The 42,020-nt window shown below is 35.9% G+C and carries 38 protein-coding genes; 21 read left to right on the top strand and 17 right to left on the bottom strand.

Annotation, left to right across the window (positions count from 1 at the left end):
• The 3 genes from WFK35_RS01930 to WFK35_RS01920 form a co-directional block, all read right to left on the bottom strand.
• Window positions 1-476, bottom strand: a 476-nt coding sequence (locus WFK35_RS01930) for a RagB/SusD family nutrient uptake outer membrane protein (RefSeq protein WP_336731085.1), incomplete at its 3' end; no start/stop codon positions are given.
• Between the two features lie 4 nt (window positions 477-480).
• Entirely contained in the window at window positions 481-3,477 is a 2,997-nt protein-coding gene (locus WFK35_RS01925) for a SusC/RagA family TonB-linked outer membrane protein (RefSeq protein ID WP_336731084.1), read from the bottom strand.
• Window positions 3,478-3,609: 132 nt separating this feature from the next.
• Window positions 3,610-4,008 (bottom strand): hypothetical protein, encoded by a 399-nt coding sequence (locus tag WFK35_RS01920; RefSeq protein WP_336731082.1) that lies wholly within the window; start codon window positions 4,006-4,008, stop codon window positions 3,610-3,612.
• Between the two features lie 626 nt (window positions 4,009-4,634).
• On the opposite strand from WFK35_RS01920, the gene WFK35_RS01915 reads away from it, so the two are divergent.
• Window positions 4,635-4,949, top strand: a complete 315-nt coding sequence (locus WFK35_RS01915) for a hypothetical protein (protein ID WP_002978349.1) — start codon at window positions 4,635-4,637, stop codon at window positions 4,947-4,949.
• Window positions 4,950-5,249: 300 nt separating this feature from the next.
• Here the strand turns inward: WFK35_RS01915 and WFK35_RS01910 are convergent, their stop codons facing one another.
• Window positions 5,250-5,402 carry a hypothetical protein gene (locus WFK35_RS01910; RefSeq protein WP_002978352.1) on the bottom strand — a complete coding sequence of 51 codons (153 nt, stop codon included), beginning with the start codon at window positions 5,400-5,402 and terminating at the stop codon, window positions 5,250-5,252.
• A gap of 188 nt (window positions 5,403-5,590) precedes the next feature.
• Between WFK35_RS01910 and WFK35_RS01905 the strand changes: the two genes are divergently transcribed.
• The 7 genes from WFK35_RS01905 to WFK35_RS01875 all read left to right on the top strand — a co-directional run bounded on the left by WFK35_RS01905 (window position 5,591) and on the right by WFK35_RS01875 (window position 13,473).
• Window positions 5,591-6,649 carry a hypothetical protein gene (locus WFK35_RS01905; protein WP_002978353.1) on the top strand — a complete coding sequence of 353 codons (1,059 nt, stop codon included), beginning with the start codon at window positions 5,591-5,593 and terminating at the stop codon, window positions 6,647-6,649.
• 61 nt (window positions 6,650-6,710) lie between these two features.
• Window positions 6,711-8,450: a hypothetical protein gene (locus WFK35_RS01900; RefSeq protein WP_002978355.1), complete on the top strand. Its 1,740-nt coding sequence runs from the start codon at window positions 6,711-6,713 to the stop codon at window positions 8,448-8,450.
• Between the two features lie 80 nt (window positions 8,451-8,530).
• Window positions 8,531-9,025: a DUF1016 N-terminal domain-containing protein gene (locus WFK35_RS01895; protein WP_336731079.1), complete on the top strand. Its 495-nt coding sequence runs from the start codon at window positions 8,531-8,533 to the stop codon at window positions 9,023-9,025.
• A 23-nt stretch (window positions 9,026-9,048) separates the two neighbouring features.
• On the top strand, window positions 9,049-9,549 hold the full coding sequence (locus tag WFK35_RS01890) for a PDDEXK nuclease domain-containing protein (RefSeq protein WP_336731086.1): 501 nt from the start codon (window positions 9,049-9,051) through the stop codon (window positions 9,547-9,549).
• 260 nt (window positions 9,550-9,809) lie between these two features.
• A complete protein-coding gene (locus WFK35_RS01885) occupies window positions 9,810-10,232 on the top strand; it encodes a hypothetical protein (protein WP_047096302.1) in 423 nt (140 codons plus the stop codon).
• Between the two features lie 662 nt (window positions 10,233-10,894).
• Window positions 10,895-11,506, top strand: a complete 612-nt coding sequence (locus tag WFK35_RS01880) for a hypothetical protein (RefSeq protein ID WP_047096303.1) — start codon at window positions 10,895-10,897, stop codon at window positions 11,504-11,506.
• 83 nt (window positions 11,507-11,589) lie between these two features.
• Window positions 11,590-13,473 carry a P-loop NTPase fold protein gene (locus WFK35_RS01875; RefSeq protein ID WP_336731077.1) on the top strand — a complete coding sequence of 628 codons (1,884 nt, stop codon included), beginning with the start codon at window positions 11,590-11,592 and terminating at the stop codon, window positions 13,471-13,473.
• Between the two features lie 140 nt (window positions 13,474-13,613).
• Here the strand turns inward: WFK35_RS01875 and WFK35_RS01870 are convergent, their stop codons facing one another.
• The gene (locus tag WFK35_RS01870; RefSeq protein ID WP_047096305.1) at window positions 13,614-14,318 is read right to left on the bottom strand and encodes a hypothetical protein; all 705 of its coding nucleotides are present in this window, start codon (window positions 14,316-14,318) and stop codon (window positions 13,614-13,616) included.
• 145 nt (window positions 14,319-14,463) lie between these two features.
• The gene (locus WFK35_RS01865; protein WP_336731076.1) at window positions 14,464-15,144 is read right to left on the bottom strand and encodes a DUF4253 domain-containing protein; all 681 of its coding nucleotides are present in this window, start codon (window positions 15,142-15,144) and stop codon (window positions 14,464-14,466) included.
• A gap of 475 nt (window positions 15,145-15,619) precedes the next feature.
• On the opposite strand from WFK35_RS01865, the gene WFK35_RS01860 reads away from it, so the two are divergent.
• From WFK35_RS01860 to WFK35_RS01830, 7 genes are all read left to right on the top strand, one after another.
• Window positions 15,620-15,901 carry a hypothetical protein gene (locus WFK35_RS01860; RefSeq protein WP_002978368.1) on the top strand — a complete coding sequence of 94 codons (282 nt, stop codon included), beginning with the start codon at window positions 15,620-15,622 and terminating at the stop codon, window positions 15,899-15,901.
• A gap of 2 nt (window positions 15,902-15,903) precedes the next feature.
• Window positions 15,904-16,677, top strand: a complete 774-nt coding sequence (locus tag WFK35_RS01855) for a GLPGLI family protein (protein ID WP_052769180.1) — start codon at window positions 15,904-15,906, stop codon at window positions 16,675-16,677.
• A gap of 460 nt (window positions 16,678-17,137) precedes the next feature.
• The gene (locus WFK35_RS01850; RefSeq protein ID WP_002978374.1) at window positions 17,138-17,335 is read left to right on the top strand and encodes a hypothetical protein; all 198 of its coding nucleotides are present in this window, start codon (window positions 17,138-17,140) and stop codon (window positions 17,333-17,335) included.
• 675 nt (window positions 17,336-18,010) lie between these two features.
• On the top strand, window positions 18,011-18,562 hold the full coding sequence (locus WFK35_RS01845; RefSeq protein ID WP_047096306.1) for a hypothetical protein: 552 nt from the start codon (window positions 18,011-18,013) through the stop codon (window positions 18,560-18,562).
• Between the two features lie 3 nt (window positions 18,563-18,565).
• The gene (locus tag WFK35_RS01840; protein WP_336731075.1) at window positions 18,566-19,924 is read left to right on the top strand and encodes a Dyp-type peroxidase; all 1,359 of its coding nucleotides are present in this window, start codon (window positions 18,566-18,568) and stop codon (window positions 19,922-19,924) included.
• Window positions 19,925-19,934: 10 nt separating this feature from the next.
• Complete coding sequence (locus tag WFK35_RS01835; RefSeq protein WP_047096308.1) at window positions 19,935-21,071, top strand: catalase family protein; 1,137 nt, start codon at window positions 19,935-19,937, stop codon at window positions 21,069-21,071.
• Between the two features lie 63 nt (window positions 21,072-21,134).
• Window positions 21,135-22,940 carry a 3-hydroxyacyl-CoA dehydrogenase gene (locus WFK35_RS01830; protein WP_047096309.1) on the top strand — a complete coding sequence of 602 codons (1,806 nt, stop codon included), beginning with the start codon at window positions 21,135-21,137 and terminating at the stop codon, window positions 22,938-22,940.
• A gap of 107 nt (window positions 22,941-23,047) precedes the next feature.
• Here the strand turns inward: WFK35_RS01830 and WFK35_RS01825 are convergent, their stop codons facing one another.
• From WFK35_RS01825 to WFK35_RS01775, 11 genes are all read right to left on the bottom strand, one after another.
• Window positions 23,048-24,817: an oleate hydratase gene (locus WFK35_RS01825; RefSeq protein ID WP_336731074.1), complete on the bottom strand. Its 1,770-nt coding sequence runs from the start codon at window positions 24,815-24,817 to the stop codon at window positions 23,048-23,050.
• 126 nt (window positions 24,818-24,943) lie between these two features.
• A complete protein-coding gene (locus WFK35_RS01820; RefSeq protein WP_336731073.1) occupies window positions 24,944-25,942 on the bottom strand; it encodes an MlaD family protein in 999 nt (332 codons plus the stop codon).
• Between the two features lie 3 nt (window positions 25,943-25,945).
• Complete coding sequence (locus tag WFK35_RS01815) at window positions 25,946-26,713, bottom strand: ABC transporter ATP-binding protein (protein WP_002978564.1); 768 nt, start codon at window positions 26,711-26,713, stop codon at window positions 25,946-25,948.
• A 9-nt stretch (window positions 26,714-26,722) separates the two neighbouring features.
• Window positions 26,723-27,484, bottom strand: a complete 762-nt coding sequence (locus tag WFK35_RS01810; protein ID WP_002978565.1) for an MlaE family ABC transporter permease — start codon at window positions 27,482-27,484, stop codon at window positions 26,723-26,725.
• A 36-nt stretch (window positions 27,485-27,520) separates the two neighbouring features.
• Window positions 27,521-28,480, bottom strand: coding sequence for an alpha/beta fold hydrolase (locus WFK35_RS01805; protein ID WP_283422235.1), 960 nt, complete (start codon window positions 28,478-28,480; stop codon window positions 27,521-27,523).
• A 170-nt stretch (window positions 28,481-28,650) separates the two neighbouring features.
• Complete coding sequence (locus tag WFK35_RS01800; RefSeq protein WP_002978567.1) at window positions 28,651-30,240, bottom strand: oleate hydratase; 1,590 nt, start codon at window positions 30,238-30,240, stop codon at window positions 28,651-28,653.
• Between the two features lie 99 nt (window positions 30,241-30,339).
• Window positions 30,340-31,215 carry a helix-turn-helix domain-containing protein gene (locus WFK35_RS01795; RefSeq protein ID WP_002978568.1) on the bottom strand — a complete coding sequence of 292 codons (876 nt, stop codon included), beginning with the start codon at window positions 31,213-31,215 and terminating at the stop codon, window positions 30,340-30,342.
• 60 nt (window positions 31,216-31,275) lie between these two features.
• Window positions 31,276-32,436, bottom strand: a complete 1,161-nt coding sequence (locus WFK35_RS01790; RefSeq protein WP_002978569.1) for an ABC transporter permease — start codon at window positions 32,434-32,436, stop codon at window positions 31,276-31,278.
• Between the two features lie 2 nt (window positions 32,437-32,438).
• Window positions 32,439-33,395 (bottom strand): HlyD family secretion protein, encoded by a 957-nt coding sequence (locus tag WFK35_RS01785; RefSeq protein ID WP_002978570.1) that lies wholly within the window; start codon window positions 33,393-33,395, stop codon window positions 32,439-32,441.
• A 5-nt stretch (window positions 33,396-33,400) separates the two neighbouring features.
• Complete coding sequence (locus WFK35_RS01780) at window positions 33,401-34,783, bottom strand: TolC family protein (RefSeq protein WP_336731071.1); 1,383 nt, start codon at window positions 34,781-34,783, stop codon at window positions 33,401-33,403.
• On the bottom strand, window positions 34,780-35,235 hold the full coding sequence (locus WFK35_RS01775; protein WP_336731069.1) for a MarR family winged helix-turn-helix transcriptional regulator: 456 nt from the start codon (window positions 35,233-35,235) through the stop codon (window positions 34,780-34,782). Before WFK35_RS01775 ends, WFK35_RS01780 begins: the two co-directional genes overlap by 4 nt.
• An 87-nt stretch (window positions 35,236-35,322) precedes the next feature.
• On the opposite strand from WFK35_RS01775, the gene WFK35_RS01770 reads away from it, so the two are divergent.
• The 6 genes from WFK35_RS01770 to WFK35_RS01745 form a co-directional block, all read left to right on the top strand.
• Window positions 35,323-35,664: a phage integrase SAM-like domain-containing protein gene (locus WFK35_RS01770; RefSeq protein ID WP_336731067.1), complete on the top strand. Its 342-nt coding sequence runs from the start codon at window positions 35,323-35,325 to the stop codon at window positions 35,662-35,664.
• On the top strand, window positions 35,665-36,204 hold the full coding sequence (locus WFK35_RS01765) for a site-specific integrase (protein ID WP_336731065.1): 540 nt from the start codon (window positions 35,665-35,667) through the stop codon (window positions 36,202-36,204).
• Window positions 36,205-36,463: 259 nt separating this feature from the next.
• Window positions 36,464-38,032 carry a helix-turn-helix transcriptional regulator gene (locus tag WFK35_RS01760; RefSeq protein WP_336731064.1) on the top strand — a complete coding sequence of 523 codons (1,569 nt, stop codon included), beginning with the start codon at window positions 36,464-36,466 and terminating at the stop codon, window positions 38,030-38,032.
• Between the two features lie 187 nt (window positions 38,033-38,219).
• The gene (locus WFK35_RS01755; RefSeq protein ID WP_336731063.1) at window positions 38,220-38,927 is read left to right on the top strand and encodes a hypothetical protein; all 708 of its coding nucleotides are present in this window, start codon (window positions 38,220-38,222) and stop codon (window positions 38,925-38,927) included.
• Between the two features lie 106 nt (window positions 38,928-39,033).
• Window positions 39,034-40,518, top strand: a complete 1,485-nt coding sequence (locus WFK35_RS01750) for a tail fiber domain-containing protein (RefSeq protein ID WP_336731061.1) — start codon at window positions 39,034-39,036, stop codon at window positions 40,516-40,518.
• A gap of 86 nt (window positions 40,519-40,604) precedes the next feature.
• On the top strand, window positions 40,605-42,020 hold a 1,416-nt coding region (locus tag WFK35_RS01745), incomplete at its 3' end, for a tail fiber domain-containing protein (RefSeq protein WP_336731059.1).

Here is a 42,020-nt window from a genome sequence, read left to right as displayed (position 1 = left end):
TGGGTAAGCCGAAGATGAATTATTGATCTTATTAGAACCGCCTCTCCGATAATTCTATTTTTATCCTCATCTTTTATAGAGGATGATTTTGATACTCCTTCGATGATGCTGTTACAGATGTAGATTTCTTTGTATGCATTTGTCCACAATGTTTTTAGAACCGTATTGGTTGGTAATACCTGAGTATTATATATGTCCAGGTAAGCCGTTTGAGACGCCGCCATATAATTATCGAGATCGTCAGCGTAACTTCCCAAGAGTGCTCCCAAGCCTCTTGTCCCGCCAGACAATACGGAATTATACTGTAATTCCGCGTATAAATTACTTAATACAGCATCGGCATTGCCGACGTTACTATATACATCTGTACTGCTAATTTGGTTTGTCGGCTGGTCGGGCTCTATCAAATTGTCGCAGGAGATAAAGTTAAATGCTGTGATCCCAAAAAGAAAAAGTATGTTATATTTATTTCTCATAATTTTAAAAAGTTATTTGACATCCTAAAGAATAAGTTTTCAAAGGGGGAAGATATCCGGTTGACGTAAACTCGGGATCGAGACCGAAATAGTTCGTCCATGTCGCCAGATTTTGTCCCTGAACATATACTAAAGCCTGCTTTATCCATGAAGACCTAACAGGTATTTTGTAGTTTAACTGGATATTTTTTAGCCTTATAAATGATGCATCGCCGATCGCTGCTGTACTTGCGATGTAGTTCGCTGTAAGCGCATTAATCTGTGCATTGGTTCCGGCTGAGTAAGGCATAATAAAACCGCCTTGATTGTTTTGAGACCATACATTTGTAAACGCAGCTGGCTGATTGTTCATATTGCCGGGGTAGGGCATAGTACTTATGTAGTTGTAGTTGGTCTGTTTTACGAACTGGAATAGGAATGACAGGCTCAAGTTTTTGTAGCTAATTTCATTCTGCCATCCGCCAAAGAATTTCGTTCCGATATTTTCAATGGCTTTATTGTCATCGGGACTGCTTATTTTGCCATCCCCATTGTAGTCTTTAAAGAGATATGATCCAGTGCTGGGGTCAATACCTTCATATTGGTATAGCTTGACGATAGAAGTGGGGTAGCCTATTACATACGTATTAGCGTATGATGAACCCTCCAGTCCTGGAAAAGATAACAGTTTGCTTTTGGGAATCGTGATATTGAAGGAAGAGCTCCAATTCCATTTATTACCTCTGATAGGATGTGCTGACAGCTCTACTTCCCATCCGGTATTCTCAACGGTTGCATCCAGGTTGGATTGCACCGATGAAAAACCTGTTGTAGCGGGTAATGGGATTCCAACCAACTGATTGGATGAACGGTTTTGGTAATATGCGGATTGGAGCATCAGCCTATCTTTCAAGAAGCCGAGCTGAATCGCAACCTCTAGTTTTTTTGTTTTTTCCCAGCTGAAATAAGGATTGTAAAGCCTTGATGGATAAAATCCTACGACATCATTGTAGGAACTTGTTGATAAGGTATATGTATCAAGAAACTGGTAGTCACCGATAGCATCGCTTCCGGTCAGACCGAAGCTTCCTCTTAATTTTCCTGTACTGAGCCATCTGCTGTTTTTTAAAAAGCTCTCTTCTGAGAACAACCATGCTGCGCCAAGTGCTCCAAAGTTTGCAAATCTGTTAGCTGAACCAAAGCGGCTGGAACCGTCCCGCCTTGCGGTTAGATTAAGTATATATCGGTTTGCAAATTGATAATTTACTCTTCCATATAGAGAAACATAGCGATAATCAATATCGATTTCGTCTCTGAATGTCTTTGTTGTTGCCGCTGCAATATTGTACAGTAAAGCGTTGCTTGAAAATCCTGTCCCTGTTATGCCTGATTGCTGATTCCTTGTCGTTTGCAATGAACTTCCTACCAAGACCTGCAGTTCATGTCTGTTGATTTTTTTGTTCCACGATAATTGCGGTTCTACTATGAATGAGAATATTTTATTAAGACCCTTTGAGGAAGTTGAATATTGTGGACTGGAACCTGACGTTGAAGCCGGGTTGTACATTGTGTTTGGTTTGACGGCAAATTCTTCAAAGTCCTGAAAGTTCATACCACCATTTATTTTGAAATTTAAGCCAAGCCCTATTAAATAGTCCACATTAAGGCTTTGATTAAACTGTTTCATCGTATTGTTATACACGCCTTCCAGCGAAGCAATTGGATTGGCGAATGTCCCATCTTCCCAATTTAATGTTCCATCTGGCTTATAAAGAGCAGGTGCATTGGGGCTTAAAAACAGGGATCGGTTGGTGAGATCCGTGTTAATTACATTATTATCAGAAGTTCTGAAATTGTTTGTAAATGAGAGGGTCAACTTTTTATTAGGAGATTTATAATTGTAGCTTGACATCAAAGTATTTACCTTATAGCGAAAATTGCCCGGAAAAACTGTGGTTTGCTCAGTATGCCCTCCGCTAATTAAAAAGCTACTGTTGGCTCCTCCGCCACTTAACGAAATCATAGTTGACTGTAACTCTGCCCAATTGCCTATTAAGACTTTTTGCCAATCTGTATATCGCGATTGATCCCATTTTCCATTGATATCGTAGGCATTGGAAGGATAGGTAGCGATTCCAGAATTCGCATAAGCCTGCCTTCTCATTGAAATATACTGCTCGGTATTCATCATTTCCATATGGTTTGCCACCTTACTTAGTCCATAGTTGGTATTCAGGGAAACTTCTAACCGTCCTTTTGTGCCGCGTTTAGTCGTGACGAGAACAACGCCATTCGCACCACGTGTACCGTAGATGGCTGTCGCATCAGCATCTTTAAGGATTTCAATGCTTTCGATATCGTTGGGGTTAATGGAGTTTAGAGGGCTAATATTGCCGGAAGGAAGGATGGCGGCAGAGTTTTGTGCATTGACACGCCCTCCGTATGGAACACCATCGATGATATATAAAGGTTCGTTTCCAGCACTTCTCAGACTGTTTTTGCCACGAATCTGAATATCAAAGCCAGCACCGGGAACTCCCGTACTTTGCGTGATATTCACTCCGGAAACCCGCCCCTGTATAGAAGAAAGAACATTAGTGACAGGCTGGTTTGCAATTTCTTTTGCTGTAACCTTCGCGATATTTCCCGTACTTTCTTTTTCTTTTACTTTGTAATAACCTGCGTTAAGCACAACTTCTTCAATTTGCCTTTCCCTATTGCTTAAAGCAATATTGGCAGTGGATATTGTTCCGATGTCTAGCCGTTGTTCTGCATAATCTGGATGTTTGAAAATAAGAACGGGATTGTTTCCGGCAACTTGGATCTGATATTTCCCGGAAGAATTAGTAATTGTAACTTCTGTACTGCCTTCCTGAAATACCGAGACATTACTGACTGGCTGCCCATTTTGTGTGACCGTTCCCGAGATGGTTCTTACTTGTCCTATTGCCATTCCCGAGACTAGCAGGGTTAAAGTGGCTGAAAGTTGAATACAGCCTAGCCTGCAAAAGTTTTTTTTCATACTTTTGATATAGTTTAATTTATTAGACTTTGCTCTTTCCAACCAGCGTCAACTTTGCGGAAAGGGCTTTTTTATTATGTTTTAGGGGATTCTTAAGTAGTGTTATTCATTCTTTGCTTATTTGATTAATGGTTATTTTTTCTTTTGGATTCCTCTTTCTAAGATGAGGTATGATGCATCAAGCATTTTGCATAAATGCAGGTATGGAACAAAGATTTTACTTTCAGCGGTGTGAGAATAGGTACCCAACGAAAAATAGACAGCCACCGAAATGTAGTACTCGAAATCTTTGATGGAGTATTCTCCAAAAGCCTTTTGAAATACCAGTATTGGGTTTATAAATTCACCATCTGAAAGTGAACCCTGTGCTAATGGCGAATAATTCTCCCCCGGTTCATTGACTTTCCATCTTTTTTCTTTCTGCCATAGGAGAAAACACGCACGCACTAAAGACCGTAAAGCCTGATGAAAGTGGAAAATAGTCGAGGAATCTTCCGGTATTACAGACTTCTTTTTGCCCGAATAAATCATAATTTGGTTCAATAGTTCTTTGGCGGCCACAAGGTCGTTGAATTGGAAAAAGTTCTTAATAAGTTTTATCCCTGAATTTGTACGACTGCCAGACCAGAATCTGCTTTCCAAATCTATTCTCTTGGTTTTCAATAGCTGTTGTATGAGTTTTTGTTTTTTATGACCGTATTGGAGGAAGCCTTACCAGTGAAGAAAACTTCCGCCTCTACAGGTCTAAATTTAATATGAATGAAATTTACTCTTAGTGTGAGCTATAAAGCTCCAATGGATGCGCTGCCATTGTAACCTGCCTAATCTTTATAGTAAAAGCAGCTTAGAAATAGTGGAGTAGGCGGACAGCATTAGAATAAAAACGGCGTGGAACTCTACTTACTGGATAGGGGTACTGGCATACCTTGCAACAGATAAGAGAGCCCACGCCGCGCGGTCGTGAGCAATCTGCTTATCGTCTCGTTGCTAAAAAGTGCCAGTTTTTCTATCCGAGATTCTAAGCGAATGCTTTTAATATTTTTTTAAAGTTTCGCAAAAATACATCAATATTTTGATGTTTCAATATGCGAATATAATAAAAATAATTTACATATGTGTAATTGTTAAGGTTGTTTTTTATTACTCCATTTGTTAGTATGAGAAAGCAAACTAAAATTCCAGAATTAACTGATGCAATTTCAGAAGTAATTAAAGACCTTTATAAACAAAGTGGCAAGGCATTGTTAGATGTTAACAATGAATATTTTACTGAATATGGAAAAAATCTTGCTTTGGAGCGGTATACTTCTACTGACCATAATATTACTTGTAGTAAATTATTTGCAATCTGCGATTATTTTGAGATTTCATTGTCAGAATTTTTCAGTAGAGTTGAAGACAAAAATAAGATGCTAAAATTTAAAAAAGATCGAAAAGGAGTATTAGTCAAGAAAGCCTATAAAGAATCATGAAATAGCTAAGAAATAAAATATTTATTCTAAGAGAAGTGATAGCTACGTAAGGCATTGCATCGATAGGTGTAATATTTTTTATTTTCTTTAGTCAGACTTCAAAAAGCTAGTTAGGGTAATAATTTTGTTTTCCTTGGAATCATAAACTGCTTCGACATAGAAATTGAAAAGTTTATACAATGCAAATCTAACATTGCCTTTCTCTGACGTATTGATGAACTCGCCGAGGGTGAATGCCAAGTTGTATTGTTCTTCCTTTGGGAGCTGAGTAAATTCGTAAAAAGATAATTCCTTTTCCATTTATTTTTCACTGATTTCTTTATAATATCTTTCGGAACATTGTTGTAGAACTTCTTCGGTCTCTTTCAGATTTTTGTGTAGAATAACAATCCAGATGGATAGTAAAATAATACATATTGTAGCCAAGATGCTGTAGATTTTCATTGTTTTCATATTTGTATTTTCATAAAGATAACAAACTTTTTCGAAATAGCATTCATATTGTCGTGGAAATGAAAACACAATAGCCCCTCAGGACGTTTGGGACAACAAATAGTAAATTAGTAGGGCTAATGCAGTTTTAAAAAAATGAAAAATTTTGTATCAATATGTTTTTGTATATTGAAGATAAAAGCTGATAAATGAATATCGATGAATTAAGAGAGCTACTTGACCAATTTCTAAATCGGTGGCCTATTGAAAACATTAAAAGTATGTCTTTACAAGAATATGTTGGATTAAAAAATAAAGACACTTTCTGCCAGTGGGTAGAAACTAAAACACGAATGCTAGGAAGTATAAAGGGGATGACTTCTATAAAATTTGGTATTTATCAAAGACAGGATCAGGCCAAAAGACCTAAAAATTACGAAAATGATGATGAATATTCTTGGTTGGCAGCTTACGGAGAGGAGAGGGGAGCAGCATTTAAAAAAGTACAAGATGAAATCATAAAAATTATTCAGCTGTCTGAACTTGGAAAATTTGAGCAAATTGATGATTTAGTTTTGCCTGATCTGTTTAAGTGGAAGGTTGCGTTTTTATATTCTAATGAGAGGCTTATCCCAATTTTCAAGAATGATGTTTTAATTAAAATAGCTGAACATTTTGGTCTGAAAACAAATCGGCGTACAACAATTTCACAAATACAAAATGTGATGATGCAAAATAAGCCTGTAAATCTGGATGTATATTCTTTTATGAGGCAACTTTATGACCAGTTCGGAAATACTGAAAATGCCGTCGATGTTGCGGTTGCGATACATCATCTAAGAAAAAAATTACGGTCAAGGAAAGCCGCAAGCAAAATAAATACGGAAGAACATATTAGGACTACTGTAGCCCGTTCTTTTATTGCTCAAAAGAAACATGGTAAGATTCAGCAAGCACTGTATAAGTTACTATGTGCTCAATATGGTGAAAAAAACGTGTTTCCTGAAGAAAATTTTGTTGATATAAAACTTATTCAAAAGGACTACATTACTTTTTATGAAGTAAAATCATCATCTTATGCTTCTGAATGTATAAAAGAAGCTCTGGGACAGGTTTTACTATATTCATTTAATGACTGCGATGAAAGGCCAAAAAAACATATTGTGGTTGGACAATATCCGGCAAACGATAGTGATAAAAAGTACATTGAATTTTTAAAACAGAATTTGAAACTGGAATTTGATTATATAAATATCGAAATAGAATAGATATTTCCTGGAGAGAAATTTTCACAACATCACTATAAAGCTAAACTACTAAATAATAACCATGTTCGGACATCTAATAAAATTTTCAGAAGCTTACGAGGAGCCCTTTCCTAGTAAACCTTTGGATTTAATCGCAGAAATTCCAAAAGAAGAACTCATTGCTACGGTTGTAGCTATAAATTCAAAAATAAATCCTGTCTATAGCTCATACATAGATGATTCGCGCGAAACGCAAGTAGCTTGCTTAAGATTTTTATTTTTGGATAATCATAATAACCTAGAGGATTCAAATTGTTTAGATTTTATAAATGAATATTTAAAAACACCGCAAAATTATGTTCTATTTTCGCGGGTAACCTGTCTCTATGCTTTGCAGGAAATTTTAAATTCTAACAATTTTACAGAGAAGACACCTCGGTATACAATTCAGAATAGGGAGCAAATTCTTCGATATCTGCTATGTGTAAACAGCAATGTTTTGGTATTTGACCAAGAATACAGGTCAAGTGGTTATGAAAAACTCGGTGAAAGATTTTTCGAGTTTTTTATGTTTAAAGAATTACCCCAAAATCAATATTATCATAGCCTTAACCCCGTCAATTTCCTTTATAAGTCATTTTCATTACTTACAACAATTGAGAAAGATGAATTTTTTGGTAAACATTTTTCTGATTATCTGAAAAAGACTTTCAAGATTGAATCCTTGATAGAGTTCTTCAAATTTTTAGCTTATACCTACTTTAAAAGCTTCGACAATAAGTTGGATGTTAGTTACATTAATATTTTAGCAGACAATAGGGAATATGTAGATATCCTTGATGCTTTTAGTAAACGAAATGTAACTGGAAAAATTGAGAAAACAGATTTAAAAATTTTCGATTTTATGGAAATCAAGAAGAATCCTTTATTTAGAGCAAGTGATGAATATAATAGAAATTTAATAACTTATTTAATTCTTGACAATAAATTATTGCTTGAAAAAACATACTCTTTATTCATCAATGATTTCTGGTTTGATTATTTAAAACCTTTTAATATTTGTAATAGAAATGATTGGGGAAATTTCATCGGGGATAAATTTTTTGAACCCTTTATTGAAAATATTTTTTCAGAAGCCTTCAGAGATAACCCAAGAGTAGTTTTCAGACATACTAATGACTTAAAATTTAAACTGGATGGAAGAAATGAAATTGAATATGCCGATTACTATATTCGTGAAAAAAACAAGATTATACTGGCAGAAGCAAAAAGTAATTACCTTCCCTTAGTTAATGGGTATAAAACCGTTAAAACGCTTGAGGATTTTGACAAAATTGACTTTGAAAAATTTTACAAAGATTATGGCTTAATACAGCTTGCGAAAAAGACTATTAAAGAATTCCATAACTACAAACATTATATAAAAGATCCTTTATTTGATTTTAGTAGAAAAGTTCATCTATATCCCACTTTGATTGTAAATGATTTTATTTTCAGTTCCGGTTATACTTCAATGGCATTTAAGCGCAAATTTGAGAGTTTGCTTCTCTCCGAAAATATTGAAATAGAAAATGAATTGCATAAAATTCACCCGCTGACCATCATAAATGTTGCTGATCTGCAAAATATAAAAATGTCACTTCAATTAAGAAAGCAAAGTATTTTCAATATATTTAGGCATTATCATTCTTGTTCAGGGTATGAAGCTATTCAAAGAACCGGAGAAACAACTAGAGGCTTGTTAACGGTTGAGCATTCAATAAACAAATTAATAAAATCAAATTTAGTAGCCAACAAGAAGTTTGATTGGATTGAGAATTAAATGTGCACTTATGGGCCAAAGGATTGAGTGGCGTACAATTTTATATTTAGAAGGATTTAATATTTTGCTATTTTTGTAGTATGAGTGATATAGATAAATTAACGGTTATTGATAGAGATTTAGTTGAAAATATTAAATCTATAATCTTATCGTCAAGAAAAAGTTTATCTCAACGTGTCAATCAGGAATTGATTTTTACTTATTGGAGAATCGGTAAAGAGATTGTCGATACAGAACAGAAGAATAATTTAGATAATCAGTCATCAAGGCAGATAATTTTGAATTTATCAAAACTTCTTACAAAGGAAATTGGAAAAGGATTTTCTCGTTCCAACCTTTTTAATATGAGAAAGCTTTATACCGAATATCCGGATGTCCAGTCGCTGACTGGACACTTAACCTGGACACATTTTTGTGAGCTTTTAATTATAGAAGATAAAGCAAAACGTAGTTTCTATGAGAAAGAAACCGTAAATTCAAACTGGTCTATTCGGGAATTGAAAAGACAAATTGATAGTTCTTTATATGAAAGGCTTTTGCTTCAAAAGGATCTAAGAATAAAGAAAAAGTTCTAGAATTAGCTCGAAAAGGACAAGAAATAACAAATGCGGATGATATTTTAAAAAATCCGTATGTTTTTGAATTTCTTGGAATTCCTGAGAATAAGCCAATTTTAGAAAGAGATTTGGAAGCAAAACTAATCAGGCATATCGAAGATTTTTTGTTGGAATTAGGTCGTGGATTTATGTTTGTCGGTTCCCAGCAAAGAATAACTATCAATAATAACCATTATTATGTCGATATGGTGTTTTACAACAAGATTCTACGATCGTATATCCTGATTGAGCTTAAAACAACTAAACTTAACGTTGCTGACGGAGGTCAATTAAATACATACTTAAACTATTACAAAACAGAAATTAATGATGACAATGATAATCCACCAATAGGAATAATTCTGTGCGCTGAAAAAGACGATATCACAGCAGAATATATCTTAGGAGGATTTGAAAATAATGTATATGCTTCAAAATATGTAACAATTTTACCTGATAAGCAAGAGCTTATAGAGGAAGTTGAAAACGCATTGAAAGAATAAGTAATTTTATAATGCAAATTTTCGGCGCGAAAATATGATCCGCAATAGTAATCTTAAATTTTCTTAAATATTTTCCGTTATAAAACAGGTTATATATATTTGTATTGAATCTCATCTATAATTGAGTTTTCATGGTTATTAGTTTTTAGTCCCCGGATGAGTTGGGGACTTTTTTTACTTAAATAAAAGAACTTAACTTTTTGATTTTTAACTATAATTCCGTAGTTTTATTTTAGTTAAGCATAATTTTAAAAAAACTAATGATAAAGACCATTTTTATTCCAGCATATTTCAAGCCTATTCTGCAAAATGTAAGTGAAAATATTCCAACCGGAGAAACAAAACGAAATTGGTTAGGAGCTGAAAAGCCAATCACAAAAAGAATCGTATCTGAAAAAGTTGTTGGTTGGTCAGATTCGGAAATTGATGGAGAACGATTGTCTAATGATATAAACAGCGAAATGGAAAAGTGGTCTTCTAAAAATGTGAGAATTATCTCAATTTCTCCAATCACATCAGGTCGCTACAATTATCAATATAGTTCACAAGGTATTTCGAGTTCACCTCGGCTTTTATCTGATACAGAAAAAGTAAGTGGGGGTGGAAGCTATGGGTTCGGATATGGATACAGTTATACGGAAGGAGTGTTGATTTGTATTGAAATCATAGACGACAAAAACTAAACATTATTTTCAATATCATAGGAGCTATAGCAATAAAAATTCGTCAGAGAAATTAGGACTGTAAATTTACATTAATACAAAAAACTACTAAAGCAGCATCTCGTCAAAACAAAATGCTGCTATAAGAAAGTGCTCTAAGACAAATTCAATTTTCGGTCATATAACCTCGCAAATGTCTTCCACATTTGCTATGTGAATTACATATCGTACATTCTCTGAATACTAACTTTTTGAATTCTTTATAGTGTTGCAAACGGCAACTAAGTCTGCAAGAATACTTGTGCAATGTAAAAAAATAGTAGCTGTATTCCCCATCTGAATTTTTTAGAAAAAATCGATAGTCACACCCTGATATATCAACTTTTACCAAATACATTTTCTTTTTGTATAAAATATTAATCTTCATAAGTTTATAATTAAAGTACAACTATACGACCTACTTTAGTTAAATACTTTTTTGCTTATTTAAAAATATATATTATTGATTTGTAAGTGTATATGCTGTTTGTCTCGATTGATTTGTTAAACTTAAGTCTACTATGTTTCCGAATTAACTTATTGAAGTTATTCTTTATTCGTATTGTATAAATGAGATTTCGACTTTTTTAGGAAAGCATTAGACTGTGAAGTAATATTTGTATATTTATGAAATAACTAAAACTATGAAAATACCAAACGATAATTCCATTGAACAGCTTTTTATAAAGCCGACATTTTCTTACTATAATCATCTAAAATTTATTATAAAGCAAGGTGACATTGTAAACAAAGAAATTTTTTCTGTTGCGGGTAAAGTTTATAATGGGATCTTTGCTCTTTTAGCCCAGATATCTGATAAAACTGTCTTCTGCAATGCCAATTTGATTGACTTCAGCAGCCATAAAGATTATGAAATCCAGCGGCAGGAGCAGCATGAACAATATAATGTTCATAATCCTGAAGCAAATCAAACTGTGGTTCCAATTTTATATGAACATGAGCAATTTGTAAGTGTGTTGGAGAAGCAATTTATAAAATGGTGGGAAGAACATACTAGAGCTATTATAGTAAATAAGTATGGAGATCTTAAAAATGCAAACTCCATATGCCAATTTGCGAGACAAGTCCGAAATTCTTTTGGGCATTCACAGGTTAATGTCACTGTAAGTAATTGTCCATACCCGATTTGGAACGGGTTAAATCTAAAAAATTGTAATGGACAAAATATACACTCACTATTAACCATTGCCGACTTTATCAACTTTTGGATAGAATTCGAGAATTTAGAATTGTAATTTACTTTTTAAGCAGTAATAGTTTGAATATAAAATAAAAGCAAATAGTAAACTCTCACGGTTTTTAAACTTTAACAAAACAAATGGACAATAAACATATCATTGAATATCTAGATTATTATATTAACTCAGATAATATCAATTTTGCTGTACTACTAAAGGGCAGCTGGGGGGCTGGTAAAACTTTTTTTATAAAAAAATTAATTGAAAAATGGAGTACTCCGGACATTGCTGCAGACGAATTTGTAGGTCTCAATCCTATCTATGTTTCTTTAAATGGCGTTAGTGAAAAGAAGGAAATTATTTTAAAACTAAAAGAGAAAATTAATCCTTTTCTACATTCAAAAGGTGTAAAAGTAGCATCTGCGATCCTAAAAGGTTTCATTAAATCGACATTAAAAATTGATTTGGATATTGATGGAGATGGAAATGATGATGCAAGCGCAAATATAAATTTTGATCCGATTTCGATTTTTAAGGCAGAAAACGAAAATATCAAAGGTAACAGGATTATCATTTTTGACGATATTGAAAGGTGTAAAATTCCAGTTGATGAAATATATGGATTTATTAATGATTTTGTAGAGCATTCAAAATGTAAAATTATTTTGATTTCTGATGAAGATAAAATCATTGAAAGAGATAAGGAGGAAAAAAATTTAACCCCTTATGCTTCGTTTAAGGAGAAAATAATTGGCCAAGTGTTTGAGATCAAACCGAACACGGAGGAGGCAGTTCAATATTTTATTAATCTTTTAAAACCAGAAACTCAAGCTGTGTTAAATGCAAATAAAGCATTAATATTTAGTGTTTTCAATGCTTCAAATGCTAAAAATCTGAGAGTTCTGCAGCGTGCTTTATTTAATTATGAAAGACTTTTAAATCTGCTAGACCAGGATCTTAAAAAAGATGCTGAAAATTATGAACTACTCACGAGAAGTTTATTGGGATATTATTTGATATTTCATATTGAGTATAATACCGGCAATTTGAATATTGTGGATTTTCAGCAATTATTCATCGGAGATGAAAAAAAATACGATTACCAAAGCTATGAAGAGGCAATCAAATCTTACAGTTTGCTTCATTCCACAAAGCTATTTACGGCAGAGAAATTACTTGGATTCATTAGTCACGGTAATTATGAAGAGTTGATAGTTGAACTAAATAACTGTTCAATTTTTCGTCCGGCTGAGGAAAAAGATTGGGAAAAGTTGTGGTATTGGAAATTTTTAGAGGATAGAGTCTATACAGAAATTTTAGCAAAAGTTGAGAAAGAATTCTTTGAAGAGGGAAATTTACACTTTACTGAAGTCTTACATATTTCAGGTATATTATTGAATTTAATTGATAATGAATTATACAATCGCAGCACAAAAGCAAATATTATTAGTAGAGCAAAAGTACTGTTTGCTGCTTGCGAAGAGCTTAAGGATGTTACGGATGTACACCTGTTATTAAGGGGTTCATGGAGAAAGTCTTATGCGTCGGAGCATACGTCTGAGTTTCAAGAAATATTAAAATCTTTAAAAGACCATATTAAACAAAATCAATCGAAATCAGCAACCGATTTTGTAAAAGCCACACTTTTAGGTTTAGGTGATGACAATGTTGATCAGTTGTATGATAAATTTCAAAAATATGACTGGTCAACAGGTAATTTGTTAGAAAGAACATCAATTCTTAAAACTATTTCAGCTGAAGAATTTTCGGAAGTAATATTTAAATTAAACAATGAGTCAATCTTTAATTTAAATGGCTATTTTAATTATCGTTATTTTCCTGAAAAGACTTTTGCAAATGCAAAAATTGAGGATTATCATAGATCGGAGTTCGAATTTATAAGTTCTCTTAGAACAATCTTGATCGAAAAGCATTCTAAATTGGTGGGTGAGCCTATTAAAGCAATAACAATCAAAAACTTTATTGATGATCTGGAGAAGATTTCGCTAAGATTAAATAAGTAATATTTTAAGAAGTATTTTTTTTATATAATTATTTGGTGCTGTACGAACTATTATTAGTTGTCAAGTGCCAATTATCGATTATGATGCAGTTAACTAATCTGAAATGTGTTTGTCCCTATCGATGGTTAACTGACACTTAATCAATGTATATTATTTTCTTTTTTCCAAACTGCCAATTCTTTAGGGTGCTCCTTGTCATTGGGATAATTTTCTTTTATGAACTCGAATTGCTTTTTGGTGAGCAATACCATTCTTCCATCATTTTGGGATGATATAGGGTAAAATCTTTCTTCACTATTCTGTATTTCTAATTCTTCGTTCAACATCTCGATAAACCTGACGTAAGCAATGTTCCAATCCTGCTTACTAAAATTATTGTCAAAAGCAATATATTCTCTGCTGTTCAATTCTATTGTATGTCTCCAATGCTTTTCATTTTGAAAGCTTTTTTCATTGGAATAATTTAATTTCAAGCCCAGTTTCTCAAAGACAGGTTTTACAGTTTTCAAGTAATTTATCAAGCCTCCAACTTTAAAGAGTTCTTCACTATCAATAAAATAAAAACGGTTATCCAGAAATTCCAGTGTCTCTCCTCGGAGTGCACCTTCAAAAAAATTATTCTCATTATAAGCTCGGGCTAATTCCTCTTTTTCATCATTAAGGTCAGACTTTTCTGTCAGATTAAAGAAATTGAGTTTTTCCAGTTTATTAACGATTTCTGTCCCGTTGGATTTTCTTTTTTTTATATTTATAGTAGGTTTTACGGCGATGGAATTACTGTTTTCTAATTTTGAATTGCATCCAAGTGCAAAAAAGCTGAAAATTAGGTAATGAATTTTTTTCATTTTGTTTATTACTTGAGAATTTATAGGGAAAGAATTAGAACTTTAAATCTTAATTTCAAAATAGATAATACTTATCGACACTAAAAATTGCGGATTTGAATAAAATATGAGGATTCTTTTAATTGTTGCTTTGAAATGATACACACTAGTCCCACCAAAGGAAAAATTCATTAGAATCTGCAAGTGATTTCTCCAATTCCTCTATACTTCCAACACCTTGGTCTACGATGTCGGGACAAAAATCATAGACTTCTTTTGCAAATTTCGGAATGTTTGTGGGTTTATTTTTAAACTTCCCAGAAACAAAATCAGGGCCGACTGCCTCCAGCTCAATCCCGTATTTGGAATCCCAATCTTTTAATTTATTGATTATCATTTGGGTGTCAATATCATAGTTTACGCCATTTGTTGCTTCAAAGAGCAATGGTTCCAACTTATTATTAGATTGGAGAATAGTAATTATATCATCTTCATTACCGTAATTTTCTGCGGATTTGTAAACAATCAATTTCTTATCTTTCAGTTCCCGTGCGAATTTTTTGACAATTAGATCTGCATTTTCAGCTTTTGCCCTAATTATTATTGCCGCCGGTAAATTTTTTGAGTAATTTTTGAGATTTCGAAAATACTCAAAAAGAATCTCCCTGTCTTTATTCCCTTTTGCCACTTCAAAAACACCCATTGACAATCCTTTAATTTTTTCCGCAGTTCCTTGGTCTAAATTGATTTCTTGGGTGAGCTTTATCTCATTAGCATTAAGATTCTTGGTCTTCTCACAAGAAACAAATACTAAAAGACATAATAAGTTAATAATGATACTTTTCATTTGTGTTTTATATTATCTATTGATAATGAATTCATGTTCATCAAATATTGCAAAAAAGCAAAGTTTATAATGAATATTTATCTTTTATAGCAAGAAATTTACGAAAAATTATATTAGTTATAAAAATTTTTTAACACTTCACTTTTTAGTGTTGTTTTTGAGAATTTATTATATCAATGTTTAATAATAAGGAAAAAAAGAACAAACATATTTTAAGATAAGTGATACAGGGTTCAATGTCATAGTAATACCACAATTACTTAAAAGCCTATCAATAGGTTTTCTAATAGCAACTATAATCCTAAATCTATCTTATCTCCAGTACTAAAACAACGCAGATAAAATTGAACTTTAAATGTTACATGAACTCAACCATATCTAGAAATCTTAAAATTATATAAATTCAAAATATTAAAATATAAATTTTCAAGCCTTTTTCATCAATACTTTTGATCGATCAAAAAAATAAATAATTATGAAAAAAGCAATTTTATTAGCTGCCTTCGGAGTAGCTGGGTTAGTAAGTGCCAAAACAGCTGACTTAAAAATTTCAGAGAAACAAGTTGAAAAAATTGAAAAAACTAAAACTTCTTTTCAGCTTTGCGGAGTCAACGTTAATTTTTATGATAGTGAAGGGAACTGGACAGGCTCTCAATGGTTCGTAACTGATGCTCCAACGCTTTCATCTTGTCAAGTATTTCAAACTATTGTCAAATGGAATTTATCGCAGGCAGGCTATACTGTTACGGCTGAATAGTTATGAATTTAAAAAAAATAGCTTTTACGATTTTTTTCGTAATGTTTTTTTTACATGGACTTGCACAGCAAGTCCATGTAAAATATTATCATGTCAGATCACCTATTGCGACTTTGTACGAAGACCTCTATGTGAAAGATAATGATGTTATATCCATTCAGGATTCTATTATTAATTTTAATTCGGGAGGTACTACTTCGGCAGTTAAGCAGACAGGAAAGCCGGTAAGTAAAAACTATTTTATTTCAAAACTTAAAGACAACGGCAAAACAAAAGATTTCTTTTTTACAGGCTTAGACAGAGATACAAAGTATTTTATTCATGATAATGTTGCTAAACCAGTATGGAAGATCGACGAAACAAAAACAAAAAAGATTCTTGGATATGATTGCATAAAGGCAACCGCCAATTTTAGAGGATCGGAGGTCACAGCGTATTTTACCAAAGAATTACCATATTCGGCAGGGCCTTTTAAATTCTTTGGCTTGCCAGGAGTAATATTAGATATCAGAGAGGACAATAAAAATTTCAATATATGGAAGGCTGAAAAAGTGGAATTATCAGTCGATCCAACCATTAATTTTACCCCTAAGCTAAGCAGTTATCCCAAAATGACTATGAAGGAATTTATAGATATGAAAGAAGGATCACAAAATAAAGAAATGTCAGACATTTTAAGTAAGATGCCACAGGGTACAAGACTGGATAACGGAATATCAAAAAAGAGACTTGGTTTGGAAAAATCATTTGAATGGGAGCTACTGTACTCTCATTAGTAGTATAATTGTAAAAAGGCACTGTAAAAGTGCCTTTTATTTTTCTATATTAATGGTTTTTACGATTACTACTATTTTTACGGTTACCTTTGTATAATCCCGTTGGGCTAAAAATTTTTTTTTCTGAAGGTTATATGACTCAAATATAAATAAACCGACATATTGGTTGTAATTACTTTCTATTATTTCTTTTCTACAGAAGCTGTAAATGAATTGATGACAGGTCACACTTACTGTTAGTTTCATGATTCTTAAAATCGTAGTGTCTTTGAAAAAGATAACGAAACGAAGGTTAAGCTTCAACAAAAACCTAGTATTTTTACCTACACCGATATTGAGGCTGATAAGAATGAATCTTTAATGTCAAGTTTTATTTTATACTCAACACTTTATGTAAATGTATATAGATCTAAAAAACAAAACGACACTTTTAATATGAAATATAACTATCTTGTTTTTTTTGATATTTTTATTATTTGCTCAAAATATACAAGCTCAACAATCGGATGAGCAGGCAAAAATATTGATTAGCGAACAGGCAAAAAGTGAAGTTCTGGGTTCGCTTTTTCAAAAGCTAAATGATTATTATGTTTTTCCTGAGGTCGCCGTCAAAGTTGAAAATACACTCAAGCATGCAAAAAGAAAGGCTACTATTTAAAAATTAACGATGCTAAAACCTTTGCAGAAACTTTAACCAATCAACTTCTTTCGATTACTCACGATAAATATTTGAGAGTATCTTACCATGAAGAGGATTACAATCGGTCACAAACATTGATGGAGGCTGAAAAAGAGAAGGTAGAAAAGGTCCGACGATTTAGAATTCAGAAAAATTTTGGATTTACGAAAATTGATATACTGGAGGGAAATATCGGATATGAAAATAGATGCATGAGAGATTCGACAGAAACAGCACAGTTTCATTAAAAATTTAATATTGGCAAATTTCATTGTATTTTTGCGTTTAACTATTCTTACAAAAAATCCATTATAATTAAATTTAATTGTTGCAATCTTCCTGTTTTGAGGAAGGTTTTTGTTTTGAATGTTCTATTGAGTAAATATTGAGAAATCTCAATTATAAAGATTGATTTTTTATAGCTAAATAGGTTTTATTCTCTCAAAATTACAACAAGATTAAAGATAAGATATTTCCTTTTATCAATTGAAGCTTTTAAAGCAAATAGGTCGGATTAGGGAGTTTCAGTACATAATATACGAATTTCGGTATATTTTATGGCTGTTTGTGGCTTTACATTTGTAGTAAACTCTTTAAGATTATTGTTTCATCTTGAAAAATAATGTGAATTAGTATTGATCAAAAATCTGAATTATGAGTTTCATAGACAAAGTAAAATTGGCTGCCGAGTTAGCAAAGGCGAATTTCAGTGAAGGTATCGATGATGGTTATGACCATTCCACTACATCTGCCGGAAAAAAAGGGTTAAGATCCGGACGTGTATCTGAGTTAACCGCGATGGCAGACCTAAAACCTGGAGGTGCAGAAAATCTCAGAACCATAATGGAAATTGCAGGTGGGGATCTGAAAGGCGCAACCAAAGTAGGAACCCTGCATGACCTTCGTATAGTTTTGTTTGATAACGATACCAAGATTCTTTTCTGTACGGCATACGATGGTGATTGGGATGCTTATATTGATGATTTCGCCACAAAAATTCCGCAGCTGATGGACATCATTTTTGGGAATGTAGAAGGCTGGCCAGGCATAAAAAACCCGAGTGTAAAACAGTTTATTCTAGACCATCAGATTACCGCGACAGGTTGGTATGTAGGTGTTCCGCATCTTACGGTGAATGATATAAGGAGAAATGATAAAATCATTAAAGGACTGAATAAGGCAATTGACGAAGCAAATAAAATCTAACCTATGGCATTGGAATTTTTAAAGCGGATTTTTAATCCCAATAAAGTAGAAATTGAGCTGAACGAAATACAGGCCTTAATTCTCAGAAGCCGCCCTATTCCGTATTTCGGAACGGTGGCAATCATTGAAATCAAAGATGCTGTGGCAGCCAGACAAATGCTCCAAAAACTCTTGCCGATTGTGAGTTCTGCGGAAGACTGGCATAAGAATGAAGGGGCATCGGTTACGTTGACGTTCACTTATAAAGGTCTGGAAAAAATCGGCGTGCCTAAAGAGTCGCTTGAGACTTTCCCCGAATCCTTCAAGGAAGGAATGGCAGACCGCTCCCGTTTTCTATATGACATTGGTGTCAATGACCCCAAAAACTGGGAAAGGGTTTTTAAAAGGTCGCATATTCACATCGCTGCGGCGATTATCGCCAACAATGAAGAGGCGTGGAAAAGCAAGCTGGAGGAATTTCGGTCTAAATTGGCTGGTAATAGAGGCATAGAAGTAATCTTGAGTCACAATTTCAGCGTATCTGAAGAGGTTAAAAATGTGTTCGGATTCAGAGATGGTATTAGCAACCCGGAAATTGAAGGCAGTGGGATAGAAGTTCCGCCTGGATTTGACCGCCCGCTTAAAGCAGGCGAATTTATACTGGGCTATCCTGGAGAAGCCGGCACCATAAAGCCGTTTCCACAGCCTGAAGTTTTAGGTAAGAACGGTTCTTTTATGGTTTTCAGAAAGTACCAAAGTCAGGTAGCAGAATTTAATCAATTCATTAAGGAAAATTCTTCTTCACCGGAAGAGGGAGAACTCTTGGCTGCCAAAATGGTAGGTCGCTGGCGAAGTGGTGCACCTTTGGTTTTAGCTCCCGAAAAAGATGATAAAGCGCTAGGAGATGATATGCAAAAGAACAATGATTTTTCTTTCAAGAATGATGAGTACGGTAAAAAGTGTCCGTTCAGTTCGCATATCCGCAGGATGAACCCAAGAGATTCCAAATCTTTTGTTTTGGAGGATGAACGTTTGCACAGGATCATCAGAAAAAGTGTAACTTTTGGCGACATCGTTCCGCCGGAGGTAACTAAAAATGACGGTAAGGAACGTGGACAGTACTTTATTGGCATTAGTGCCGATGCAATGGGAACACTGGAATTTCTGCAAAAACAATGGGCAAACGATGGTAACGCCCAAAATCTGGGAACAGAAAAAGATCCTATGATCGGTGTCCAGGACGAAGACGCACTGTTTTCTGCACCGGGAGAACCCCTCATCAAAAGATACCGTGGTTTGCAGACCTACAACATTGTGAAAGGCGGCGAATATTGTTTTATACCAAGCATTTCTGCTTTAAAATGGATTAGCGAATTAAAATAAAAAAAGCACTATGGAAGATTACATCAAGTATAGTTACGAAGTGGAAGAAATTCCCGAAAATTTCGACGAATATATTACTACCATTAATAGCGATATCCGCGAATACATCAAAAATACGCCAAACCTAAGCAGGGCGACCCATCATACCAGAGATGCGCACGCCAATGGCTATGCAGTGCTGAAAGCAGAGGTGGAAATTTTGGATAATCTGTCCGAAGAACTGGCGCAGGGCATTTATGCGAAACCCGGAAAACACCAGGCGGCAGTTCGCCTGTCCAATGGTTCGTCCAGAGTTTTGCCCGATAAACTGAGCGGTAATGCACAGGGATTTGCTTTAAAGATTTTTGGGATAGATGGCAAAAAATTATCTCCCGGAGAGGAAGATTCTCCCAATGTTGATTTTAACCTGATTAATAATCCCGTGTTTTTCTGTAACTCGGCAGAACATTATGTTTTCATTTCAAAGCTGTTTTTAAAGCTAAATGATTTCTTTGAAAAGGGAGCCTTGGGAAAATTGGAATTTGCCACACTTTGGGTCACCGAAAATAAAAAAGCATTTCCAAATTTTGAGGCTTTGAAGGAATTGGGAGCGCTTAAAACTTTTCAAAAAATCCCTTCCATCAACAGTTTTCTTTATGAATTTTACAGTATGGGAGCAGTTCGCCACGGTGATTATATCGCCAAAGTAAGAGTGAGCCCAACTGAGCAGACCAAGAACGCCATCACTGAAAAAAATATTGATCTAGACAGCGCAGAATGGCCGTACAGAAAAGGAATTATCAAAGAAATAGCTCAAAAAGACCTTACGTTTGAGTTGCAAATACAACTTTGCAAAGACCTGAAAGAAATGCCTGTGAATGACCTTACAAAAGAATGGTCGCAGGAATTATCACCATTCCGTACGGTGGCAAAAATCACAATACCAAAACAAACGGTTCCTGAGGATGGTAATTTTGAAATTATGGAAAATCTGTCGTTTACACCGTTCAGAACCATAGAAGAGAATTCACCGATCGGGAATTTACAGCGTTCACGGCAGTCAGCGTATGTAACATCTTCAACCTCAAGACACGAGCTAAACCACAAAAAACGTAAAGAACCAAAGAATTTGGAGGAAGCATTCAGTCCGGAGTTTTATCAGTTATAATTGAAAATGAAGATTGCTGAGTCCTAGTTCCGTAAAGTTTATTACCAAAAATCAACCAAAATTATGAGCAAAATAAAAAATGTAACGGTAGCCGGAAGTGGTGTTTTAGGATTCCAAATTGCTTTTCAAACAGCAATTCACGGATTTGAAACCACTGTTTACGATATCAGTGATGAAGTGTTGGAAAAGGCGAAAGCAAAGTTCGACGGCTTGGCCGAAAATCATAAAAAGGATCTTGGCGCCACCGAAGAACAAATTGCAGAAGCGAGGGAGAGACTGCACTATTCATCCGATTTGGCATTTGCTGTGAAGGATGCCGATCTTTTGATAGAAGCAGTGCCAGAAGATATTAAAATAAAAACGGAATTTTATAAGCAACTCTCTTCAATTTCACCGGAGAAAACCATTTTTGTAAGTAATTCATCCACCTTGTTGCCAAGTCAGTTTGCTGAGGTGACAGGAAGGCCGGCTCAATACCTTAACCTGCATTTTGCCAATCAAATATGGTTGCGAAATACGGCGGAAATTATGCCACATCCAGGAACCGACGAAAAAATAACCGAGGAAATAGTCGATTTTTCCAAGGCGATAGGGATGGTGCCTGTTTTGGTAAAAAAAGAAGTTCCAGGTTATGTGCTCAATTCTTTATTAAATCCATTTCTGAATGCCGGAATGCAGCTTTGGATTGGCGATTATGCTACGCCAGAAACCATAGACAAAACCTGGATGCTGGGAACTGGTTCGCCTTACGGACCAATGGCTTTGTATGATATTATCGGATTGACGACACCCTACAACATTTACAAACTGCAAGTAGAGAAGGGCAAAACAGATGATAAGATTGTGCTAGATAAACTTAAATCAACCTTCATCGACCAAAATAAACTGGGAATTTCTACTGGCGAAGGCTTTTACAAATATCCAAATCCTTCGTGGCAAAGTCCAGATTTTTTGAAAGTGCCGGAAGCCGATTTATCTAAAATCAGTATTAAAAATGTTGTGGTGGCTGGAAGTGGCGTTCTCGGTTTTCAGATTGCGGTGCAGTGCGCTTATTTCGGCTATAAAGTCACGGTTTATGATGTTAATGATGAAGCTTTAAATAAGGCAAAAAACCGTTTTGATGTCTTGGCTGAAGAATATAAGAACTATCTGAAAGCTGATGAAGAAAAAATCGAAAATACCAAAAATAATCTCACTTATTCGACAGATTTGAAAGCTTCTTTACAAGATGCTGATTTATTGATAGAAGCCGTACCGGAAAGCATCGATATCAAAAAAGATTTCTGGGAAAAAGCTTCTAAGCAGGCTTCGGAAAAAACCATTTTTGCGAGCAACTCGTCCACACTTTTGCCGAGCAGATTAAGCACATTTACCGATCGTCCAGAAAAATTCATCCATCTACATTTTGCCAATCATATAATGGTTCGTAATACGGCAGAAATAATGGGTTCTGATCAAACCGACCCAATGGTTTATAACGAGATTGTAGAGTTTGCAAAATCCATTTCTATGCTGCCCGTGGAACTGAAGAAGGAAAAATCGGGCTACGTTCTCGATTCTTTGTTAATTCCGCTTTTGGTGGCTGGCCTTGCACTGTGGGCGAATGACGTTGCCGATCCTGCAACCATTGATAAAACCTGGAGAATAGCAACAGGTGCTCCTTTTGGACCAATGGCTATTTTAGATTTGAATGGGATGAACACCAATTACAACATCTTAAAAGAAATCCCGGGAGAACTAACACAGAAAATAGCAGAAAAGCTAAAAGCCGAACTTATCGACAAAGGAAAACTTGGTCAGCAATCCGGCGAAGGTTTTTACAAATATCCTAATCCGGAATGGCAAAGCAAGGATTTTTTGAAAGCTTAAAGTATCCTGAATTCTCATCGAAAACAGTGAAAGAAGCCATAAGTATAAATACCATAAAAAACTCAGGATTTTTAAAATCCTGAGTTTTTCAAGTATAAAACAACCTCTTATAACAACTTAGCTTCTTTTAAAATCTCTTCAACATAAGTACCTTCTATTTTCTTGACACCATATTTCTCAAGGATTGAAATCAACCAAGGAAATTCAATTTCATTTAGGTTTTTATTGTCATTAAGGTGATAGATGGATTTCAGCAGTACCCTGATGTCATATGAAGAAGCAAAAACTTCCGGGACACCTCTGTCTACATCCAAAAGGGTGTAAACTGCCTCCATTGCTGTACGCACGGAATATTCGGTCGTGAATACGGTGTCTTTTCCAGTTTCGGCAAAATTACCGATAAAAGCAAGGTTCACAGAACCCTCCGGAACCACCAATGGGCGGTCTCCCAATGCACGAGGCATAAAGTAAGATGTGATATAAGGCATACGGCAAGGGATGCTGTTGGCAGCTTGTGCAATTTCTGCAATTTCATTTTCAGGAACACCAATATGGTATAAAAATTCTTTGCAAAGCTCTATCCCCGTGGCTTCCGTAATTTTCTTTTGGATATAATTTCCTGGTTTATGAGAATACAACCCATAAACCCAAACAATTACTTCATTTTTTTTCTGAGTCTTGAAGTGGGGCTGTCTGCTGATGGAAAAGCCATACCACCAGTTAGAATCGTTTATTGTGACAGGTCCGCTAGTCACTATAGAACCGCTTCTTGGGTCTTTTTTTGTTATTTTTTCTATATACGGAATCACTTTTTCGTCGAAGAAGGTAATGCTTCCGGAGATTACCCAGTTGGCTTCGGGAATGTTTTTGTAGAACTTTTCGGGTTTTCCAAAGGCATCATCCTGGTCTGCCAGATTCTGCCAAAGTTGCCAACTTCCGCCAATGCCGTCAGCAACAGGAGCAGGGTTATGATTGTCACCGTATGTACTGCTTTCGGTAATGGAGCCGTTGGTAACAAACACCAGGTCGTTTTCGGTCAGGCTGATGCTTTCTGCATTGCCATTCTTAATATATTCGATTTTCTTCGCTACTTTTTTGCCGTTTTCATTTTCTACAAGTATGTTCTGAACCTGGCTATCATACTGGAAGGTAACACCGTGGGACTCAAGGTAGCTTACCAACGGACGAATCAGTGATTCATATTGGTTGTATTTCGTGAAGCGTAATGAGGACATATCTGCTACGCTGCCAACGTGATGTATGAAACGAAGAACATATCGGCGCATTTCCATCGCACTTGCCCAAGGTTCGAATGCGAACATCGTAGCCCAGTATGTCCAAAAGTTGGATTGGAAAAATTCTTCTGTAAATACCTGGTCTATCTGTACATCCTGTAGTTTTTCTTCAGGAAGAAGAACCAGCGCTATAAGTTCGTGGATGGCTTTCTGGGACAGGGTAAGCTTACCATCCGTGGGCAGTCTTTCTCCACGGTTTTCGATAACACGGGCGTGGGAAAAGCTAGGGTCTTCTTTATTGAGCCAATAATATTCGTCCAGTACGGAAACGCCTTCCGTTTCTAATGAGGGTATCGAGCGGAACAAATCCCAAAGGGTTTCGAAATGTGTTTCCATTTCCCGTCCGCCTCGTATGATGTAGCCTTTCTGCTCATTCCAGATGCCGTCCATACTGCCACCGGGTAAAGCTAATTCTTCCAGAATACGGATTTTGTTTCCTTCCATTTGCGCATCGCGTATCAAAAAAGCTGCAGCAGCCAATGAAGCTAATCCCGAACCGATAAGAACGGCAGATTTCTGTTCAATATTTGCCGGTTTTTTCGGGCGGGCAAATGCTTCGTAATTTCCATTACTGTAATACATAATTAGAATTTTTTAGTTTATAATATATGATAAAATAACCTTGTTTTTATTTAATAAAGTTACACATATTGCTTTCACTTTATATATCCCAAAATTCTAATTGTATATGCTGATATTCCAATAATATTATCTTTGGAGATTCTGTTTTTCGGCTTCCTTTTTCTTTTTTTCCTGCTTGCGGAAGTAACCTCTGAAGAGAAAATTATGCTTCAGAGCCTCCATATTCTGGTTGAAGCCTTCGGTTCCCTTTTCGATATTGTAAAGGCTGTTATTGATGTTTTTTGTAAGAACGGTGTCAGTGATAAGGGCATTTATCGGTCCTTTTCCATTTTCTATATTTTTACTGAATGCCTGCAGGTTTTTACCAACTATGATAAGTTCATTGCTTACTGTATTAAGATTATTGCTGGCGGCATTGACGTTATTGAAAGTCTGCTTAAGCTGGGACTCAAAATCTTTGTTGGCAAGGAGAAGCCCCGTTGCTCCTTTTCCTTGGCGTGTAGACGTAATGATGGCTTCTGCAGTACTGCTCAGGTTTTCTATATTTTCCGTGCTTTGGCGTATTTTCAGGATGGATAATTTTAAGTTTTCGGCAAACGCCTTGTCATTAATTAATTTTAAAATCTGGCTGCTGTCAATTTTATGCACAGTGTTTTTAAGAGATTTGGATATATCCTGTATATTGTTGTTGCTTGCCGATAGCGTGTTGAGTATTTCATCCACACCCGGTTTGGTATCTGCCGTGAGATATTCTTTTTCCTGCACTGGTCTGCCCGGCTTACCGTGAGGCAAAATATTGACCACCGCATTGCCGATAATGCCTTCTGTTCCAATCGAGGCTTTGGCATTATTGTCTATATGCTTTGCAATATCTTTGTCTATAAGCATAATGACCTCTATATCATCCCTTCCGGACAATTTTACTGACTTTACAGAACCTGCCTGCATCCCTGAAAATAGCACATTGCTTCCTTCTCTGAGTCCATTGGAGTTTTTGAATCTTGCCCTGAGCTCAAATTTGCTGGTAAAAATGCCTGAACCGCTGCCGATGTAAAAGAAAACAGCCATCATAAGTATAAACCCCGAAATTACAAATAAGCCGAGCTTGATATTATTTTTATTCATATTTTAATCAAAAAATTGTTTAATATTTTCGTCATCAGAACTTTCAAATTCCTGATAAGTACCTTGTGCGTAGCATTTTCCGTCAAGCAGCAAGACTACTCTGTCGGCCGTATTTTTCACACAGTTCATATCGTGTGAGATAATTATAGATGATGTTTTGTATTTTTTATGTATATCCATTATGAGGCTGTCAATTTCTTTTGCTGTTACCGTATCGAGTCCGGTGGTAGGTTCATCATAAAGGATGATTTCCGGCTTAAGGATGACAGTACGTGCCAGAGCTATTCTTTTCAGCATCCCTCCCGACAATTCGGATGGCATAAGGTCTACGGTATGTTTAAGCCCCACACTATCGAGTGCTTCTTCAACCCGTGCGTCAATTTCATCCTGCTTCAGCCGGAACCACCGTCTTCTTAAAGGGAATTCCAGATTTTCGCGGATGGTCATAGAATCATAGATGGCATTTCCCTGAAAAAGAAAACCTATTTTTGAGCGTGCCTTATCCAGCTCTTGATTTTCCAATTGCACAATATCCTGTCCGGAAATCATTATCCTACCGCTATCAGGTGTTAAAAGCCTGACGATACATTTGATAAGAACAGATTTTCCCGTGCCTGATTTTCCGAGAACTACAACATTTTCGTTCTTATTGACCGTTAGGTTAAAACCATTAAGCACTTTTTTTTCACCAAAGCTTTTATAAATATCTTCAATGACGATGGCCGGTCCATTGTCATTATTGTAGTTTGCTGCTGTTTTTGTTTCCGCCATAATGATGATTTAATTATACCCGAGAATGCCTGTTATCTGTACCGCAATCAGGTCCAAGACGAAGATAAGGATAGAGGAGAGTACGACCGCTGAATTGGCGGCGTTCCCCACGCCCCGTGTTCCTTTTACTGCATTATAGCCTTTATAGGCACCCACGATTCCCACTGCAAAACCGAAAAAAAAGCTTTTGATGAAAGCAGGGATGATGTCACTGAAATCCAAGGAGTCAAAAACCTGTGAATAGAAAAGCGACAGGCTTGTCGTCCCGCCAATGTTAACACCTATCCAGGCACCATATAGTGAAATGGCATCCGCCAGAATGATAAGTACGGGGAGCATAAATGTTGTCGCCAGGACACGTGTGGCAACAAGGTATTTAAAAGGGTGCGTACCGCTTACTTCCATCGCATCTATCTGTTCGGTAACCCGCATAGAGCCCAGCTCTGCCCCGATGCTACTTGCAATTTTACCTGCAAAGATGAGAGCGGCGATTACAGGTGCTATTTCACGGATTATGGCGATACCTACCATTACAGGCAGCTGGGATTCCACACCATAGCGTACGAGGCTTGGCCGCAACTGCATCGTAAGGACCAAACCGATAATAAAGCCTGTCATGGAAATAAGCCCCAAAGATTTGTAACCTATGAGATAGCATTGTGCAAGCAGTTCCTTTATTTCATATGGCGGGCGGAAGCCTAATAAAAAGTAATTTTTGGTAAACTGCGCGATATTGCCTGTTTCCTGTAAAAAACTACGTATTTTAATCATTAATAAATTATTTTTTAAAATTAAAATATTTTTAGTCTACTTTTCCAATTGCTGTATTTTTTTATTGAGCCAATCCCTTATATCTTCATATACATATTCTTTAATATCCTCATTAAGTATTTCGTGCCGCATGTCAAGATAGATTTTTGTTTTAACATCTGTAAAACCATCTTCTTGCATTTGCGCTACCGTTTTTTCCACACCTTTTCCGAAGTCTCCTATCGGATCATCAGCTCCGCTTACAAAAAGAAAGGGAAATTCTTTTGGTATTCTTTCTGCCCATTTTCTTTCCGTTGCCTGTTGATTTAGAGAAACTAATGCGTAAAAACCATTATTGGTAAAAGGTACTCCGCATAGGCTGTCCCTGCAAAATGATTCCCGGTTGGATTTGCTGAGGCTCAGCCAACTGGTAAGGTCGCCATCTTTCTCGCCTTTAAAACGTTGATTAATAATTTTTGAAAAAGTTCTGTTGATGAATTTGCTCCGGTGTTTTGGAGTAATAATATTGTTGATGGACAGGAAAAATTTAGCCAAACCGATTCCGTTGATTTTTCCGCCCGTTCCTACGATGACCGCTCCTTTAAAAACATCTTTCTGATTCTGAAGTAAGCATCTTGCAATGAAAGACCCCATAGAATGCCCCAGTAAAAAGTGAGAAATGTTAGGGTAGTTGTTTTCTAAAAATGCTGCCATCGTTGCGGCATCGTCTATCAGTTGCTGCTTGGGATTTTCTTTTTGAAAATAGCCAAGTTCTTCCCGATTTTCCGCCGTTTTTCCGTGTCCGAGATGGTCATATAATAGAACTGCAAAACCGTTCTTCGCCAGATATTCCGCAAAATTTTTATAACGACCGCTATGTTCCTGCATCCCGTGTAGTATAAGGAGTGTAGCCTTTGGAGGTTCATTTATTGGTTCGAATAATTCATAAAAAAGATTGTGCGTACCTGAGTTGGCAATTTTCTTCCTGTTTATATATCCTGATGTTTGTTTTGCCATAGAGTCGGTTGGTTTTGTTTAAAAATAAATATTCTGCCCTTGACAAAAGCAAGAGCAGAATAAAGTTAGATAAATTGGTTATTATAGACAATCTTTTATAGATTAAAGAGAGATATGCCTTTAGGAATAAAGAACTTCGATAAAGTGTAAAGGCAGCTCTTTTTTTATTTTTAATTTCTGTAAGAGGTATGGATGGCTTTTGCCAACACGTCTGGTTTTTTCCAGTGTTCCGTTACTGGAGTTACTTTTTTATCGAGACCGAGTAGGGTATATACCGCGATGCGTGCTGCACGAACCGAATATTCTTCTGTGAATACCATATCTTCCGGTATTTCTACAAACTGACTAATCATTGCTAGGTTGGTGCTGCCTTCAGGAACAACTGCAGGGCGGTCTTTTTTAGCTCTTGGTTGAAACAACGCATCGATGTAAGGCATCATACACGGAATAACATTGATAACGCTATCTTTTATTTCCTGTTCGTGTTTTTCAAAATGCAAATGATGAATCAACTCTGTCAAAATTTCTTCACCCGTGCAATCAATCATCGGCTTTTTCACATAATCTCCCACTGCATCTGGATATAATCCGTAGCCCCAAAGAATGGTAGTATCATCGCCTTGCGCTTTGAAATGCGGTTGTGCAGCCACCACAATTGACATTCGCCACGATGAATCTTTAAATGTCATCAAAGCTCCGCTGCCCGGCTTGTTGCCAGTGTATTCTTCAATAAGTTTCAGAAATTTATTTCCTTTGAATGTTGGTGTGAAAGAATACCATTTTGTCTCGTCCGGTTTTGTAAAGAACGGGTCTGGGTTACCCAATTTGCCGGGTTTCTTGTTGGCAATTTTACGCCATAGTGCAAAACTTGGCGGATTTAACGGCAAATATTTTGCAGGCGTATTATAATCGCCGTTATTAGAATTGTCTGTAATACATCCGTTGGTAAAGAATACCAAATCGCCTTCCTTCACAGTTATTTTCTCTGTTTTTCCTTCTGCATTGATGCATTCTATTCCCGTTACGGTAATGCCATCATCATCGGCAAAATCCAAATCGGTAACGGTTTTTCTTAATGAAAAGTCCACTTTGTGCTGATCCAAAAATGCCTTCACCGGTAAGATAACGGATTCATATTGGTTGTATGGTGTTCTGGTAACCCCTTCGAGTGTTTCGATTCTTGAAAATTCCAACAGCATACGTTTCATATAGCGTTGAAATTCAAAAATGCTGCTCCATTCCTGCCAGGCGAAAGTGGTTTGCCACATATACCAGAAGTTGGTCGTAAAAAAATGGTCGTCAAACCAATCACGAATGGTAATGTTGTCTAAATCATTTTCATCGGCAAAAAACAATTTCACAAATTTCATCCGGTCCTGAGTGTTGAAACCCATATCCGTTACGGGTAAAATGTTTCCGTTCTTGTCAATCAACCGCGCTTTTGCATTTGTCGGATTCGCGTGGTCAAATGCCAGAATTTCGTCTTTTACGGAAATGTTCGGGACATCCAGAGAAGGAATACGGGATGTTAATTCCCAAAAGTTTTCATAGGTTTCTTCGTTGAGCATACGCCCGCCGCGACAAATAAATCCTTTTTCTTTAGTTCCCGCACCATCGTTGCTACCACCCAAAATCGGCAGGGCTTCAATGATGTGAATGTTTTCGCCTTTAAAGTCTCCGTCTTCTAACAGATATACGGCACCGGCAAGACTTGCCAATCCACCTCCGATGAAATATGCATGTTTGTTCGAATTGCTCATATGATATTTTTTTTAGGTTATTTTTATATGATAAAGGTATTGATATACCTTAATTCCTTAGTATCCCTAAATTCGAAAATCATATACGGAATTTCTTTTTTAAAAATGCTGTTGTCTTCGGTACCTTTGGGGCGATATTGACGCATGCTTTTTAAAAAAACGACCGAATGCAGAGGTAGAATTAAAGCCTGTTTCAAATGCAATCTGAGAGATATTTTTTTCTGGATAGCCGAGCAGAACGCATGCTTCTTTTAATAAGGCCTCGTCAATAATCTGATGTGGAGTTTTGCCAGTAGCTTTTTTTACAATCAGAATAAGATATTTGTTGGTAATGAATAGCTTGTCTGCATAGTATTGTACGTCCTTATGCTGCAAAATATTTTCTTTTACCAATTCGTTGAATTTAAAAAAAATATTATTATTATCTTTTGGAGTTAGATATGCGTTGTCTTTTCTGTCTTCATCAATTAGGACTGCAACTTCCAACAAAATATTAATAATAATAGTACGAAGAATATCTTCTGTAAAACGACCATTCCTCGTGGTCTGCTGCTGAAGATATTCCAACAAATTGATTAAGTGTTTACTACTTGCTTCGTTGGAAATAACTACATTAAAGGTAGTTTTATTGAATAGAGACAGATTCTCGATAAAAAATGGATTAGAAATGTTCTTAAGCAGGAAATTCTTTTCAAAGAATAGAACCTTCATGCGGAAATCTTTGCTGGTATTTACAAATTTTATAATTGTTGACGGAGCAGATATCAGGAATCCGTTTTGGGATATATTGTAATGGTGATTATCAATTTCTAAATCAATACTACCGGAAACACAGATGCAGAATGCATAAAAATCCATGCGGAACAGTCTTTTTGGGAATTCAAAAATGAGTTTTCCTGAAGATATATAGTAAGGTTCATCACAGTGTACCTGATAAAAAGATAATATTTCTTTAATACTTTCGTAAGCTTTCATGGTTTCTTATTTAATGGATTTATATGGGCATATATAATTTTTAGCTTATGATTTAGCTCACTACAGTTTATCCTTTTTAATTTTTCGGACTTTGTACCATAAAACGCTATAGCTGGCAATGGCGCTTACTGTTCCTATGATTATCATTTTTATAACATAAGGATAGGTGAGGTCTACAGCGCCTTTTTCTATGATAAGTATTCTAAAGGCAGGCAAGAAATGTGTAAGCGGGATGATATTTGCAATGTGCTGAACCCAAACTGGCATTTGGCTGAGCGGCCAGGTAAATCCTGACAGGATAAAGCTGGGTGTGGCAATAACCATAAGGATTTCCGTAGCTTTCAGTTGGTTCGGGACAAGGATACTTACCAAAATTCCTATAAAGCAGACCGAGATTACAAAAACACCCGCTATTAGAGTAAGCGGAAAAATGTTTTCATAAAAAGGAATTCTGAACCACTTGGTAAAACCCCAGTACATCAGCCATATCCCGAAGCTCATTATGAGATAAGGCACGATTTTAACCAATATCAGCATAAATGCAGAACGGCTTTTTTGTACCAGATATTTGAAAGTGCCGTTTTCAAACTCGGAAGCAAAAGAAAGAGCAAGCCCCAATAACAATACCTGCTGAAGCACAGTAGCCAAAACACCAGGCCACAAAAAATACATATAGTTGGTGCTTCTGTTGTTCTTTTTTATAAACGTGGTTTTAAATGGCTCATACTGACTCATTAGCAAATTTTCCGGAACTCCTTGTTTACGTAAGGTTTCGACCTGTGTTCCTGCTTTGAGGGTTCCTAAGACCAGCTGAAGTGCTGATGAAGAATAATTTGCGGTCAATACATTTGCTGTATTGATTATGGTAGTGACTTCAGGATAACGTTTTGTCAGCACATCTTTCTCAAAATCTTTTGGGATAATAACGACGCAGGTTGCATCTTTCTCAATCATCAAACGATTGAGGTTTGTCTCGTCAAACTGCAGCCTTGCAACAGACAAAACTTCGTTGTCATTCATCATTTCGATTGCTTTCCGGCTGAGTGAGCTTTGGTCATAATCTACCACGATGATTGGTAAATCTGTCACTTTCCCTTTGCTGTAAACATATCCCAACAAAACACCGTACATCAAAGGAGCCCCAATAAACAAAATTCTGAGAACCTTGTTGCTCCAGAACAAACCGAACTCCCGTTTGATCAGATTGAGAAATGTTTTCATTATTAAGGTTTTAGCGTTACTGTTGTTTTGCTTAGGATATCGTTTGCTTGTTGGATGTTAATAGGGTCTATCAATATTTCATACAAAGCGTCCTGCACTTCATAATCAGGATATGCTGTAGCAATATTAGCATAGGCGCCTATTTGTTTTATATTTCTGATTTTCCCTTTGATATCCCGATTTTTGTAAGGTATATGCACATTGATTTCTTTTCCTTGTGCATAATTTGCCAATTGGCTTTCAGGAATAGTAAAGCGGAAATATATGGAATTATTAAGAGAACCTTTGAAAAGCGTATATCCTGGTAGTGCCAGTTCCCCCAGCTTCAATGTGATGGATTCTATTTTCATATCCTGTGGCGCAATGATATACCTTTCTTTCTCGGCAACCTGTACTTCTTCCAAAGCTCCTTGAGCACGGTCTTTTTGTCCCAACGCCATTGTTTGCTGTTCTATGCGGACCCCGTTTTTAACATCGGCAATTTCTGCATCTACGGCTATCATTTGTGATTTGGCTCCCTGATACTTGGCGAATACTTCATCATATTGCTGTTGCGGAACCAATGAATCCTTTACCATTGCATTCATTCTTGCCAGGGATTTTTTTGCAAACTCATATTGCTCTACCAAAGCGGATTTCTTGGCATAGAGCTGTGCCAACTGATTGGCAGTAGCACCGTGTACACTCATCTCATATTGTGCCTGAGCAGATTTTACCGCTCCCTGTGCCTGTGATTTTTTTGCGTCTACTTCCGGGATTTCCAATATCGCCAATGTATCTCCCTTTTTAACAAGAGCTCCCTCGCTGATCAGAATTTTATCTATTCTGCCTGCTATTTTGCCTACTACTGCAATCTCTTCCCGCTCGGTTTTTCCCTGGATGGTTTGTGATACTTTCGGTTTATTCTCACAAGAAGCTAAAATGCCTGCAATGCTTAGTATGTAAATAATTTTTTTCATTCTGCTTAGTTTTGGATTTTAATAAAGTTTGATAATTTTCCCGATGCACGGTAAACTTCAATAGCAGCATTCCGCTGTTCAATCACGGTTTCTACTTTGTTTAAGGATTCTTTGTATATATCATTTTCCGCTCCAAGGCGTTCAGTGACGTTAATAAGTCCTAGTCTGTATTGCTTTGATGCTATTTCATTATTATTTTGTGCTATTTTTTCCCTTTGAATCGCAATATCTACCTTATGTAACGTGGTATTGTATTCTACCTTGTTTTTTTCCAATTCCAGGTCTACTTTTTCTTTGGTGTCAGCCAGTTTATTTTCAACCTGGGCGAGCCCTATTTTGGCTTCGTCTATTTTATGTTTACGTTCAAACCCGCTGAAGATTTCCCATTTCACGGCTACGCCCAACATCCAGTTAGGATGTAGTGTCAATTCATTTAGTTTCAAATTGGCGGTCGTATTTAATGTTTCAATCGGCACTTTTGTATTGGCATTATATAATGATGCATAGCTATATCCCGCAAAAGCTCCAACTGTAGGAAGAAGGCTTCCTTTTTCTTTTTTAAGGGCATATTCGGAAGCTTTTTTGAAAGATTCCAGTGCTTTTACCTCATTTCGTTCGGCTGTGCTCAGGCTGTCCAAAATAATGATGGGCTCCAACTGATGATTGGTTTTAAGAATTTCTTCTTCAGAAAGATTGGTGGACTGTTTTATCTTGAGTATCAGAAGTTTTCTTTTATTTTGAACATCTGCACGTTTGGAAGCCAATTCCAGAGTGGAGAGTTTGATTTTATCGCGGTCATAAGGAATTGCCAACCCTTCGGATATCGCCTTTTCTACTCTTTCTTTTTCCTTATTCAATCTCTTTTCGCTGTTATCGATCAGTGTTTCGGCGGTTTCCAGAAGTTTGAGACGGTCAAAGCTCCCTATGATATCTTTTATGACCTCATTTTTCTGATTTTCCATCATAAAAGCTGTTCCTGTGTTTTTTTCTTTGAGAGCCTTGGCTCCATTTAGGATTTGTCCGCCACTGAACAGTACCGCTTTTGCGGTTATACCTCCATAAAGGATATTCGCATTTGTGCTGAAATCGGAAGATCCCCCAAAAACAGGATATCCTGTGATGGGTAAATTCAGGGTAGCTAGATCTAATTTTGCATCACTGCTGATGTAAGAGTATAAACCTGAAGCCTCGACCTTCGGGAAATATTTGGCCAATATGCTTTTGCGTTCTAATTCTAATTTTTGTAATTCAAGATCTTGATTCCTTATTTCAGTGTTTTTTTCCAATGCCTTTCCGATAGCATAATCCAAATCCTTACTTACAAGAATCTGTGCGTTGATGATAGTGCCGAGTAGGATCAATGTAATGGCTAACTTTATTTTTTTCATAACATTTCGTTTTGAGTGTTGTTTTGAATATGCTGAAAGAAGTTTTTTATCTCCATAATTTGATTTTCGGAAAGTCCTCTGGTTGCTCTTTCGGTGACATTGTTCACAATATACATTACTTTTTCCTCTATCTCCTTTCCTTTATTTGTTAAATATATTAGATTTTGCCTTCTGTCAGTAGGGTGAGACCTTCTTTCTACGTAACCTTCTTTTTCCAATTGATCAATAAGTCTAGTTATGCTGGGTTTATCCCTGTGGGTAAAATCTGCTATTGCCTGTTGTGAACATCCCTGTTGTTTCCATAAAGGTACTAGCACCGACCATTGTTCCCGGGTCAGGTTAATATTATTCAATTTGAATTGCTGACCCAAAAAACGGTTGAACAGTAGAGGTACATTCCCTGTAAGCAGATTGTATCGATCTTGTTCAGTTAATATTTTTTCAGCTTTCATATAAAAATTATTTATTGAACAAAGTTAATTAAACAATAGTTGTTGTTGCAACTATTTTATATTAAATTTTTTTAAATCTTAATATGATTGCTGGGGAAAGAATATGCAAAAGGAACGTTGACTCGATATAAAACCTGTTTTAGCCATATCAAAGAATTTCTTAACTGGAAGTTTAATATTTCGGATATCGAGATTACAGAGATAGATCACTCTTTCATTTATGACTTCGAATTTTTCCTTAGAACCGAAAAGTCCTCTGCGAATAATTCAGCAGTTAAGTATGTCAAAAATTTTGGTAAAATTATCAGGATATGTCTGGCGAATAAATGGATACTCCACGATCCATTTTTAGGTTACAATTCTAAATTTATTGAGGTAAACAGAGGGTTTTTGGATGAAGAAGAACTAGCACGCTTGCAAAATAAATAGTTGAAGATAGAACGCATTGCTTTAGTTCGTGATGTCTTCCTTTTTAGTTGTTATACGGGGCTTTCGTTCATTGATGCGTGGAATCTCACAAAGGACAATATCGGAATCTGTATTGACGGCAATAAATGGATTTTTACCACTCGTCAGAAAACAAAAATAGCCTCTCATATACCTTTACTTCCGATTGCCGAAGACATTATTAAGAAATATGCAAAACATCCGATGTGTGTTATTTCAGGAAAGCTGCTTCCTGTCCTCAGTAATCAGAAAATGAATGCCTATCTCAAAGAAATTGCAGATTTATGTGAGATCACAAAAGAACTCACTTTTCACATTGCCAGACACACATTTGCCACCACGGTTACACTATCCAACGGAGTTCCTATTGAAAGCGTAAGCAAAATGCTTGGGCACAAAAGCATCAAGACCACCCAACACTATGCAAAGATTTTGGATAAAAAAGTAAGTGAGGATATGGCATTATTAAAAGCGAAATTTTCACAGAAAGCAGCATATATGAACAAGATTAGAACGATTTAAGCTTTAATATGGTTTATTTTAAAAATAATGAATTATAATTCATTATTTAACATTAAATTTATACATTGTTCTAATAATTAAATAATTGTAATTGAAATTTGTTGTTTTAGTTTCGGAAAAACACTCAAAAACATTAAGTAAATTAGCAATTTCGTGTGTTTATTGTTAGATATTGTCAATTATCGTTAGATATTATATACTCTTACGATATCTGGTGTTTCACTTATAAATCACATTTTTGCCCACATAAAACTCAATAATGAAAATCACATTGAAAATATTTTATTCAGACTTTAAAAGTTACTATTATTACTGCTCGCACAATATTTCTTATAATAATATCTCTATAGCTTTTGTTCTTTTCTTTTTCTCAGGGAAAATTTTCTCACAAGAGAAAACTTTAACCAGAAAAGAAATAGACAGTATTTATAAGGTTATTAGCACAGATGAATTGTTTAACAAAGAAGGGATTGCAAGGGCAACAGAATTATATTATATAGCAAAGGAAGTTGGTTATAAAGAAGGACAAATAAAAGCTTTATATAGGCTAGCTGAAGTAGAAAGTGGGATGCTTAACTCTTCAAGAGCTACAGATCACATAATTACCTTAAAATCTCTAACGTTAGCTCTTGGTGATTACGAAAACTACATCAAGGCACTTTGTTTGGAATCTAAAAATTTTTATACAGAAAAAAACTATACTCAGTCACTCAAAACACTTAATCAGGCTAAGAAATATCTGCCAGAAATAGAAAATGTAGAAGTAAGGAGGAAGGCGAAAATTGATATTGATATATATAAGTGGTTTACCATTGAAAGTTTAAAATTTCCTAAAGCATCATACAAAGACTCGCTGATTGCTACTTCAGAAAAAATCTGCAAAGAAGCATTTTTGTTAAAAGATGAAAATCTAAGAGCCAAAAGGCTTCTTTTCTCTTCTACAATGGCCGCAACAACTCTTATAGAAATGGGCAGGCAATCTGAGGCCCAAAAATATCTGAAAATAGGAGAAAAGCAACTAAAAATAACAGGGATAAATAAATATCCTGTTGCAGACTATTATAAAGTAAAGGGTGATTATGAATATAGAAATAAGGAAAAAAATAAAAACTATCTGGATAGTGCACTTTCCAATTATAATAAATCACTAAAAATCTGCAATCTATTGGAATATGGAGCCTTATTAAAAACCTTGTATCCGAAAATAGCTAAAGTATATGCAGATAAAAATGATTTAGAAAAACAATTGTTGTTTCAGAAAAAAGAAATAGCATTAAAAGACAGTTTGGATTACCAGTCTGCTATAGAACAAAATGAATTCAAAAAGAAGGCATATAGTATTAAATCTCAATCCGAAGAACTAGTCAAACCTGTTAATAAAACTTTGTTTTATGTTATTGTAATTTTACTTGCTTTGCTAGGAATATCAGCGTTTATTTTCAAAAAATATTTATCACAGAGAAAGCACAATAATCAGCAAGCAATCGAAGAGAAACCTTTTGAAAATGAGACGCTGCCTAAAGATAAGATTGATGTCTCTTCTGTAAAAGAGCTGACTTCTTTGTTATATGAAGATGTAAATGCATTTCATTTGGCTTTCAATGAAGCTTATCCTAATTTTAAGAAAAATCTTCTTAAAATTAACCCTGCTATAAAATCTTCTGATGTAGAATTTTGCGCCCTTATAAAACTGAATCTGGATACCAAGCAGATTGCCCAGTTGAAAAAAATGACGGTAGGAGCTGTAGAAGCAAAAAAATATAGAATCCGACGAAAATTAAATATATCAAGAGAGCAAAATATGTACATATTCATTTCAAATATTTGATAAAAATATATTGAAAATCAATAACTTATAAAAACGTATGAAATCGTATATATTCCGTTAGCTATCGTTAGAGCGTAAATAGCTTAGCGTTTTTCCATATAAAATACTTTTGTGTCGAAAAATTATTAAAAGATTCTGAATGTAAAGAACTTTTAGTAATTAAGGATTCTAATTACACACAAAACAATTGAAAAAAAGCTACTCCGGATTAGCATTACATACAAAGAAAACTGTTTTCAGAAAAGCAGTTGCTTTGTGTGTATTTTTGTTTTTCTGTAGTATTTCAGTTTCGGCAAAAGTTGTAGCCTTAAGGGAGAACAGCTCTACAGAAGCTACACCAGCACTAATTGTAGTTTCTGATAGTGCTACCGTCTATAATATTCAGGCTTTCACCAATGCAGAGATCATTGTGAAAAAAGACGATTTTATTAGCCAGAAAGCAGAAATATTTGTTTCAGAAGGCGTTGTTCTTTATAATCGTGAAGTCATCAGCAATGCTGAAATTGTAGTAGAATCACAGTCTTCAGAAAAACTGGTTTCCACAAATAGAGAAACTAATTCCATTCAGAAACCAGCTGTCACAATAGCTAAAAAGCATACGAAGCAGAATCATACTTTCATAATCTCTTATAAAGATTCTTCGGTTTTTTCTTATCATACGAAAGAAACTTGTGTTTTTATACATATTAATGAGCATACTGCATTCAAAGCAGAACCATCTTGTTCTTATTCTATTGCAATTTTTTCTTTTACTAGACCTGAAGAGAAAATCACCTATAAAAATCCTCATTTCACTATTTCTTATTTCTCAGGGAAATATTCGGTAAGACCTCCTACATTTTTTCCTGAATTTTTAATCTGTACGCATTTATTTAATAGTATGGATATAGATTAGGATCAATTATAAGATGTGCTGTCCAATCTTTATCACTTCATCTGCATTTCAATAATATTCTTCCATAGGATTGAATATCGATTATCTATAAAAATGGGATGATTACATGCCCTTAGATTTCATAAAAACAAAAAATACTCAACAAATGAAAAAAACAATTTTAACAGCCTTATTATTAGTCTCAGCATTAGCTTATTCCCAGGTGGGAATCAATACTACTGACCCTAAAGCCACACTAGATGTAGTTGCAAAAGCTACAGACGCTACAACGGCAGAGGGCATTATAGCTCCACGACTTACAGGTAATGAGTTAAAAGGAAAGGATGCCCTTTATGGTACAGACCAAAAAGGCACAATTGTTTATGCAACAGCAGCTGCATCGCCTACAACCACAAAAACCACAAATGTAACCACTGCCGGTTATTATTATTTTGATGGAAGCGTTTGGAAGGCGTTTGCAAGTGGAGGCAGCTTTACCCAAACAGACGACTGGCATACTACCGGAAATGCTGGTACCACTTCAGGCACCAACTTCCTTGGTACTACAGATAATCAGGATCTTATGTTCAAAAGAAACAATATACAGGCAGGATTATTAGGTGCTACCAATACATCTTATGGGCTAAACTCCTTTATTGCAAATACTACTGGAATTCAAAATTCAGCGTTTGGAGTAGATGCTCTTAAGTCGAATACTACAGGTTCTTACAATTCTGCTTTTGGAGTGAGTGCACTTCAATCCAATACTACAGATAATGGAAGTGCTGCTTTTGGATTTGAGGCTGCTAATAAAACTGTTACCAATAGACAAACTGCTTTTGGTTATCGTGCTTTAAAAAATATTACTTTGGGGGCTGGCAATGTAGCAATAGGTACAAATGCCTTGCTTAATACTACTTCGGCATTTAATAATACAGCTGCTGGTTATGAGGCACTAATAAATAATACTACAGGTGCTGAAAATACGGCTATTGGTGCCAGCGTTATGAGCTCCAATACAACTGGAAGTTATAATACAGCACTCGGAGCGGATGCTCTGGATGCAAATACTTCAGGCAAAAATAATACAGCATTAGGTTGGAACGCAGGTAAAACATCAACAGGAGACAACAATACATTTTTGGGTTCCAATGCAGGTTCTAATGTAACAACAGGTTCCAATAATATCATTATTGGGTATAATGCTACCGCAAGCAGCGCAACAGTAAGTAATCATATCAGAATGGGAAATTCTTCCATTACCACTGCCGCAATACAGGTAGCTTGGTCGGTAACCTCCGATAAGCGATACAAAGACGATATTAAGAACTCCAATCTTGGCTTAGATTTCATAAAACAACTAAGACCAGTATCCTATCTCCGTAAAAATGATGAAAGCCATAAGCGGGAATACGGCTTTATTGCACAGGAATTACAGGAAACACTGAAGAAGAATAATGCTTCTGACAGTGGCATTGTAACAGAAGACGGAAATGCAATGCTCAGCGTACGATATAACGACCTCTTTGCACCATTGGTAAAAGCGGTGCAAGAGCAACAAAAGGAAATTGATGAGCTGCAGAAAAGAATAGATATTTTGGAAAAAAAGTAAGAAACTTTATTTATAAAATATAACCAGAGGCTCTTTGGTGATTTTTATAAAAACAAAACAAATATTTAATCTTAATTACAAATCAAATGAAAATAACAATATTATCAGTTTTAGTATTATTTCCGGCATTTGCGTTTTCTCAGGTCGGAATCAATACCAATGCTCCAAAAGCTACTCTCGATGTTGTAGGAAAACCTACAGACAATACCGCAACAGACGGTATCATTGCTCCTCGACTTACAGGTAATGAACTAAAAGCCAAGGATGTTCTTTATGGGGTTAGCCAGAAAGGAGCCCTTATCTATGCTACAGCGGCTGCTTCGCCCACTACAGCAAAAACGGTAAATGTAACTGCTGCTGGGTATTACTATTTTGACGGTAGTGTATGGCAGGCTTTTACAGGAGGGGGTAGCGGAACCCAGACCGATGACTGGCATATTAGCGGAAATACAGGGACTACACCGGACACCCATTTTTTGGGCACAACAGATGATGTAGATTTTATGCTCAAAAGAAATAATGTTCAGGCGGGATTGCTGACTCCCGATGAAGCTTCTTTCGGTGCAGGTAGCCTTCCGGATTCTTCTGCAGGTTTAGGGAATACCGCTTTCGGAGCTGGTGCCCTTCAAGCCAATACCACGGGTTTTGGGAACTCTGCCTTTGGGTACAATGCACTTAATGCAAATACTACAGGAAACCGGAACTCAGCATTTGGTAGAAATACTTTAATGGTTAATAACGGCTCAGACAATAATGCTTTTGGTTCTAATGCACTTACAAACAATACAACTGGTGAGAAAAATGTAGCAATAGGGCTTGTTGCAATGAGTAAAAGCACAGTCGGCAATTCGAATACAGCTCTGGGAGAAGGTTCTATGTGGTTAGAAGCTACAGGAGATGAAAATACAGCAGTTGGATCTAGTGCTAATCCTAGCAATACAGGAGCAAATCGTAATACATCATTAGGGACTAATCCAATGCAACACAATACAACTGGAAATGATAATACAGCATTGGGATGGAAGGCTAATCAACATAGTCTTGCTACTCCATTAACCGGAAGCAATATGGTTGCTATAGGTTATACAGCAGGTGTTTCCAGCATAGACCCTAGTAATTTTATTGCAATAGGATATTCGGCTGGTCCATTGGGTAATAACTATATCAGGTTGGGGAATTCTTCCATTACAACTGCTGCAATACAGGTAGCCTGGTCGGTAACCTCCGATAAGCGATACAAAAACGATATTAAGGACTCCTACCTTGGCTTGGATTTTATCAAAGAGCTACGACCAGTATCCTATATCCGTAAAAATGACGATAGCAAAAACCGGGAATACGGTTTTATCGCTCAGGAGCTACAGGAAACACTGACGAAGAATGGTGCTACTGACAGCGCAATTGTAACAGAAGATAAAGATACAATGCTTAGTGTACGCTATAACGATCTTTTTGCGCCATTGGTAAAGACTATACAGCAACAACAAGCTATAATTGCAAAA

Source organism: Chryseobacterium sp. VD8 (genome assembly GCF_037149975.1).
GTDB lineage: Bacteria > Bacteroidota > Bacteroidia > Flavobacteriales > Weeksellaceae > Chryseobacterium > Chryseobacterium indicum.
Note: the sequence above shows the minus strand (reverse complement) of the source record. Positions and strands in the feature narration are given on the sequence as shown.

Bases quoted from the DNA above. Each gene is read 5' to 3' on its own strand.
- WFK35_RS01880 (WP_047096303.1), top strand. From the start codon at position 10,895: ATGAAAATACCAAACGATAATTCCATTGAACAGCTTTTTATAAAGCCG.
- WFK35_RS01820 (WP_336731073.1), bottom strand. From the start codon at position 25,942: ATGAATAAAAATAATATCAAGCTCGGCTTATTTGTAATTTCGGGGTTT.
- WFK35_RS01900 (WP_002978355.1), top strand. From the start codon at position 6,711: ATGTTCGGACATCTAATAAAATTTTCAGAAGCTTACGAGGAGCCCTTT.
- WFK35_RS01835 (WP_047096308.1), top strand. From the start codon at position 19,935: ATGGAAGATTACATCAAGTATAGTTACGAAGTGGAAGAAATTCCCGAA.
- WFK35_RS01775 (WP_336731069.1), bottom strand. From the start codon at position 35,235: ATGAAAGCTGAAAAAATATTAACTGAACAAGATCGATACAATCTGCTT.
- WFK35_RS01780 (WP_336731071.1), bottom strand. From the start codon at position 34,783: ATGAAAAAAATAAAGTTAGCCATTACATTGATCCTACTCGGCACTATC.
- WFK35_RS01785 (WP_002978570.1), bottom strand. From the start codon at position 33,395: ATGAAAAAAATTATTTACATACTAAGCATTGCAGGCATTTTAGCTTCT.
- WFK35_RS01845 (WP_047096306.1), top strand. From the start codon at position 18,011: ATGAGTTTCATAGACAAAGTAAAATTGGCTGCCGAGTTAGCAAAGGCG.
- WFK35_RS01830 (WP_047096309.1), top strand. From the start codon at position 21,135: ATGAGCAAAATAAAAAATGTAACGGTAGCCGGAAGTGGTGTTTTAGGA.
- WFK35_RS01750 (WP_336731061.1), top strand. From the start codon at position 39,034: ATGCCCTTAGATTTCATAAAAACAAAAAATACTCAACAAATGAAAAAA.
- WFK35_RS01920 (WP_336731082.1), bottom strand. From the start codon at position 4,008: ATGATTTATTCGGGCAAAAAGAAGTCTGTAATACCGGAAGATTCCTCG.
- WFK35_RS01860 (WP_002978368.1), top strand. From the start codon at position 15,620: ATGAAAAAAGCAATTTTATTAGCTGCCTTCGGAGTAGCTGGGTTAGTA.
- WFK35_RS01915 (WP_002978349.1), top strand. From the start codon at position 4,635: ATGAGAAAGCAAACTAAAATTCCAGAATTAACTGATGCAATTTCAGAA.
- WFK35_RS01885 (WP_047096302.1), top strand. From the start codon at position 9,810: ATGATAAAGACCATTTTTATTCCAGCATATTTCAAGCCTATTCTGCAA.
- WFK35_RS01870 (WP_047096305.1), bottom strand. From the start codon at position 14,318: ATGAAAAAAATTCATTACCTAATTTTCAGCTTTTTTGCACTTGGATGC.
- WFK35_RS01800 (WP_002978567.1), bottom strand. From the start codon at position 30,240: ATGAGCAATTCGAACAAACATGCATATTTCATCGGAGGTGGATTGGCA.
- WFK35_RS01815 (WP_002978564.1), bottom strand. From the start codon at position 26,713: ATGGCGGAAACAAAAACAGCAGCAAACTACAATAATGACAATGGACCG.
- WFK35_RS01795 (WP_002978568.1), bottom strand. From the start codon at position 31,215: ATGAAAGCTTACGAAAGTATTAAAGAAATATTATCTTTTTATCAGGTA.
- WFK35_RS01760 (WP_336731064.1), top strand. From the start codon at position 36,464: ATGAAAATCACATTGAAAATATTTTATTCAGACTTTAAAAGTTACTAT.
- WFK35_RS01855 (WP_052769180.1), top strand. From the start codon at position 15,904: ATGAATTTAAAAAAAATAGCTTTTACGATTTTTTTCGTAATGTTTTTT.
- WFK35_RS01840 (WP_336731075.1), top strand. From the start codon at position 18,566: ATGGCATTGGAATTTTTAAAGCGGATTTTTAATCCCAATAAAGTAGAA.
- WFK35_RS01910 (WP_002978352.1), bottom strand. From the start codon at position 5,402: ATGAAAACAATGAAAATCTACAGCATCTTGGCTACAATATGTATTATT.
- WFK35_RS01905 (WP_002978353.1), top strand. From the start codon at position 5,591: ATGAATATCGATGAATTAAGAGAGCTACTTGACCAATTTCTAAATCGG.
- WFK35_RS01810 (WP_002978565.1), bottom strand. From the start codon at position 27,484: ATGATTAAAATACGTAGTTTTTTACAGGAAACAGGCAATATCGCGCAG.
- WFK35_RS01895 (WP_336731079.1), top strand. From the start codon at position 8,531: ATGAGTGATATAGATAAATTAACGGTTATTGATAGAGATTTAGTTGAA.
- WFK35_RS01875 (WP_336731077.1), top strand. From the start codon at position 11,590: ATGGACAATAAACATATCATTGAATATCTAGATTATTATATTAACTCA.
- WFK35_RS01825 (WP_336731074.1), bottom strand. From the start codon at position 24,817: ATGTATTACAGTAATGGAAATTACGAAGCATTTGCCCGCCCGAAAAAA.
- WFK35_RS01865 (WP_336731076.1), bottom strand. From the start codon at position 15,144: ATGAAAAGTATCATTATTAACTTATTATGTCTTTTAGTATTTGTTTCT.
- WFK35_RS01925 (WP_336731084.1), bottom strand. From the start codon at position 3,477: ATGAAAAAAAACTTTTGCAGGCTAGGCTGTATTCAACTTTCAGCCACT.
- WFK35_RS01790 (WP_002978569.1), bottom strand. From the start codon at position 32,436: ATGAAAACATTTCTCAATCTGATCAAACGGGAGTTCGGTTTGTTCTGG.
- WFK35_RS01805 (WP_283422235.1), bottom strand. From the start codon at position 28,480: ATGGCAAAACAAACATCAGGATATATAAACAGGAAGAAAATTGCCAAC.